This window comes from Microbacterium sp. (assembly GCF_052099035.1).
Classification (GTDB): domain Bacteria; phylum Actinomycetota; class Actinomycetes; order Actinomycetales; family Microbacteriaceae; genus Microbacterium.
In genome coordinates this window covers 10,582-65,494 of record NZ_JBQDSX010000010.1, presented here as the reverse complement: position 1 = coordinate 65,494, position 54,913 = coordinate 10,582, and the positions used below count along the sequence as shown (strand labels likewise).

The window sequence follows — 54,913 nt, the reverse complement described above, 5'->3', positions numbered from 1 at the left end:
TCGCCGAGATCGCACCCCCGTCCCTCTAGGAGCACTGACATGTACGCAGCGCTGTGGCGCATTCTTCCCGGCCCGTGGTGGCTGCGCGTGCTGATCCTGCTCGTCGTCATCGCCGCGATCCTCTACGGGCTGTTCTTCTACGTGTTCCCGTGGGTGAGTCCGCTCATCACGCCGGACGAGGTCGACCTGGAGTGAACGCACGCGTGCTCGTCGTCGACAACCACGACAGCTTCGTGCACACGCTCGTCGGCTACCTCCGCGAGCTCGGCGCGCGCATCGACATGATCGAGGCGGATGCTGCGGACGCGGCCGGCTTTGCCGCCCTCCTCCCCCGATACGACGGCGTGCTGCTCTCCCCCGGTCCCGGACGTCCGCGGGATGCCGGAGCTTCGGTCGATATCGTCACGCTGTGCGCCGAGACGCGGATGCCGCTGCTCGGCGTCTGCCTCGGGCATCAGTCGATCGGTACAGCGTTCGGCACTGACGTGTCAGAGGCACCGGAGCTCATGCACGGCATGGTCTCCACCATCGAACACGACGGGACTGGTCTGTTCGACGGCATCCCCTCGCCCCTCGACGTCGGCCGCTACCACTCCCTCGCGCTCGCCGAAGGCGAGCTGCCTCCCGAGCTTGCGGTCACTGCGCGCACGGCATCCGGGACCGTCATGGCGATCGCGCATCGCGAGCTGCCGATCGTCGGGGTGCAGTTCCATCCCGAGAGCATCCTCACCCAGCACGGCCACCACCTCCTGGATAACTGGCTCACCTCGCTGTCCTGACCCGCCGACGCCCCCTCGCGCTGTCCACGCCCCCTCTGGATTACGTATCTCAGGAGGGGCGTCGACGACCCGAGGGGGGCTCGGCGGAAGGGGAAATCAGTGATCGCCACCGGCGAGCTGGTCGAGCAGGTGATCGAGCACGCCGCCCAGCACCTCGAGGCCGTCGCGCACTCCCCCGGTGGACCCGGGGAGATTCATCACGACCGTGCGCCCTGCCACGCCGGCACGCCCGCGGGACAGCAGCGCGCTCGGTGTCTTCTCGGCACCGCGACGGCGCAGCTCTTCCGAGAGACCGGGCAGCTCGGCATCCAGCACGGCGAGCGTCGCCTCGGGCGTGCGGTCATCCGGCGAGACTCCCGTGCCCCCTGTCGTCAGCAGAACATCGGGATGCTCGGCCAGCACACGCCGCAGAGCGGAAGCGACCTCGGCATCGGGCGCGACGATCGGATCCGGTGTCTCGAACCCGCGTTCCACCAGCCAGTCGCGAATGACGGGACCGGTGCGATCGGAGTACTGCCCGCCCGCCGCCCGCGTGGAGACGACGAGGACGCGGGCGCTGCGGCTCATTCGATCGACCAGTCGCCGCTCTTGCCGCCCGACTTCGCCAGCACCTTCACGTCGGTGATGACGGCGTGGTTGTCGACGGCCTTGATCATGTCGTAGAGCGTGAGGGCGGCGATGTTCGCGGCGGTCAGGGCTTCCATCTCTACGCCGGTGACGCCATTGGTGACGGCAGTGGCGGTGATAGTTACGCGGTCACCGGAGGGCTCGAGGTCGACGGCGAGCTTCGTCAGCGGCAACGGATGGCACAGCGGAATGAGCGTCGACGTCTGCTTGGCGCCCATGATTCCGGCCAGACGCGCAGTGCCGAGCGCCTCGCCCTTCGGCAGCGAACCGTCGGCGATGCGCGAGACGACATCGGTGGTAGTGACGAGCACGGCCTGGGCACGTGCTTCGCGCCGCGTGACGGCCTTGTCGGTGACATCGACCATATGCGCCGAGCCATCGGCCCGCAGGTGGGTCAGGTCAGTCATCGATCCTCCAGATCTCCACTTCGGCACCCTCGGCGAGGGCATCCACACCGATCGGAATATGCGCCAGCACCGTCGCACGCGCGTAGTCGTGCAGCAGGTGCGAGCCCGGCGCTCCCACCTCGACCGTACCGTCCGCGCGCAGCGTGCCACGGCGCACCTGATGCTTGGCGCGAGGCGACGTGATCGCATGCGCGAGCGGTGCATGCGTGATCTCACGCATCGGCGCAAGACCGACGAGTTCGCGCAGCAGCGGGCGCAGGAACATCTCGAACGAGAGCAGCGCCGACACCGGATTGCCGGGGAAGGCGACGATCGGGATGCTGCGACCGCTCTCGCTGCGGACGGCGCCGAAGCCCTGCGGCCCACCCGGCTGCATGGCGATCGGCTCGAACGTGACGCCGGCATCCTCGAGCGCATCGCGGACCACTTCGAAGGCTCCCGCGCTCACTCCTCCGGCTGTGACGACGACATCGATGTCCGGATGCCGTGCGATCTCCTCGAGGACAGCAGAGGCAGCATCCGGCACGGACGCGTGCACGACGACGGCGCCCGACTCACGCAGCGCAGCCGTCAGCGACGTCGTGTTCGCATCATGGATCTGTCCGGGGGCCAGAGGCTCCCCCGGTGCGCGCAACTCGTCACCGGTGGACAGCAGCAGCACCCTGGGACGCGGGCGCACCGGAACCTCGGCGACCCCGGCTGCAGCCAGCGAACCCAGGCCGACCGGACCCAGGCGCGTCGCGGTGCGCAGGATGACGGCGCCTCGAGCGAGGTCGGCACCGGCCGGACGCACGAAGGTGCCCGCATTCACGGGGGCTGCGAACGAGACGGTCGTGCCGGGCTCCGCATCGCGACGGTCGGCACCGATTCCCGCGAAATGCGGCGGATCGGCGAGCTCGATCGGGATGACGGCATCCGCCCCGTTCGGGATCGGCGCCCCGGTCATCACGGGGGAAGCCGTGCCCGGGACGTGAGTGCGGATCGGATCGCCCGCGGCGCTGGTCGCGCCGACGGGAAGCGTCACGGGTGAGACGGCGGATGCTGCGTGCACATCCGCGCTGCGGACCGCATAGCCGTCCATCTGCGAGTTCGCGAACGGCGGCACCGAGCCGGGACTGGCGACGTCCTCGGCGAGCAGCCGGCCGAGAGCTTCGGAGAGCGGCACGCGGTCGGCGTGACGAGGGTCGCAGAGACGGGTGCGCAGTGGGCGCAGCAGCTCGGCGATCTCGAGCGCGTGATCGGCGGGCGTGCGCACGCTCATCCCCCGGCGAACTGCGGCAGGACGTCGATCGAGAGTCCAGCGGGTTTCGCATGGTCGCGGCTCACTGTGCCATCGACGAGGAACGATCCCGAGCGCAGCACACGTGCCATCGGCTGTCCGTACGATGCGAGCAGGCGGTCGTGCACATCGCCCACCGTCGGGGCGGAATCGAACGCGATCAGCTCCTGCTCGCGACCGGCGGCCTCGGCCGCAGCCGCGAAGTATCGTACGGTCACGTCTGCCATGATCACGATCCTAACCCAGGGGTGCGCGCACTCCATATAGTGAAATATCTCTCTCACCAGACGGATTCGCTCGGTTTCGGGGTGGGTACACTGAACCCATGATCCCGCTCGTTGAACCGGGTGCCGCACTGGAGCCCGAGCGCCTGGAGCGCTACAGCCGTCAGCTGATGCTGCCGGGGTTCGGCGAGTCCGCCCAGCGGCGACTGCGAGCGGCACGCGTGCTCGTCGTGGGCGCCGGGGGACTGGGCAGCGCTGTCGTCCCCGTGCTCGCGGCTGCCGGCATCGGCACCATCGGCGTCGCCGATGACGACATCGTCGAGCTGTCGAACCTGCACCGCCAGCTCAGCCATGGCGTCGCAGACATCGGATCGCGCAAGACCGATTCCCTGGCGGACACGGTGCGCGCCATCGACCCCGACTGTCACGTGATCACTCACGATGTGCGTCTGAGCGCCGCCAACCTCCCCGAGATCCTTGCGGACTACGACCTCGTGATCGACGGCAGCGACAACTTCCCGACCCGCTATCTCGTGAGCGACGCCGCGGCTTTGGCAGGAAAACCGCTGGTCTGGGGCTCTATTCTGCGGTTCCAAGGGCAGGTCGGAGTTTCGTGGGAAGGGCAGGGGCCGACGTATCGCGATCTGTTCCCCACGCCCCCGCCGCCCGAAGAGGCGCTCTCCTGCGAGATCGGCGGAGTGCTGCCGAGCCTCTGCCCGGCGGTCGGGTCGTTCCTCGCAACCGAGACGATCAAGCTCATCACCGGCATCGGCGATCCGCTGATCGGACGCATCCTCGTCTATGACGCGCTGAGCGCGGGAACGCGTGAGATCCGATACGCACGCCCCGCGGATGCTGTTCCCGTGACCGAGCTCATCGACTACGAGCTGTTCTGCGGCGTATCCGACGATGGCACGGCTGTCTCCGCTGCGGAGCTTCTCGCGCGGCTACGCGCGGGGGAGACGCCCACGCTGGTCGACGTGCGCGAGAGCGATGAGGTCGCACAGCGCCGCATTCCTGGCAGCATCCACCTTCCTGTCGGCGATATCGAGAGCGGGCGCTCGCCGGAGGCCGATGGCGAGCTCATCATCTACTGCGAACGAGACCCGCGTGCGCGTCGTGCCGTCCGCGAACTGCGGGAACGGGGGATCGACGCCCGCTACCTCGCCGGCGGCATCCGCTCGTTCGTCGACGTCGGGGGAGAGGTCATCAGCGGCGCACCCGCGGGGGTGTGATCTCAGCCGCCGATGTAGCTCATCTCGATGCGGTTGCGCGCCTGGCGCAGACCCGGGGTGAGTTCGGAACGGATCTCGGAATAGCGGTCATCGCGCGCGCCCCAGATGGATGCCATCGCCGAGGCGAGTTCGGCATCATCGGCGCCACCGCGCAGCAGGGCGCGCAGGTCGTGTCCTTCGTCGGCGAAGAGGCACGTGAAGAGTTTTCCCTCGGTCGAGATGCGCGCACGGTTGCATGTGCCGCAGAAGGCATTCGTCACGGAGGAGATGACGCCGACCTCGCCGCCGCCGTCACGATAGCGCCACCGCTTGGCGACCTCTCCCGGGACGACCGGTGCGATCTGCTCGAGGGGGAACACGGCGCCGATGCGTTCGATGATCTCCGATGAGGGAACGACCTCATCGAGTGACCAGCCGTTGGTCGTGCCGACGTCCATGAACTCGATGAACCGCAGCGTGAAGGGCGTGTCCTTGAAATGGGCGGCCATATCGAGGATCTCGCCGTCGTTCACACCGCGCTTGACGACCATGTTCAATTTGATGGGGCCGAGCCCGGCCTGGTGGGCGGCGTCGATCCCATCGAGCACGCGCGACACCGGAAAGCGCACATCGTTGATGCTCTGGAACAGCTCGTCGTCGAGGGAATCGATCGATACCGTCACGCGGTCAAGGCCCGCAGCCTTGAGAGCTGCGGCCTTCACGGCGAGAGCCGACCCGTTCGTGGTCAGTGCGATCTCGAGCCGCTCGCCCTCGGGGGTGCGGAGCGCAGCGAGTCGTTCGATGAGGCCCTCGATGCCGCGACGCAGCAGCGGTTCGCCGCCGGTGAGACGGATCTTGCGCACGCCGTGGGCGGCGGAGATGCGTGCAACGCGCTCGATCTCTTCGAAACTGAGCAGTTCATTCCGATCAAGGAATGAATAGTCTCGACCAAATACCTTTTTCGGCATGCAGTAGACGCAGCGGAAGTTGCACCGATCGGTGACCGAGATGCGAAGGTCGCGCATCGGACGGTCGAAACGGTCCACGAGACCGAGCGACGGCAGCTGTCGCGCCTTGGAGCGCTGCGGCTCTACGCGGTCTGCGTCAGTGGACATCACCGATACCTCCTTCGAGAGGAACGGTAGCACCAGTCAGGCGGCTGGGCGCACCGAGGTGTCGGCGGGGGAGAGGGCGAACGACAGGCGAGCTCCCGGCTGCACGCCGATTCCGACCGCGGCAGACGACGAGCAGTCCACGGCGATGTCGGGGTACTCGACGCACGTGATCCGGATGCCGCCGGGGATCGGCTCAAGCGACTGCACGGTGCCGGTCCACTCGATCAGGGCAGGGTCGGTTGCCGCGGCATCCAGGGTCCGGACGCGGACCGCGCCAGGGGCGAAGGCCGCCGTCAATTCGTCACCGGCGCGCGCGACCGGCCGACTCGGGAATACCAGCGGCGGCCCCCCGGCGCCGAGGTGCACGAGTCCGCCAGCAGCATCCGCGCGGCCGGTGACGAGATTGACCCCGGCGAGAGCGGCGACGAACGCCGATCCGGGGTGGCCGAGAACATCACGCGTCGTGCCCTCCTGCACGACGGCGCCGTCCTCCAGGACGGTGGTGCGCTCGGCGAGCACGACGGCATCGACGACGTCGTGGGTCACGAGAATCATCGGGATGCCGCGCCGGTTGCGCAGTTCGGCGATGAGACGCCGCGCCTGTGCGGCGGTCTGCGCATCGAGCCCCGAGAACGGCTCATCCAGGAGCAGGGCGCCCGGGTCAGCCGCAAGGGCCCGCGCGATCGCGGCCCGCTGCTGCTGACCGCCCGACAACTGCGACGGACGCCGGTCACCGAAACCGGCAAGACCGACCTCGTCGAGCAGGCGCAGGGCTTGAGCGCGAGCATCCGCCCGCCTGACGCCCTGCGCGCGCGGTCCGAAGGCGATGTTCTCGAGCACCGATAGGTGCGGAAACAAAAGCGAGCGCTGGCCGAGCAGTCCGACTCGGCGGTGCTCGGGTGGCACGCGCAGGCCGCTTGGCGCGTGCAGCTCGACGTTGCCGAGTCGGATCGTGCCGGTCACGTCGCGGACGTGACCGGCGATCGCACCGAGAAGTGTCGACTTGCCGGCGCCGTTGGGCCCGAGGATCGCGAGGATCTCACCGGGCGCGGCACGCACGGCACTTTTGAGGTCGAACCCACCGACCTGTGCGTGGACGTCGACGACGAGATCCGCTGTGCCGCCCGTCATCGCTGCGTCGCCCGTCATCGCATCGCTCCCGGGCGCCACCCGCGCATGAGAACGAGGACAGCGATCGCGACGAGGATGAGCATGAGCGAGAGGGCGATGGCGGTGTCCTCGCGAACTCCGGCGCCGTTGAACGCGGTGTAGATCGCCAGTGGCATGGTGCGGGTCACGCCGGGGGCGTTGCCGGCGAACAGCGCCGTGGCGCCGAACTCGCCCAGCGCCCTGGCGAAGCACAAGACGGTGCCGGCAAGGATGCCGGGGGCGGCGAGTGGCAGCGTGACACGGCGGAACACCGTCATCCGGCTCGCGCCGAGACTCGCGGCGACGCGCTCATGGCCGGTGTCGATCGTGCGCAGGGATCCCTCGACGGAGATCACCAGGAAGGGCAGGGCGACGAACGCCTGGGCGATGACGACGGCGGTGGTGGTGAACGGGATACGCATCCCGAGCACGGCGAGGGTACCGCCGAGCAGACCGTTGCGCCCGAGCAGGGCGAGCAGGGCGATGCCGCCGACGAGAGGCGGAAGCACGAGGGGGAGCGTGGTGAGCGTGCGCAGCACGGCGGCCAGCCCGTTCGAGGCGCGGGCGATGAGCATCGCCAGCGGAATCCCCAGCACGACGCAGATGAGCGTGGCGATGGTCGCGGTCAGTAGCGAGAGGCCGAGCGCCTGCTGCGCCTCGGGAGAGGTGATGGCCGTGACCATCTCCGACCACTGCAGGCGGGTGAGCAGCGCGATGAACGGCAGCACCAGCAGCACGGCGCCGATGATCGCCGGCACCAGTAGCCACGCGGGGAGCCTCCCCTGCACCGACCGCGACGGCCGGAGCAGGGGAGGCTGAAGGCTGGTCTGGGTCACGGGGCTCCGAACCCGAACGACTCGAGGACCTTCTGACCGGCGGGGGAGAGCACATACTCGACGAAGGCGCTTGCGAGCTCGGGGCTCGGTGCGTCGGCGAGCGACACGAGCGGATACACATTGACCGCGTCATCCGCGTTCGCGATCTCCACGCCTTGGACCTCGTGGCCGGCAGCGCTGACGTCCGTGCGGTAGACGAGTCCGGCATCCGCCTCACCCGACTTCACTTTCGAGAGCACGGCGGTGACGTTCTGCTCCTCGCTGGCGGGCGTGATCGTGATTCCGGCCGCCTCGATCAACGTCTTCGAGGCGTTGCCGCACGGGACCTCCGCCGCGCACAGCACGACGGTCAGCGGCTCGTCGCCAGCGTCGTCCGTCAGCGCATCGAGTCCGTCGATGCTGAGCGGGTTGCCCGGCGCGACGGCGATTTCGAGCGTGTTCGTGGCGAAGGGCTCCGCGCCGTCGGCGAGACCGGCATCGGTGACCTTGGCCATGTTGCGCTCGTCGGCGGAGGCGAACACGTCGACCTCGGCGCCCTCGATGATCTGGGTCGCGAGCACGGATGAGCCGTCATACGTGACCGCCCGCACATCGACCTCGGGGTTCTCCGCCTCGAAATCCGCGGCGAGCTGGTCGAAGGCGCCCGAGAGGGATGCTGCGGCGAAGATCGTGAGCTCGCCGCTCAGGCCCGTGGGCGATACCGGCACCGCGGTCGCCTCGGAATCTGCGGGATCTGCGGGACTTGCGGCGCATCCGGTCAGGGCGAGAGCCGCGGTGATGGCGAGAGCCGCGACCGCGCGGATGGGGGAGAGCCTCATGCGGAGGGTTCCTTTTCTGTTTCGAGAATGACCATGGTCGCCTTGATGACGGCGACGCCCTTGGAGCCGACTTCCAACCGCAGATCGCGCGCGGCCTCGGCCGACATGAGCGACACGATGCGGTGCGGGCCGCTCTGGAGCTCGACCTGTGCCATCAGCCCGTCGATGTCGACCTTGGTCACGAGTCCTACGAAGCGGTTGCGCGCACTGCTGCGGACATGTCCGACATCGGCGGGATCGACGGACATTGTCTTGGTGTGGGTGGCGAGTTCCGCACCGTCGACGACCTGCACGCCGGATGCGTCGTGATTCAGCGACAGGACACCGATCTGCACCCAGCGCCGCACGGTGTCATCGCTGACACCCACCAACTCGGCCGCTTCACTAATCCGAAAATGCGTCATAAAAATGACTATATCTCCGTAACTGCGGATCTGTAACCAACATTCTCACAGTGCGGAATAGTTATTCCGAAAAGTGTGGACGCGGGGCCCTTTCGCTGTTATCGTCGTTCTCGCCGTTCAAGACCCCAGCAGGGCACCCGAATCGGCCTGTGAACACCGAGAAGAAGCAAGGAAGCTCTCCCATGGACTCCACTGGAACCACGACAGCCTCGTACGTCGCTCAGGGTGACACCGATCCGGCAGCGGCAGAGCACCTCGCCCACGCCATCGAGATCGCCACAGAGAACGTTCGCAATGAAGGTGGCCCGTTCGGGGCTGTGGTCGTCTCCGCCGACGGCCAGGTCTTCGAAGGAGTGAACCGCGTCACGGCAGACCTTGACCCCTCGGCGCACGCCGAGGTGTCGGCGATCCGCAACGCTTGCAAGCAGCTGGGAACATTCGACCTCAGCGGAGCCGTCCTCTATACCAGCTGCGAGCCCTGCCCGATGTGCTTGGCCACATCGCTGTGGGCGCGGATCGATCGAGTGTACTTCGCGGCGAACCGCTACGACGCCGCGGACGCCGGCTTCGATGACGCCGTCTTCTACCGCTACTTCGAAGGCGAGGACAGCGACCGGACCATCATGCCGGTCGCCCAGGAGACGCTGCCGCCCGTGCAGCGCGTCGCACCCTTCACCGAATGGACGACCCTCACCACCCGCACAGAGTACTGACACGCACCGCAACACACAGCACCCCTCAGAGCAGGAGAGAACAAAGATGTCTCAAACCGCCACCGTCCGCGAAGATGCGGACACCCCGGAACCCGATTTGAAGGTCAGCAAACTCGACCGCTTCTTCGAGATCACGAAGCGGGGATCCACGATCTCCCGCGAGATCCGAGGCGGAATTGTCACCTTCGTCACGATGGCCTACATCGTGATCCTCAACCCCCTGATCCTCGGCGGCGTCGCCGACGTTGAGAACCACTCACTCGACCCCGCGCAGATCGGCGCTGCCACCGGCCTCACCGCCGGAGTCATCACGATCCTGTTCGGCCTCGTCGCCAAGATGCCGTTCGCGCTCGCCGCGGGCCTGGGCATCAACTCCTTCCTCGCCGTCGCCGTCGTCGGCAACGTCACCTGGCAAGAGGCCATGGGCCTGGTGATCATCAACGGTGTCATCATCGTGCTGCTGGGAGCCACCGGAGCGCGCACTGCGATCTTCCGGGCGATCCCGCGTCCGCTCAAGGCTGCGATCACCGTCGGCATCGGTCTGTTCATCGCCTTCATCGGGTTCGTGGACTCCGGCTTCGTCAACCGCACCCCGGGCGGTCCGCCCGTGCAGCTCGGTGAGGGCGGTTCGATCGCGTCCGTGCCGACACTGATCTTCCTCTTCGCACTCGTGCTCATCGGTGTGCTGGTCGCACGCAGGGTGCCCGGAGCAATCCTCATCGGCATCGTCGTCTCGACGATCGTCGCGATCATCGCCCAGGCGATGCTGCAGCTCGGATCGAGCGCGGAGAGCCCCGGCGGCTGGCACATGACGATCCCCGAACTGCCTTCGGCGATCCTCACCATCCCCGACTTCGGCCTCGTCGGTCAGTTCGATCTGTTCGGCGCCTTCGGCCGCATCGGCATCCTGTCGGCGACGATGCTCGTCTTCACCCTGGTCTTCACGAACTTCTTCGACGCCATGGGCACGATGACCGGTCTCGCGAAGAATGCCGGTCTCGCGCACAAGGACGGCACCTTCCCCCGCCTGCGCTCGGCATTCGTCGTCGAGGGCATCGGCGCCATCGCGGGTGGTGGCACCTCGTCCTCGTCGGCCACCGTCTACGTCGACAGTGCCGCCGGCATCGGGGAGGGCGCCCGAACCGGGCTCGCATCCCTCACTGTCGGCGTGCTGTTCCTGCTGTCGATGTTCTTCACCCCGCTGACGCTGACCGTGCCGATCGAGGTCGGATCAGCTGCTCTGGTCGTCGTCGGTGCGATGATGATGGCGCAGATCAAGGAGATCAACTTCACGAAGTTCTCCGTGGCACTGCCGGCGTTCCTCACGATCGTCACCATGCCGCTGACCTACTCGATCGCCAACGGCATCGGCATCGGCTTCGTCTCCTGGGCGCTCATCAACGCACTCTCCGGACGCGCCCGCAAGGTGCACTGGCTGCTGTGGGTCGTCGCCGTCGGCTTCGCCCTGTACTTCGTGCGCGGACCGATCGAGGCCATGCTCGCCGGCTAGCCCGGCTTGGCCCTCGTGCCCGGATTCTCGTGCCCGGCGTCGCCCTGTGCGGCGCCGGGCACGGTCGTGTGTGGGCGTGGCGACGCGGTGCGGGTGCTTGCGACGGACTCTTCCCGGGATGCGGGAGGGGTTTCGCGGGTCCTGTCGCGTTGGGAGCGAGGAAAACCTTCTGGCATAGAAGGATGCTGGGCGGCGGTCGCACGGATGAAAGGATGAACGGATGCAGCAAACCTCGGTCTGGCGGGAGCCGGGCATGCCCGCCCTCATCGGGATGGTCGTCGCTGGATTCTCCGGATACGCGCTGCTCATGCCGATCGCCCCGCTGTGGGCGGCGCGTGGGGGAGCGGACGAGGCTGGAGTCGGCGCTGTCACCGGCGTCTTCATGCTGTTCACCGTGCTCGTGCAGCTGTTCGTCCCCACGGCGATCCGCCGGTTCGGGTGGACGCCCGTGCTCGTCACCGGACTCTTCCTGCTCGGCGCACCGTCCCTCGCACACCTCCTCTCGGACGCGCTGCTTCCAATCCTCGCGCTCGCAGCCGTGCGCGGTGCGGGATTCGCGGTGCTCACCGTGTGCGGCAGCAGTGCTGTCGCCGAGCTCGTCGAACCCGCCCGGCGCGGTCGCGCCATTGGTGCGTTCGGTCTTGGCATCGCGGGCCCCCAGGTGCTGCTGCTGTCCGTAGCGCCGTGGCTGGCTGAACATCTCGGGGTATGGCTGGTCTTCGCCCTCGCCACGGCGCCGGTGATCGGAATCGCCTTCGCCGTGCCGCTCGGTCGGAGGTTGGATGCTCTGCCCCCGCATCCCGAGCCGGAGCACGCACATCGCGGAATGCGCCGCTATCTCGGTCTCCTTCCCCCGATGCTTCTGCTGCTCGGCGTGACCCTTGCCGGCGGAGCACTCATCACGTTCGTTCCGCAGTTCGGAGTCTCAGCCCTCGATGCGATGCTCGGACTACTGCTGCTTACCGGGCTCGCAGCGCTGTCGCGCTGGGGTGTGGGCCATCTCGCTGATCGTGTCGGTGCGGGACGAATCATGTGGCCGTTCGTCATCGTCACGGTGGTCGGAATGGCGTTGATCGCGTGGTCCGTGGCGGATGCCGGACGCACTGCCGCGCTGCTGGCAGGCATGGCCCTGGTCGGAATCGCCTACGGAGCACTGCAGAACCTCACCCTCGGCGTCGCATTCGAGGCCGTGCCCCGGCGGGACCACGTCGTCGCGAGCGCCGTGTGGAACATCGGGTTCGACGCTGGTACCGGTCTCGGCGCCATGGTCGTTGGAGCGCTCGCTGCTGCGTTCGCGTTCCCGCCCGCACTTCTGGCCGCCACCGCCCTGTCGCTGCTGACGCTGCCGCTCGCGTTCCTCGGGCTGCGCGATCGCGGACGCTCGCACGCGCCCGGATAGCTGGCCGCGCGCGACCGTAGTCGCCGAGGCCCCCTCTGGTCGCCGACGCCCCTCCTGATTTACGTCGCTGCGCGGGGGCGTGGATGCCCACCGGGGGCCTCGGCGCCAAGTAGGGGAGCGCGGGCGCGCGGGTCAGCCGCGGCCGATGAAGGGCATGCCGGCGGCGGTGACCGTGAGCTGGGGGACGCTCACGTCCGCGGGAAGCGACGCGACGCCTGCGACGAGGGATGCAACGTGCGCCACATCGAACGCAGGCTCGGGGCGCCGCGAACCGTCGGCCTGCAGCACGCCGTCGCCGACAATGGCGTCGATGAGGTCGGTGCGAGCGTTGCCGATGTCGAGCTGAGTCGCCGTGATCCCGTGTGCGCGCCCATCGAGTTCGATCGACTTCGTGAGCCCCGCGATCGCGTGCTTCGTCGTCGTGTACGCGGCCGACAGCGGCCGCGGCGTCTGCGCCGAGATTGATCCGTTGTTGATGATGCGCCCACCCTGCGGATGCTGCGCACGCATCTGCCGGAGCGCCGCCCCGGCGCACAGCACCGCTCCGGTGACATTCACGGCCCAGGTGCGCTCCCACTCCTCGAGCCGCAGATTCCCGACGTTCGCGCTGGGACCGAACACACCGGCATTGTTGATGAGCACATCGAGTCGTCCGAAGCGCGCCGCATGCGCGGCGAACAGCGAATCCACCTGCGCCGACTCGGTGACATCGGCGGGCACAGCAAGAGCGACAGCATCCGGATTCGAGAGAGTCGCCAGCGCGATCGTCTCATCGAGCGCATCCGCGCGCCGTCCGGCGAGCGTCACGGTGAACCCCGCGGCGAGCAGCGCGAGCGTGATCGCACGCCCGATGCCGGATCCCGCGCCGGTCACCAGCGCGCTGCGCGCCTCACTCACCCGCAACCTCGACACCCGCGACCCCAGCACCCGCGACTTCGGCACTGGCACCCTCCTCAACAGCAGCCTCGTCGATCAGCTGCAGAATGCGCGCACTGACGCTCACGGCGATGACGGCTGGTTGCTTTCCGGTGACCTCCGGGACGCCGATGGGCGTGGTGACTCTGGCGAGAGCATCCTCGTTCTGGCCGAGCTCGGTGAGCTTCTTGCGGAACCGCGCCCACTTCGATGCCGATCCGATGAGCCCGATCGACCCGAGTCCGTCGGCGCGCAGCGCCTGGTCGACGATCGCGAGGTCCTCGACGTGGTCGTGCGTCATCACCAGCACATGCGCACCGGCCGGCAGATCCGCGAGTGCCGACTCCGGCACCGGCGCGTGCACGACGTGCACCCGCGCGACCGCGTCATCCAGAACCGCGAGGCGTGAAGGCTCGAGCATCGAGGCCCGCGAGTCGACGAGGTACAGGTCGAGCTCATGCCGGGAGAGGATGCGCGCGAGTTCGATGCCGACATGGCCGATGCCGAACACCGCCACGGACGGGACGACTCTGACGGGTTCCAGCAGCATGGTGACCTCTCCTCCGCAGCATTGCACGCCGTACTCGACCGTCGCCTTGTCGCTCAATGTCAGCGTGAGAAGGGAAGGCTCCGCCGACCCGGAGGCGATGAGCTCACGCGCCTTCTGTGTCGCCGTCGCCTCGAGGTTTCCGCCGCCGACGGTGCCGAATGCGGCATCCGCCGACACGACCATCTTGGCGCCACCGTTGCGCGGCGCATGCCCGCGCACGGTGACCATCGTCACGAGCACGGCGGCGGTGCGCTCGGCGCGCAGCCGCTGCAGGGCATCGAGCCAGTCCATGATGTCCTCAGGTGGCGGGCGCGAGCTCGCGCTCAGGAACGTCGGCGGATGCCGCATCCTGTGCCGCTTGTACTGCCCAGAACACCGCCTCCGGCGTCGCAGGAGAACCGAGGTCGACTATGTGACCTGCGGGACCGAACTCCGCAACAGCCTCACGGATCGCCTCGCGGGCGCTGAAGGCGAGCATGAACGGCGGCTCACCGACGGCCTTTGAGCCGTAGACCGCGCCGTCCTCGCGGGCATTTTCAAAGAGGCGCACGGTGAACTCCTCAGGCATCTCCGAGAAGCTCGGCAGTTTATACGTCGACGCTGACTGGGTCTGCAGGCGCCCGCGGTTCGGACCATCCGACTCGTCCCAGCGCAGCTCCTCGAGAGTGAGCCATCCGACGCCCTGCACGTACGCGCCCTCGATCTGTCCGATGTCGAGCATGGGGGAGAGCGAGTCACCGACGTCATGGACGATATCCACGCGCCGGATGCGGTACGCACCCGTGAACTCGTCGACCTCGACCTCGCTGGCAGCGCAGCCGTACGCGAAGTACTTGAACGGCGATCCCTGCATGATCTCGGGGTTCCAGTGCAGACCCTCGGTGCGGTAGTAACCGGCAGCGAACAGTTGTACGCGCTGCAGGTACGCGGCCTCGGCCACCTCGGCGAACGTCAGCGCTTGCGTCGTGTTGCCGAGCGCAGTGATGAGTCCGCCCGAGAAGCGCACATCGCGCTCATCGGCGTTCAGCAGGCGCCCCGCGACCGCGGCCATCCGCTCGCGGATCTGCTCGCACGCGTTCTTCACGGCACCGCCGTTGAGGTCGGCACCAGAGGATGCCGCAGTCGCCGACGTATTCGGCACCTTGTCCGTACGCGTGGGGGCGAGTCGCACCTGGTGCAGTTCGAGCCCGAGCGCGGTCGCCGCGACCTGCAGCATCTTCGTGTGCAGGCCCTGGCCCATCTCGGTGCCGCCGTGGTTGATGAGCACCGAGCCGTCCTTGTAGACGTGCACGAGGGCGCCCGCCTGGTTGAAGGCTGCGAAGTTGAACGAGATGCCGAATTTCACCGGGGTCATCGTGAGCGCGCGCTTGACGTGGGCGCTGCTCTCGTTGAACGAGGCGATCTCCGCGCGGCGGGCATCGATGTCGGCCTCGTCGCGCAGCTGGTTCCAGATGGAGTCCAGGCGATCAGCATCCTTCACGAGCTGGCCGTACGGGGTGGACTGACCCGGCTGGTAGAAGTTCTTCTCGCGCAGCTCCAGCGGGTCGATTCCGAGCGCCGGGGCGACGCGGCCGAGGATGTCCTCGATGAGGTAGACGCCCTGCGGTCCGCCGAATCCGCGGAATGCGGTGTTCGAGGTCTTGTTCGTCTTGGCGATCCGGCCGTGCGCGTGCACGTTGGGGATCCAGTACGAGTTGTCGAGGTGGCACAGCGCCCGGCCGAGCACGGGCTCGGAGAGGTCGAGGCTCCATCCGCCATCGCAGGTGAGGACGCATTCCAGTCCCTGCAGCAGGCCGTTGTCGTCGAGGCCGACCTTCCACGAGATGTGGAAGGGGTGCCGCTTGCCGGTCATCGTGATGTCCTGCGTGCGGTTCAGGCGCAAGCGCACCGGACGGCCGGTGAGCTTGGCGCCGAGGGCTGCGATGGCCGCGAACCCGTGCGACTGCATCTCCTTGCCGCCGAAGGCCCCGCCCATGCGCAGCGACTGCACGGTCACCTCGTTGGAGGGGACGTTCAGCACGTGCGCGACGATCTCCTGCGCCTCGGATGGATGCTGCGTCGAGCTCTCCACGAAGTACTGACCCTCGGAGTCGCGGATCGCGAGGGCCGCCTGCGTCTCGAGGTAGAAGTGCTCCTGCCCGCCGAACTCGCTCACGCCTTCGAAGACGTGCGCGGATTTCGCAAGGGCGGATGCTGCGTCGCCTCGCTCGACCGTGCGCGCGATGCCCTGGAAGGAGCCGGCATCGACGGCATCCTGCACGGTGATCAGCGACGGAAGCGGTTCGTACTCGACGGTGACGGCGGCAGCCCCGAGGCGCGCGGCCTCCTGCGTTTCGCCGAGCACCCAGACGAGTGCGTGCCCGTAGAACATCGCCTCATCGGGGAAAAGCGGTTCGTCGTGCTTGATGCCCGCGTCATTGACGCCGGGGACATCCGCGGCGGTGAGTACGCGCACGACACCGGGCACCTCGTAGGCACCGGACACGTCGATCGTGACGCGAGCGTGAGCGTTCGTGGACTGCACCGGCCACGCGGTGAGGACGCCAGCGGTCTGTGCGGCGAGGTCGTCGGTGTACATCGCGGCGCCGGTGACATGCAGCGCGGCACTCTCGTGCGGCGCAGGCTTTCCGACGACGGGGTTCTGGGGACGATCGGCGAGAGCGCTCATGCCGACACCTCCTTCGATTCGATGACGGTCGTGCTGTAGAACTTCAGCAGCGATGTGCCGAGCATGTGCGAGCGGTAGTCCGAGCTCGCGCGGTGGTCCGACATCGGCGTGCCTTCGGCGCGCAGGATCTCGGATGCCCGCTTGATGGTCTGGATGCTCCAGGGCTGGCCGACCAGCGCTTTCTCTGTGGCCACGGCGCGCAGTGGAGTGGCGGCGACGCCGCCCAGGCCGATCTTTGCGGCGGTGACGGTGCCGTCCTCGATATCGAGGGCGAAACCGATGGCGACGCTGGAGATGTCATCGAAACGACGCTTCGCGATCTTGTGGAACGCTGTCGTCGTGGCCAGCGGCAGGGGAATGCGGATGGCGCGGATCAGCTCATCCTTCTCGCGGATCGTCTGCCGGTAGCCGGTGAAGTACTCGGAGAGTTCGACTTCGCGCTCGCCGCGGACGGATGCCAGCACCAGGCGGGCCCCGAGAGCGAGGAGCGCCGGCGGGGTGTCGCCGATGGGGGAGCCGGTGCCGAGATTTCCGCCCATCGTGGCGCGGTTGCGGATCAGGTGAGAGGCGAACTGCGGGAGCAGCTGCGCGAGCAGGGGGATGCGGCCATCGAGGCGGCGTTCGATCTCAGAGAGCGGAAGCGCGGCGCCGATCTCGACGTAGTCGTCGGTCTCGGTGAGAGTGCGCAGCTCGTCGAGCTGCTCGATCGCGACGACGAAGGGCGCGCGCGAGCCACGGATGTTGACCTCGACGCCCCAGTCGGTGGAGCCGGCGACGAGCAATGCGTCGGGCTCGTCCTGCAGCAGCTGCAGGGTGTCAGTGAGAGTCTGCGGGCGGACGAAGCGTGCGCCGTCGATCGTCGTGTCCGTGGCCACAGCAGCGGGGGCCGGCTGGTCCATGCGCTGGCGCATCGGGTCGTCGTCAGTGGGGGAGCCGAGCGTGTACGCGGCATCCCGAATCGGACGGTAGCCCGTGCAGCGGCAGAGGTTGCCGCTCAGCGCGTGCAGGTCGAAGCCGTTCGGGCCGTGCTCGGCGTCGTGTGCGGGGCATCCGTCTTCATGGTCGGATGCGTCAGCATCCGCTCCCGCACGCCCCTTGCGGTAGTACTCCCCGGCCATGCTGCATGCGAAGCCCGGAGTGCAGTACCCGCACTGCGAGCCGCCTGCTTCGGCGAGCTTCTCCTGCACAGGATGCAGGTCATCGCGCGAGCCGAGGCCTTCGGAGGTGACGATCTCCTGACCGTCGAGGGCGTAGACGGGGATGAGGCACGCGTTGGCCGCAGTCCAGGTGGTGCCGCCGTCCTTGTCGGGGGTCGCGAGCAGGATCGCGCACGCTCCGCACTCTCCCTCAGCGCAGCCTTCCTTGCTGCCGGGCAGGCCAGTGGCCCGTAGCCAGTCGAGCGCTGTGCTGTGTGTGGCGGTGCCGGCGAGAGCGCGTCGTTCTCCGTTGACTGTGACGGCGATGTCATTCATGTAGATCTCCTCAGATCCGGCGGTGCTGCGGGGAGCGGGCGCCGATCCGGATCCAATGATGCGAGTCTAGGCGCCCGACGATGCCGGGTGGGGGCCAAACAGATTGTCCTATTTCCGTTATTCGGAAACACTATTCTGTTCCATGGAAATGATATGCCGAGCATCGAGTGCGGTCAAGTGTGGCTGCGGGACTGCTGGAAAGGAGGGAGGCTCCAGTTGCGTCTGCAACTGGAGCCTCCCTCCGATGATGCGAGCTGACCGCCGCGTTGTGGATCGTGTACTTAATCTCCCTAACTATCGACGGGTTGATTCACTTCTGCTCTTGGAGCCAAGAGAAGTCGGCCAGAACAGAACGACCAGGAACAGAACACCCAGCAAGATCTTGACCCAAAGCAGCTCTGGGCTGAGAAGAATTGCTACGGCGATCACGGCGATCGCTAGGACGGTGAGGGCTACTTTGCGACCAATACTCATCTAGAAGCTCCTATTCTCATCACTGCCATTCCACTCCCCAGACTGCCCCTGCGGGGAAGCCCGGAACGGATACCGGTGTGTAGTTGAATACGACCCCACCGGGGGCGAAAGTACCAACGGCGATGCCTATGGTGGCGACTACCTTCGAAACGATGGGCTCCGGGATCCAGATTCCGGCGATCCCGACACCGCCGCCCACAACTCCGAGTGTGGTTCGGGACGCCCAAACACGAAGGCCATACCAGTGGGCCTCCACCTTGGTGACCCCTTCCTTGAACGCGAACGCCTGAATCTCATCGCTGTCGGTTGATCCCGGAGGTGTCATGACTGGAACGAGCGGCGTCCCTTTGCTCTGGAGCGAATCAAGCTGAGTGTTAGTTCCTGCAAGAAGAGAACGCACTTGGTCGATCTCCTCCGTTGTGAGAACAGTGCCCGCACTCGTGTCGAGCACGAAACGTTCGTCGGCGACCGCAATGAAGGGGGTAGCGCGGTCAATCAGCGCTTCCATCCTGGTCGAATTCGTTTCAGCGGTGGATGCGGCGGGTCGATCCAGTTCGCTTCCGGATGCGGTCACTGCGGGCCCCGCAATGAGAACGGCTGTCAGCGCGACGGCTCCTGCAAGCCTGGTTGGCTTCAGCATGCAATCTCCAATCATCGTGTGACCAAATCGGCCGTGGAATGCTTGTGCGTCCAGCCGATCACAGGTCATCGATGACGGCAATCCCCCAAATGGGGGACAAGGTGGGTCGACATCAATGACGACGGCCGGACAACGGTCCCTGGGGTGTGGGCCGTAGGAAACGTCGTGAACGACCGAGCCAATGTCCCGGTCTCACTCGGGCTCGGGTCTCTCGTCGCTGGAGCCCTGAACGCAGAACTCGTCCGAGATGACATCGCACGCGCCGTCGCCTCGGATGACCCGCGTTCGGCGACGGCAGTGAACTGAGCGGATGGTTGCGCTCAGCCTGCGGCGGCAGCGGAGATCTCCGCGACGACGTCTTTCATCACGGGGAACGCCCGGTCGCCGAAGTCGCCGGAGACCCGGGCGACGGGCCCGGAGACGGACACAGCGGTGGGAACGGACATGCCGGGAACGCTGACGGCGAAGCAGCGGACGCCGATCTCCTGCTCGTTGTCGTCGATCGCGTAGCCGCGCTTACGGGTCGCGGCGAGGTCGGCGAGCAGCGCGTCGATGTTCGTGATGGTGTGCTCTGTGTTCGCCGGCATCCCCGTACGAGCGACGATCTCGCGCACCTTGGCGTCATCCATCTCGGCGAGCATCGCCTTGCCGACACTCGTGGAGTGCAGGTTCGAACGCCGCCCGACCTCGGTGAACATGCGCATGGCGTGCGGGGACGGCGCCTGCGAGATGTAGACGACCCGATCGCCGTCGATGGTCGCGAGGTTCGCGGTCTCGCCGAGGCGCTCGACGAGTTCTTTCAGCTGCGGCATCGCAATTTGGCCGAACTTGCGGTTGGCGACCTCGCCGAGGCGGACGAGCCGCGGCCCGAGCGCGTAGCGACGGTTCTGCAGCTGGCGCGCGTAGCCGCGCGAGACGAGGGTGCGCAGCAGACGGTGGATCGTTGGCAGGGGGAGTTCGGCCGCGGCGGACAGCTCGCTGAGAGTGACGTCTCCGCCAGCATCCGCGATCAATTCGAGCAGATCGAAGACGCGCGTGACGGACTTCACCCCGTCCGTGGAACCTGCAGCCATTCCCGTACCTCTCCCCGCGGTTCGAACATCGTTATCCGCATCGCGGAAATGTTTCTCCGTCAGGCTAGCCCATTACGCACATCCAGAGCTTCACGTATCGCTTTAGGGGGTGAAGTCCCCCTAGGTTGAGGACATAAATCAAACCTCGGGAGAATTGCGGTAATCATGGCTACGACGATCCTTCACAACGCTCAACTCATCGATGGTACGGGTGGCGACCCCGTCGCGGATGCCGTGGTCGTGATCGACGACGGAAAGATCACCTGGGCGGGTGCAGCGGCTGATGCCCCTGCGGTCGATGACTCCAAGAACCCTGTCAAGGTCGATCTCGGAGGGAACACGATCACCCCGGGCTTCTTCGACGTGCACGTGCATCTCTCGCTCCCCGGCCCCAGCGGTGGCTCGCCGATGCAGGAGGGGATGGTTCCGCCGTCGTTCCGGTACTTCGAGATGATCGGGCGTCTGAAGAAGACGCTCGCAGCGGGTGTCACGACAGTCCGCGACCTCATGGGCGTCGATGTCGGCGTGCGCAACGCAGTCGAGTACGGCATCATCGAGGGCCCGCGACTGCTGGTGGCAGATCGGATGCTCAGCCAGACCGGCGGGCACGCCGACTGGCACCTGAAGTCGGGTATCGACGGCACCACGCTCGTGGGTGGCGACCTGGTCGACTCGGTCGACGAGGCCCGCAAGGCAGCGCGCGTGCTGCTGCGTGAGCATGTCGATGTCATCAAGATCGCGTCCAGTGGTGGTGTCACCTCGATGAGTGATGAACCGGGCTGGCTGGGCTTCCGCACCGACATGGTCTCCGCGGTCGTCGAAGAGGGCAAGGCGTACGGCGGCGTTCCGGTCGCTGCGCACGCCATCGGCTACGCGGGCATTCGCGCCGCGGTCGAGGGAGGCGTGCACAGCGTCGAGCACGGCTATGAGCTTGATGATGACCTGCGTCAGCAGATGGTCAAGAACGGTCAGTTCCTGGTCCCCACTCTGCTGGAGACGATCCACCCCGACACAGCCACCCCGCAGGCGGCGGCGAAGAGCGCGAAGTGGCACGCGATGGCGCACGAGTCGATCGCCAAGTCGGTCGCGGCCGGCATCAAGATCGCCGTTGGCACGGACGCGGGCCTCGTTCCCGATCACGGCGCGAACCTCGGGGAGCTGCCGCTGCTCGTGCAGTACGGCGGAATGACACCGATGCAGGCGATCGTGGCTGGCACGAAGACGTCGGCCGAGTGCTGCGGTGTGGATGACACCCTCGGCACCATCGAAGCCGGCAAGATCGCCGACATCGTCGTCGTGGCTGGTGACCCGCTTGCGGACATCTCCGTGGTCGCCGACAACGACAAGATCCTGCTCGTGATGAAGCAGGGGCACGCGGCGGTCAACCGCGGCGCGTTCGCTTTCTGAGCGAGGTTATAAGGAGTGCCCCTCTGCGGAGGGGCACTCTTTTGCGTATTCAGGGGTGCGCGAGTCTTCTAGTTTCCGTATAGTGGAGAATCAACTCCAGGATGCGAGAGGATCCTTTCAATGACGAACCAGACCTCAGACGGCTCGATCCAGATCACCCGCGCGCCTCATATCGAGGATGCCGACGACATCCTCAGTGCGGAAGCACTCGCTTTCGTCGCAGGCCTGCAGCGCACATTTGACGAGCGCCGCCGCGAACTGCTGACCGCCCGCACCGAGCGCCGCGATCGGATCGCAGCAGGAGGCACGCTCGACTTCCTCCCCGAGACCGCGGGGATCCGTGCCGCCGACTGGCAGGTCGCCGAGGCCCCCTCTGCGCTGCAGGATCGCCGGGTCGAGATCACCGGCCCCGCCGCACCCCCGAAGATGGCTATCAACGCCCTCAACTCCCAGGCGAAGGTCTGGCTCGCCGACCTGGAGGATGCCGCCGGCCCCACGTGGGAGAACGTCATCGCCGGCATCCAGAACTTGCGCGACGCCGCCCGCGGAACCCTCGCCCACACGTCGCCCGCTGGCAAGGCCTACGCCCTCCGCACCGACGTGCAGCGTCCCACTATCGTCACGCGCCCCCGCGGACTGCACCTGACTGACCGGCACCTGCTCGTCGACGGCCGTGAGGTTTCCGCTTCTCTCGTCGACTTCGGGTTGCACTTCTTCCACACCGCCCGCCAGCTCATCGCGAACGGACACGGCCCGTACTACTACCTGCCCAAGCTCGAGAGCCACCTCGAGGCTCGACTGTGGAACGACATCTTCATCCACGCGCAGGATGCCCTCGGCATCCCTCAGGGAACGATCCGCGCGACCGTCCTCATCGAGACGATCCCGGCCGCGTTCGAGATGGACGAGATCCTCTACGAGCTGCGCGATCACGCCTCGGGCCTCAACGCCGGTCGCTGGGACTACCTCTTCAGCCTGATCAAGGTCTTCCGCGATCGCGGAGCGAAGTTCATCATCCCCGACCGCGCCGACGTCGCGATGACCGCGCCGTTCATGCGCGCGTACACCGAGCTGCTCGTTCAGACCTGCCACCGCCGCGGAGCCTTCGCGATCGGCGGCATGGCCGCATTCGTCCCCAACCGCAATGACCCCGAGGCCACGGCCGCAGCCTTCGACAAGGTGCGCGCCGACAAGAGCCGCGAGGCCGCTGACGGCTTCGACGGGTCGTGGGTTGCGCACCCCGACCTCGTGCCAGTGTGCCGCGAGGTGTTCGACGCCGTGCTCGGCGATCGTCCGAACCAGCTTGATCGTCAGCGCCCCGAAGTGTCTGTGTCGGCGGAGGATCTGCTGGACGTGGCATCCGCCCCCGGCCGCGTCACCGAGGCCGGCCTGCGCAACAACCTCGCCGTCGCGGTGCAGTACGTCGCCGTCTGGCTCACCGGCAACGGCGCCGTCGCCATCAACAATCTCATGGAGGATGCTGCGACCGCCGAGATTTCGCGCTCGCAGGTGTGGCAGCAGGTGCACAACGAGGTCGTCCTCGCCGACACCGGAAACACCGTCACGCCCGAACTGGTCGAGCGGCTGCTCGCCGAAGAGGTCGCTTCGCTGCGCGAGAGCGTGGATGCTGCGACCTTCTCCGCCTACTACGAGCCCGCCGCCGAACTCGTCGCGCGCATCTGCCTCGACGAGGAGTACGTCGACTTCCTGACGCTGCCCGCATACGATCTGATCGTGGAGCCGGATGCCGAGGTCGCTGCATGAGCGCGGTGCTGACCGACGCCGATCGCGCGCGGATCGCTGCGCAGCTTGCCGGCACCGACGACCTGCTCGAGCGCGCGTACCCGGGGGATGACGGATCGCGTCAGCCCGTGCACACCGTCTACGTTCCGGCCGATACTTTCACCCCTGACCTCGCGGCTCGGTGGGGTCAGGCGGCGCTCGCCGCGGCATCCGAAGCCGGAGGACTGGAGGCGCTCGCGTCGCGGGTCGGGATTCGCTCGGACGTGATCCCTTCGGTCGCTGCACGCGTTGCCGCGAAGCTCGAGAGCGAGCCGATCGAAGATCTGCGCCTCGACTTCGAGGATGGGTACGGCGATCGCGGGGACACCGAAGATCAGGATGCCGTGACCGCCGCCACGCGTGTTCACGAGGCTGTCTCGGCGGGGACGGCGCCGCCGTTCATCGGCATCCGATTCAAATGCTTCGAAAAGCCGACGCGCGAGCGCGGGCTACGCACGCTCGACCAGTTTCTCGGGACTCTCGTCGACCTCGGCGGGCTGCCCGACGGGCTCGTCCTCACGCTGCCGAAAGTATCGACGGTTGCGCAGGTCGAGGCCATGGTCGAGGTCGCCTCGCTGCTCGAGCGGGCGCACGGGCTGGATGCTGGTCGCATCTGCTTCGAGGTGCAGGTCGAGACGCCGCAGCTGGTGCTGGGAGCAGAGGGCGCTTCGCCGCTCGCGCAACTTCCGCTCGCCGGTGCGGGACGCATCACGAGCCTGCACTACGGCACGTACGACTACAGCGCCTCGCTCGGCATCGCCGCCGCGTATCAGTCGATGGAGCATCCCGCCGCCGATCTCGCCAAGCAGCTCATGCAGCTGGCGGTGGCCGGTACCGGCATCCGCCTGTCCGACGGATCGACGAACATCCTGCCCATCGGCGACCGTGCCGAAGAGGCGTGGGCGCTGCACGCGCGACTCGTGCGCCGGTCGCTGGAGCGCGGATTCTTCCAGGGCTGGGACATGCACGCGCACCAGCTGCCCACCCGGTACCTGGCCACCTACGCGTTCTACCGCGAGGGGTTCGACTCGGCCGCTGCGCGCCTGAACGCGTACCTTTCGAAGACGCCGGGCGCGGTGCTCGACGAGCCGGCCACCGCCCGCGCACTCGCGTGGTTCGTGCTGCGCGGCGTGCAGTGCGGCGCGATCGGCGATGACGAAATCCGCTCGGCCATCGGTGTCGACGTTGCGGCGTTGACCGCGCTCGCGCATCCGCGGCTCGCCGCCTGACCTATCTATCTGGAGATCTGATGAGCTACTACACACCGACCGGCGGACTGCCGGGCCAGCGCGAGCTGCTGACTGACCGCGCCATCGTCAAAGAGGCGTACACCGTGATCCCGAAGGGGGTGCTGCGCGACATCGTCACGAGCAACCTGCCCGGATTCACCGGGACGCGTTCGTGGATCATTGCACGTCCCATCGCGGGATTCGCGACGACGTTCTCGCAGTTGATCGTCGAGATCGCGCCAGGAGGCGGGTCGTCACGGCCTGAGCCGGAGGCGGGTGTCGAGAGCGTGATCTTCGTCACGGCGGGGGAGTTGACGCTGACGCTTGACGGGACGCGCCATGTGCTCACGGCCGGGGGCTATGCGTTCCTCGCTCCTGGAGCTTCGTGGTCTCTTGGGAATGACGGGTCGGAACCGGTCGGGTTCCAGTGGGTGCGTAAGGCCTATGAGAAGGTCGACGGGATCGATGCTCCGGCATCCTTCGTGACGAGCGACCAGGAGGTTGCACCTCGTCCGATGCCCGACACGGACGAGGCGTGGGCGACGACCCGGTTCGTCGACCCGGACGATCTCGCGCACGACATGCACGTGAACATCGTGACGTTCAAACCGGGCGGCTCGATCCCGTTCGCGGAGACGCACGTCATGGAGCACGGACTGTTCGTCCTTGAGGGCAAGGCCGTCTACCGCCTCAACGACGACTGGGTCGAGGTGGAAGCCGGCGACTTCATGTGGCTGCGCGCGTTCTGCCCGCAGGCTTGCTACGCCGGCGGGCCCGGGGTGTTCCGGTACCTGCTGTACAAGGACGTGAACCGCCAGATCCGTTTGACCTGAGGCTGGGTGCCGGCGGGCGGTGGCCCGGGGCGCGTCTGCGTTGCGCGTCCGGCGCCGGGCGCGTCCGTGTCCCGCGTTGCGCGTCCGGCGTTGCGCGTCCCGCCCAGCCGGCCTCGCCCTACCCGCCCGCGCCGCGCCGCGTATTGGGTTGGGCCAGAAGGTTTTCGCCGCCTCGGTGGCGCGGGAGCGCGGGAAAACCTTCTCGCATACGGGTCAGGCGGTCGGAGGTCGCCTGGCGACGGCGTGTGATGACCGGCTTCGAGTCTTGCGCTCCGCGGCGGCGATGCCAGAAGGTTTTCGCGGCCTGGGTGGCGCGGGGGCCCGGGAAAACCTTCTCGCATCGCCCGCGAGGGACATAGGCCACAGAGCAGGCCGCGCGACTAAGCGGCTCACGTGCGCGCCGAAGGATCTCAGCCGCGTCGCTCGGCGATAACACGGTGGATGCTGGTGATCAGCAGATCCTCCGCCTCGAGGTCTGCTTGGGTGAGGCGGAGGACGATCCACCCCTGGCTCTCGAGATACCGCTGCCGCTGGATATCTTTGCGCCACTGGTCCTTGTCGGTGCGGTGGCCGTCACCCTCGTATTCGATCGCGATCTTCCACTCCGGGTACGCGAGGTCAGTGCGCCCCAGCAATACCCCGCCGGCCCAGACCTCGTGTTGAATGACCGGCTCCGGCAGCCCGTTCGCGATGAGAAGGAGCCGGGTCTCGGTCTCTTTCGGCGACTCGACCAGGTCGCGCGCATGGGGCAGGGCCGCGCGAATCGTGCCGCTGCCCGGAAACCTTCCCCACTCCGCGAGGCGACGGATGATCTCGTCGCGCGTGGCCATCGGCCTGCCCGGCCCCAGGTCGGGATAGTTGGATGCTGTGGTCAGCAGTGCGTCAATCATCGTGATCGCCTGCGGGACGGTGAGATCTTTCGCGCAGGTGAACAGCGTGGCCACCGGATCGATGACCGGGCGTCCCTTGAGGATGCGGGTCTCCGCGCGGCCATCGCGCAGCCGGCGTCCCTTCACTCCCGCTGCGTTGGGTACCGCGCCCGATGACGGGACGATGACGTCGATCGGCTCAGACGGGTCCCATTCCGTGGGCATGGGCATCCCCCAGTCCCGCGCGGCCGTGAACCCGCCGAGACGCTGTCCCGGCTTCAGGCGAAGCACGTAACACCGGACGTAATCGTCGAAGGTCTCCGGTTTCTCCAGCGATCGGACGCCGCGGAACGGCCGGTGCAGATCGGGGGCGCTGTACCGGCCGGGGCGGATACCTGCGGCCTCCGCGCTGCGCACCGAGAACCGTTCGCCCAGGCGGCGGGGGAGTCGGACTCGATGTCGCATCCGTCGATGATGCCGCAGCTGCGCGCCCCGGCATCCCCCGAATACCGCGCCCTGTGCACAACTCACCGGTGCGGCCGACCTGTGGAGAACGAGTCGCGCCCCGCTGCGCCCGCGCCACGCCCGCTCTGCCCAGGCGACGTCATCAGGCGAGAAGGGTTTCCCGGCTCCGGAGGAGTACGCACCCGCGAAACCCTTCTGGCATCCGTTGGCATGGGTGTGAGGCGGCCGCGCCGCGCCCGGCCTGCCCAGACGACGTCACCAGGCGAGAAGGGTTTCCCGGCTCCCAGGCCGCGGAAACCCGCGAAACCCTTCTGGCATCGGGAGGAAGCACCGCCGAGCCACCCGCGCGCCACCGCCCCAGCGACCGCGCCAGCCGACGAACCGTTGACACCTCCGCAATCGTCTCGTACACTTTCATCTAGCAGAAAACAGATTCCGCATTGCGGAAGATGGAAACGAAGACAATCAGACGAAGGAGTCGCGATGACCTACACCGTGAACTGCTCGATCCTCATGACCGAGCTGCCGCTGCTCGAGCGGCCCGCCGCAGCCAAGGCGGCCGGCTTCGACGCCGTCGAGTTCTGGTGGCCGTTCTCGACCTCTGTGCCGCTCGACTCCGAAGTCGACGCGTTCATCGCCGCGATCCGCAACGCGGGCGTGCAGCTGAGCGGACTGAACTTCAACGCTGGCGACATGCCCGCAGGCGACCGCGGCCTGGTGTCGTGGCCGGCACGCGGCAAGGAGTTCCGCGACAACCTCGCCGTCGTCACCGCGATCGGCGAAGCGCTCGGCACCAAGGGCTTCAACGCCCTCTACGGCAACCGCATCGACGGCATCGACCCGCAGGCTCAGGATGCCGTCGCCATCGAGAACCTCGCCGAAGCGGCGGCAGCGGTTGCACAGATCGGCGGCACCGTGCTCATCGAGCCGGTCAGCGGCGCCGACCGCTACCCGCTGCGCACCGCCGCACAGGCACTGGACGTCATCGATCACGTCCACAGCTGCACCGGTGCGAGCAACCTCGCACTCCTCGCGGACTTCTACCACCTCGCTGTCAACGGTGACGATGTCGCCGCCGTCATCGAGGAGCACGCCGGAAAGTTCGGCCACATCCAGATCGCCGACAGCCCCGGCCGCGGCGCACCCGGAACCGGCGAACTGCCGCTCGACGCATGGATCGCCCGCAGCCGCGAGCTCGGCTACACCGGCTACATCGGCCTGGAGTACAAGGCACCGATCGAGACCGCATTCGACTGGGCGCTCACCCCCGCAGACGCGCTCACCTCAGCAAACGAAGAAGGAGCATCATGACCAGCATCGCCGTCATCGGCCTCGGCATCATGGGCCTGCCCATGGCCAAGAACCTCATCTCCGCCGGACACGACGTCACCGGTTTCAACCTCACGCAGGACCGCATCGACGAGCTCGTCGCCGCGGGCGGTAAGGGTGCGAGCAGCATCCCGGATGCCGTGAAGGATGCCGACGTCATCATCACGATGGTCCCGGACTCCCCGGATGTCGCGGCCGCTCTCCGCGGTGACGACGGCATCCTTGCCGGTGCGAAGCAGGGGGCGCTGTGGATCGATGCATCCAGCATCCGCCCCGACGTCGCCAAGGAACTCGCCGAAGAGGCACAGGCCGCAGGCCTCCGCACCGTCGACGCCCCCGTCTCGGGTGGTGAGCAGGGCGCGATCGACGCGGTCCTGTCGATCATGGTCGGCGGGTCGGACGAAGACTTCGCCGCAGCCCTGCCGTTCCTCGAGAAGGCCGGCAAGACGATCGTGCACGTCGGCCCCTCGGGCGCCGGCCAGACCGTCAAGGCCGCCAACCAGCTCATCGTCGCCGTGAACATCCAGGCGCTCGCCGAGGCGATCATCTTCCTCGAGGCGTACGGCGTCGACACGGATGCTGCGCTCAAGGTGCTCGGCGGAGGACTCGCCGGCTCCAAGGTGCTCGACCAGAAGGGTCAGAAGATGCTCGACCGCGACTTCGGCCCCGGTTTCCGCCTCGCCCTGCACAACAAGGACATGGGCATCATCACCGCCGCCGCCCGCCAGGCCGGGATCACCATCCCGCTCGGCGCGCACGTGGCACAGCTCGTCGGCTCGACCGTCCAGCAGGGCGACGGAGGTCTCGACCACTCCGGGCTGTTCAAGCTCACCGCCGCGTTCTCCGGTCGCGAATAGAGCGCGCGGGCTGTTTTTCCGGCCCAGCGACAGGCTCAGGGACCGGAAAACCATCCCACGCCCGGAAAACCGGCCCGCCCGAACCCCCAAATTTAGGAGCACATCATGACTCGCATACGCGCGGTGGATGCCGCCGTAGCCATCCTGGAGAAGGAGGGCGCCACGGAGGCGTTCGGCCTGCCAGGGGCTGCCATCAACCCCTTCTATTCCGCGATGCGCGCCCATGGCGGCATCCGGCACACCCTCGCTCGTCACGTTGAGGGCGCCTCCCACATGGCCGACGGATACACCCGCTCAGCCGACGGCAACATCGGCATCTGCATCGGCACTTCCGGCCCTGCGGGCACCGACATGATCACGGGGCTCTACGCCGCGTGGGCCGACTCGCTGCCGATCCTCTGCATCACCGGCCAGGCGCCGGTGGCGAAGCTGCACAAGGAGGACTTCCAGGCCGTCGACATCGAGACGATCGCGAAGCCGGTCACGAAGATGGCGACGACCGTGATGGAAGCGGGCCAGGTGCCCGGCGCCTTCCAGAACGCGTTCCAGGTCATGCGCGAAGGTCGCCCCGGTCCCGTGCTCATCGACCTCCCGATCGACGTGCAGATGACCGAGATCGAGTTCGATATCGACGCCTACGAGCCGCTTCCGGTGGCCAAGCCCGCGGCATCCCGCCGACAGGCCGAGAAGGCGATCGACATGCTCACCGCGAGTGCGCACCCCGTGCTCATCGCCGGCGGCGGCATCATCAACGCCGGAGCATCCGACCGTCTTGTCGAGCTGGCCGAGACGCTCGGCGTCCCCGTCATCCCGACCCTGATGGGCTGGGGCGCGATCAGCGACGCGCACGAACTGAACGCCGGCATGGTGGGCCTGCAGACCGCGCACCGTTACGGCAACCAGACGCTGCTGGCCAGCGACTTCGTGCTCGGCATCGGCAACCGCTGGGCCAACCGGCACACCGGCAGCATCCCCACGTACACCGCTGGTCGCACCTTCGTGCACGTCGACATCGAGCCGACCCAGATCGGGCGCGTGTTCGCTCCCGACCTCGGCATCGTTTCGGATGCCGGCGCCGCGATCGATGCGTTCCTCGAGGTCGCCCGTGAGCGCCGCGACGCCGGCACCCTGCCCGACTACTCCGAGTGGGTCCGGCAGTGCCAGGAGCGCAAGGGCACCCTGCTGCGCAAGACGCACTTCGACAACGTGCCGATCAAGCCGCAGCGCGTGTACGAGGAGATGAACCGCGCCTTCGGCGAGGACGTCACCTACGTCACGACCATCGGCCTGTCGCAGATCGCCGGAGCCCAGATGCTGCACGTGTTCGGTCCGCGCAAGTGGATCAACGCGGCCCAGGCAGGTCCCCTCGGCTGGACGGGCCCTGCTGCCCTCGGCGTCGTCCGCGGCAAGCCCGGCGAGCTGGTCGTGGCGCTCTCGGGTGACTACGACTTCCAGTTCATGATCGAAGAGCTCGCCGTCGGCGCGCAGCACAAGCTGCCCTACGTGCACGTCGTCGTCAACAACAGCTACCTCGGGCTGATCCGCCAGTCTCAGCGCGGTTTCGAAATGGACTTCGAGGTGTCACTCGCCTTCGACAACATCAACTCTCCTGAGACTCAGGGTTATGGTGTTGACCATGTCAAGGTCGCTGAGGGACTGGGCTGCAAGGCGATCCGCGTGGAGCGCCCCGAAGACATGGGCGCGGCATTCGCCGAGGCGCAGTCGATGATGGACGAGCACCAGGTTCCGGTCGTCGTCGAGGTCATCCTCGAGCGCGTCACGAACATCGCGATGGGCACCGAGCTCGACAACGTCAACGAGTTCGAAGACCTCGCGCTGACCGCAGACGACGCTCCCACCTCGATCCGTTCGCTGGTTCAGGTCTGACATGCGCATCGTCGTCGCTTCCGACAAGTTCAAAGGGTCGCTGACCGCACCCGAAGTCGCCTCTGCGGTGGCTTCGGGGGCGCGTCGAATCGACCCCGCGATCGACGTCCTCGAGATCCCCGTCGCCGATGGCGGAGAAGGGACCGTGGATGCTGCGATCGCAGCGAGCTTCGAGGAGCGACACGCGCACGTGACCGGCCCCACCGGCGAGCAGGTCACCGCCCGCTTCGCGGTGCGCGGCGACGAGGCGGTCATCGAGATGGCGCAGGCCTCGGGGCTGGATTTGCTCCCCGGCGGACGCAAGGATGCTGGAGGCGCGACCAGCCTCGGCACGGGCGAGCTCGTCCGTGCCGCGCTGGATGCCGGATGCCGGCGCATCATCCTCGGCATCGGCGGCAGCGCCTCGACTGATGGCGGTGCGGGACTCCTGCAGGGGGTCGGAGCACGACTGCTCGACGCCACGGGTGCGGAGTTGCCCCTGGGCGGTGCCGCGCTCGCCGGCCTCGTCGAGGTCGACCTGTCGAACCTGGATCCGCGGCTGGAAGGCGCCGAACTCGTCCTCGCGAGCGATGTCGACAACCCGCTCCTCGGGGAGACCGGAGCTGCCGCGGTGTTCGGCCCGCAGAAGGGCGCGAGCCTCGAAGACGTCACGGCACTGGATGCTGCGCTTGCGAACTTCGTCGATGTCCTCAGTCGCAGCAGCGGACTGACAGTGCCCGCCGTCGAGGCATCGGACCGACCAGGCGCCGGAGCCGCCGGCGGGGTGGGGTTCGCCGCCATTACGCTGGGTGCCGAGCGTCGCGCCGGCATCGACGTCGTGCTCGAATTCACCCGTCTCGCTGAGCGCCTCGACGGCGCCGACCTCGTCATCACCGGCGAGGGCAGCCTCGACGAGCAGAGCCTCATGGGCAAGACACCGATCGGCGTCGCGCGCGCGGCTCAAGCCGCCGGCATCCCCGTGCACGTCGTCTGCGGACGCTCCGCACTGGATGCTGCGCAGATCGAAGAAGCCGGCTTCGCCGCCGTGCACGCACTCTCCGACCTGGAACCCGACCCCCAGCGGAGCATGGCTCAGGCTGGGATCCTGCTCGAGCGGGTCGCCGCTCGTCTGGTCGGCGCAGTCGCAATCACCGGGTCGCTCGACATCATCCAGGCCCGCCTCGATCTGGTCCTCCGTGGCCGCGCGCTCGTGGACGGCGAGTTCCGCGACGCGCAGATCGGCGTGCGCGACGGCAGGATCGTCCGCATCGCTCGCGCCGATGAGACGCTGGATGCCGCGCAGATCGTCGAACTCGCTGACGACGAAGTCCTCCTCCCCGGACTCGTCGACACGCACGTCCACGTCAACGAGCCCGGCCGCACCGAGTGGGAGGGCTTCGAGTCCGCCACCAGGGCTGCAGCCGCCGGCGGCGTCACGACGATCGTGGACATGCCGCTCAACAGCATCCCGCCCACCGTCACGGTCGAGGCGCTGAACATCAAGCGCGACACCGCAGAGGGCCGCGTCTTCGTCGACGTCGGGTTCTGGGGCGGCGTCATCCCGGGCAACCTCGATGACCTGCCTGGCCTGCATGCCGCCGGCGTCTTCGGGTTCAAATGCTTCCTGCTGCCGTCCGGCGTCGATGAGTTCCCCGAGGTTTCGGTCTACGAGATGCGCCGGGCGATGGCGTCGATCGCACAGCTCGGCTCGCTGCTCGTCGTGCACGCCGAGGACGCGCACATCATCGAGGATTCCGTGCAGCCCGGCGGGCGCGAGTACAGCGACTTCCTCGCCTCTCGCCCGCGGTCCGCGGAGGATGCCGCGATCTCCGAGGTCATCCGCGGCGCCATCGACACCGGTGCCCGTGCGCACATTCTGCACCTGTCCAACGGCGATTCGATAGCGCGCCTCGCGGCGGCCAAGGCCGAGGGCGTCGACCTCAGCGTCGAGACGTGCCCGCACTACCTGACCCTCTCCGCCGAAGACATTCCGGCCGGCGCCACTGCGTTCAAGTGCTGCCCGCCGATCCGCGAGGACGACAACCGCGACGAGCTGTGGCAAGGCCTCGCCGACGACACGATCGACTACGTCGTCTCAGACCACTCGCCCGCGACGCCCGAACTCAAGTACGCCGGCAACGGAGACTTTTCGGTCGCGTGGGGCGGGATCGCCTCGCTCCAACTCGGCCTTCCGCTGATGTGGACCGAGGGCCGCCGCCGCGGTGTGCCTCTTGCCCGGATCGTCGAGCTGATGTCGGCATCCCCCGCAGACCGCGTCGGGCTCGCCGGAAAGGGACGCATCGCGGTGGGCGCGGCAGCAGATTTCGCCGTGTTCGCACCGGAGCAGACCTTCGTCGTGGATGCCAGGGCGCTCGCTCACCGGCATCCCGTCACCCCGTACCACGGTCGCGAGCTGACCGGAGTGGTGCGCGCGACGTACCTCGCCGGCCTCGCAATCGACCAGGACCAGCCACGTGGGCGGCTGCTGCGCCGCCCACGGATCGAGAACCCTCACACCGAGATCACGCACTCAGAGATCGGACTACCCGCATGATCAACACATCAGAAGAGCTCGAGGTCGGTCAGCCGGCCCCCGATTTCGCACTGCCGGATGCCGCAGGCAAGACCGTGCGCCTGTCGGACCTGCGCGGCCGACCCGTCATCGTCTACTTCTACCCGGCGGCCTTCACGCCCGGATGCACAACCGAGGCCTGCGACTTCCGCGACAACCTCGCATCCCTCCAGGGCGCCGGATATGCCGTTCTCGGCATATCTCCGGATCCGGTCTCGAAGCTTGCGCAGTTCGCCGAGGCGGAGCAGCTGGAGTTCCCGCTGCTCGCCGACGAGGACGCCGAGGTCGCGAAGATCTGGGGCGCGTGGGGGCAGAAGACCGTGAACGGGCGCACCTTCGACGGACTCATCCGCTCGACCGTCGTCGTTGATGCCGAGGGCCGCGTGAGCGCCGTCGAGTACAGCGTCGACCCGAACGGCCACGTCGCGCGGCTGCGCACCGCGCTGGGAATCTAGAACACGAGAGGCAGGCAGGCAATGGAGCTTGCGGAATTCAACCGGGCGGATCATGAGACCGCGATCGCCGTGCTGCGACCGTGCGTCGACGTGACGCGCTGGTGCGAAACGATCGTCGACCATCGGCCGTACACATCCGTCGACGCGCTGATCGTGACAGCATCCGAAGCTGCGTCGCCGTTCCGGGCCGACGAGATCGAGGCGGCACTCGCCCACCACCCGCGCATCGGCGAGCGTGCCGACGGGTCCAGCCGCGAGGCATCGATGTCGCGCTCGGAGCAGGCCGGGGTCGACCCGGCGGATGCCGCGGTGCAGGACGCTCTGCGAGAAGGAAATCACGCCTACGAGGAGCGCTTCGGGCAGGTTTTCCTTATCCGTGCCGCCGGGCGCCGCGCGGACGAGATCCTGGCTTCGCTGCAGACCCGTCTCACGCACACCGATGACGAGGAAGCGTCGATCGTCGCGCAGCAGTTGCGCGAGATCGCGCTGCTCCGATTGAAAGGAGTCATCACCGCATGACTGTCTCCCATATCACCACGCATGTGCTCGATGCCGTGCAGGGGGTTCCGGCTCCCGGCATCGCCGTGCAGCTGTTCGCCGAGCGCTCTGGCGAGTGGAAGCTCATCGCCGAGGCGGTGACGGATGCTGATGGTCGAGCGAAGCAGCTCGGTCCGGAACACCTTCCCGCCGGCGCCTACCGGCTGCGCTTCGACACCGGCGCGTATTTCGCCGCCAGTGACACCCCGACCTTTTTCCCTGAGGCTCTGCTCACGTTCCTCGTCGATGAGGAACGGCCGCACTACCACGTGCCGCTCCTGCTGAGCCCGTTCGCCTATTCCACTTACCGAGGAAGCTGAGTACCGCACATGTCTGACACACTGATCGCCCCCGAGTCCACCCAGACGGGAACCACTGCATCCGGTCGCATCGTCCTGGGGCCGAACCAGTACGGCAAAGCCGAGGTTCGCGTCGTCAAGATCACCCGCGACTCGCCGCGCCACGAGATCGAGGACCTCAACGTCTCCTCGCAGCTCCGTGGCGACTTCGAGGCCGTGCACCTGGAGGGTGACAACGGACACTGCGTCGCCACCGACACCCAGAAGAACACCATCTACGCCCACGCCCGTGCAGGGATCGGTTCACCCGAGAAGTTCCTGCTGCGCCTGTCGGATCACTTCATCGGGTCGTTCGACTGGGTCAAGGGTGGCCGCTGGGCCGCAGACAGCTACGCCTGGAACCGCATCGAGGTCGATGGCGAGGGCCATGACCACTCGTTCGTGCGCAGCAACCAGGAGGTGCGCACCGCACTCGTCGTCGGCGACGGTGAGAAGCGCCACATCGTCTCGGGTCTGAAGGACCTCACCGTGCTCAAGAGCACCGAGTCGGGTTTCCAGGGCTACCCGAAGGATCCGTACACGACGCTGCCCGAGACGACGGACCGCATCATGTCGACCGACATCGCCGCTCGCTGGCGCTTCACCGAGGGCTCCCGCGACGTCGACTTCAACGCCGTCTACGACGACGTCAAGCGCATCCTGCTCGCCGAGTTCGCGTCACGCTACTCCGCAGCTCTGCAGGCGACGCTGTTCGACATGGGCCGCGCGGTGCTCGAGGCGCACCCCGAGATCGCCGAGATCCGGATGTCGATGCCGAACAAGCACCACTTCGTCGTGGACCTCGAGCCCTTCGGCCTCGACAACCCGAACGAAGTGTTCTTCGCTGCCGACCGTCCGTACGGGCTCATCGAGGCGTCGGTGACGCGCGATGACGAGGCGCCGCACGAGCACGTGTGGGAGGCGGCTTCGCCGTTCTGCTGAGTCGAGGTGACGCTGGGGCCGGGGGATGCACGCATCCCCCGGCCCTTTGCGCGCAAGCCAGAAGGGTTTCGCGGGTTCCCATTGGGCGAGAGCCGCGAAACCCTTCTGGCATCGCCGGGCAAGCATCGCCGGGCGACCCCGGCGGAGCTGCCTACTCCCCGGTGCAGTACCGCAGCTCGACGTCGGAGTGCACGTCGATATCACCGGGCGCTGCAGACATCGACGACACCGTCGGCGGGGTCGTGGCAGGACAATCGGCCGTCTCCGCATGGAGCGCATTCAGGCCGAGCTCATCGAGCTTCGCGGTGGCGGCATCCAAGGTCCATCCGGTCACATCCGGGAGCGTCACACGCCCACTGGCGACCACGAGGTTCACGACCGTCTTCGGTGCAACTTCCGCGCCTTCCTTGACGTTCGTCACTTCCAGCACCGTATCGGCCTGACTCGCGGGATCGTTGCGCGGGGTCACACTGCCCAGCGCCAGACCGGCGCCATTCAGCGCTTCTTTGGCGGCGGTCTGCGACAACCCGATCAGCGTCGGCACGGTGACGGTCTCTGCCCCGGTGGACACGTGCAGCGTCACCTTCTGGCCAACCTTCACCGACTGCCCGGCCTCCGGGTCGGTGCGGATCACGTTGTCCTCGGCGATGCTGGCACTGGACTCGTAGACGATCGCGGACTGCAGATCCATATCGAGCAGTTCATCCTGCGCGCGCTCGTAGGAGACGTTGACGAGATCGGGGACGATTCGAGAGGATGCCGGAACCTGCTCTCCGCGCGGCATCATGATGACCCACAGCAGCACAGAGATGAGAAGCACAGCGAGCAGCGCGACCCCGGCCCAGATCCACGCGACCGGCGGTCCCGCCTGGGTGCGCGTCATCGTCGTATCGGTGCTGAGCTGGCGCAGCGAGCGGGCGGTCTCCTGCGCCTGCCGAGGGCTCGGGCCGTAGAGCTCGCTGGTGAGGGCGCCGAGCTGCTTCTTGGTCGGAACCTTGCCCGACACGGCGGAGTCGAGCGCGAGACGGAAGCTGGCGGCATCCGGATACCGCTGGTAAGGATCCTTCGCCAGCGCCCGCAGCACGATCGGATCGAGGGCGCCGGGTGCGGACTCGTTGACCTCGGTCGGCGGCAGCGGTGCCTCGCTCACATGCTGGTACGCGACAGCGACCGGCGACTCACCGCGGAATGGCTGACGACCGGTGAGCAGCTCGTAGAGCACGACGCCGGTCGAATACAGGTCCGCTCTGGCATCCACGGGTTCGCCCTTGGCCTGCTCGGGCGAGAAGTACGCGGCCGTTCCGAGGATCTGCGTCGTCTCGGCGACCGTCGACGACGAATCCGAGACCGCGCGGGCGATCCCGAAATCCATGACCTTGACCTGACCGCTGTCGGTGACCATGACGTTTCCGGGCTTGATGTCGCGGTGCACGACGCCGGCACGGTGCGAGTAGTCGAGCGCCTCGAGGATTCCATCGACGTAGCGGATGGCCTCATCGACGGGGACGGGGCCCGCAGCGATGATGTCCTTCAGCTGCCGACCGGTGACGAGCTCCATGATGATGTACGGCTCGGTACCGGCCCCGGTGCCCCCGCCCGACGATGACGGGTCGCCGGCATCGAAAACGCGCACGATCGACGGATGCGACATGCGTGACGCGGCCTGCGCCTCCAGCCGGAACCGCGTGCGAAACGCCGTGTCCCTGGCGAGGTCGGGGTCGAGGATCTTGATCGCGACGTCACGACCGAGCGTCATGTCATAGCCGCGATAGACCTTCGCCATTCCGCCGTGGCCGATGAGCTCGCCCACGCGGTATCGCTCAGCGATGATGCGCGGCTCTTCAGACACTGTTTTTCCCCCTGGAATGACGACGATGCGGGTGTATCAAGGTTATGTCAGCCCTCGGGCTCCTCGTCGCTGTTGCCGTTCTCTTCCGCCGCTGCCGCCTTGATCGTGACCGACATCTGCGGAGAGACCCCGGACTCGCGCTGGTCGTTTCCGCCGCCGGAGCACAGCGCCGTGTATGTGGCTGTGGCCTGCAGGCCCTCACCGCCGAGCGTGATCTCCGCGCTGCGGGTGCCGGGGTCGAAGGTCATGGCGGCGCTGCCGTCGCTGAAGGTCGCGTTGGTGATGCTCACCTTGTACCCGCTGAGGTTTCCGGTACCGCTCGGGCAGGTGAAGTTCGTCCAGTTCAGCATCACCTTGGTCCCCGTGATGGGATCCCCCGTGATGGTGGGAGCGTTCTGCGGCGTACCGATCTCCGCGCGGTCGGCGAACAGCGTCAGCGTGATGGTCGCCCCCGGATCGAGGTCCCCGCGCGGATTCACTGATTCGACGGTGCCGACCTGATCATCGGACGGCGCAGCGGTCGAGCCGGTCTGGCAGACGGGAGCGAGGCCGGCCTCGGTGGCCCGAGCCATCGCGTCATTGCAGGTCAGCCCGACGAGCCCGAGGGAGTCGACGCTGATGCGGGTCGGCTCGGGCTCCGGGGCCGTGGTGGTCGGCTTGGGTTTTGCGCTGGTCGTCGCCGCGCTGGTCGGCGCCGTCGGATCGGCATCCGGGTCCCCACCCTGGTTCATCAGGGCGAAGACCGTGCCGGCGAGCACGATCACCAGCAGCGCGATCAGTGCGATCAGCGGCCATGTCCACGCGCTGCGTTTCTTCTTCTTCGTGCCGTCTTCCTCGGCCACCTCATCGGTGGGCACCTGTGCGGTGGTCGGCAGAATGCGCGTGGTGCCGTCATCGCCGCTGGTGGTGAGAAGCCGCGTGGCGTCGTCGCTGGCGATCCCGCCGGTTGCGATGGCAGGAACCGCGATCGCCGCGGAGTTCAGGTCGCCGCGGCGCAGGGCCTGGGCGGCGCGGGCGACGGTCGCCGACGAGGACGGCCGGTCGGCCGGCTTCTTCGCGATCATCGCCATGACGAGGTTCTGCACGGGGATCGGCACGGTCGGCGGCAACGGCGGCGGCTGCTCGTTGATCTGCGCCATTGCGATCGCGACCTGAGACTCACCGGTGAACGGACGCTTGCCGGCCAGGCACTCGTACGCGACGATTCCCAGCGAGTAGGTGTCGGTTGCGGGGGATGCCGGGTGTCCCGAGGCCTGCTCCGGAGAAAGGTACTGCACGGTGCCCATGACCTGGCCGGTGGCGGTCAGCGGCACCTGATCGGCGATGCGCGCGATGCCGAAGTCGGTGATCTTGACGCGGCCGTCCGGTGTGATCAGCAGGTTGCCGGGCTTGATGTCGCGGTGCACGAGACCCGCGGCGTGCGCGGCCTGCAGTGCGGATGCCGTCTGGGCGACGATATCGAGGGTCTTGTCGGCGCTCAGCGAGCCGTCGCGCTCGATGATCGTGGACAGCGCCTCACCGGGCACGAGCTCCATGACGAGGAAGGCGCTGCCGTTCTCCTCGCCGTAATCGAACACGCTGGCGATGCCCTCGTGGTTGACGAGTGCGGCGTGGCGGGCCTCGGCCCGGAACCGCTCGAGGAATCCGGGATCCCCCATGTACTCGTCCTTGAGGATCTTGATGGCGACGGTTCGTCCGATGACGTGGTCTGTCGCTTCCCAGACCTCGCCCATGCCACCGATCGCAATACGCGACTGGAGTTCGTATCGACCACCGAACGACACACCCTGCGTCGGCCTCATTTGTTAAGCACCGCCTCAATGATCTTCTTCGCGATCGGGGCGGCGAGCGTGTCACCGGATCCCGACTGTCCTAAACCGCCACCGTCTTGCACGACGACGGCCACAGCCACCTGCGGATCGTCCGCCGGTGCGAAACCGGTGAACCACAGTGTGTACGGCTCGTCACCGTCGTTCTCGGCCGTTCCCGTCTTACCGGCAACGTCGATTCCGTCTATTCTTGCACCTTGCGCCGCGCCATCCGCGACGCTCGCCACCATGGATGCGGTGACCGCGTCGGCGACTTCCGTCTCGGTCGCGCGACCGAACTCCTCGTCCGCGTATTCGCGCACGGTCGAGAGGTCGTTGCCGATCACGGCATCCACCAGATGCGGCTTCATCACCATGCCGTCGTTGGCGAGCCCCGCCGAGATCATCGCGATCTGGAGGGCGGTGGCGGTGACCTGCCCCTGACCGAAACCGGTCAGGGCCGTCTGGGCATCATCGAGAGCACGCGGGTAGCTGGATGCCGCTGTCGTCAGCGGTGTCTCGAACTCCTGGTTGAAGCCGAACTTCTCAGCCATCTCGAAGATCGTCTGGCTGCCGAGTTCCACCGCGAGCTCCGCCATCGGGATATTGCAGCTGAGCTTGATCGCCTCGGCGATCGTCACGGTCGGGCCGCTCCCGCAGGTACCGCCCCAGGCGTTGGAGACCTGTGCCGAGGATCCCGGCAGCGTGTAACGGGCCGGGTTGGGCAGAATCGAGTCGGGCGTCCACTTTCCCGTGGCGTATGCGGTGGCGGCGATGAGGATCTTGAAAGTCGAGCCGGGAGGGCTGGTCTGTCTGATCGACGCGTTGATCAGCGGGTTCGGCTTCAGCGCGTCGAGGGCGTTGTACGCCGCGTCGGCTTCGGACGCATTGTGCACGGCGAGCTGGTTGGCGTCGTAGCCGGGGGTGGAGACCATCGCCAGGATTCGACCCGTCGACGGCTCGACCGCGACAGCAGCGCCCTGCATGTCGCCGAAGGCCTCGTACGCTGCTCGCTGAGCCGCGGCATCCAGAGTCAGCTCGACGCTGAATCCGGTCTGCGATTGGCCCGAGACGATGCGTTCGATCTCGGAGAAGAACGCTCCGGCACCTGTTCCGGACAGATCGGCGTTGAGTGCCCGCTCGATGCCCGTCGACGACTGCAGCGCGGGGTTGAAGAAGCCGGTCACATCCGACCACATCGCTGAGTCGGTGTACACGCGCTGGTACTGGAACTCGTCCTCGCTCGGGACGGAGGTCGCGATCGGTGTGCCGTCGACGATGATCGACCCGCGCTGGATCTCGTAGCTGTCCAGAAGCGAGCGCGTATTGCGTTCGGACTGTGCCAGGGAGTCGGCCTGCACGACCTGGATCCAGCTCGTCGCTGCGAACAGTGCCAGGAACATGAACAGGATCACGACCGTGAGGCGTCGGAGTTCTTTCGTCATCAGCCGATCACCACCCGGGGTTGGCGACGGACGCCGTCGGAGATCCGCAGGAGCAGCGCGACGATGAGCCAGTTGGCCACCAGGGACGATCCGCCAGCGGCGAGGAACGGCGTCGTGAGACCCGTGAGCGGGATGACGCGGGTGACGCCTCCCACCATGATGAACACCTGCAGGGCGATCGTGAACGACAGACCCGTCGCGAGGAGCTTGCCGAAGTCATCCTGACCGGCGACGCCGATGCGCAGTCCGCGACTGACGAAGACCATGTACAGGCAGAGGATCGCGAACAGGCCGATGAGCCCGAGCTCCTCGCCGAGGCTGGGGATGATGTAGTCGCTCTGCGCGAGAGGCGTCAGATACGGGCGTCCCTGGCCGAGGCCGGTGCCGATGAGTCCGCCGTGGGCGAGCCCGAAGATGCCCTGCACGAGCTGATAGCTGCCGCCCTGCGCATCGATGACCTCGGGGTTGAAAGCATCCAGCCAGTTCGTGAAGCGGCCGTGCACGTACGCGAGGATCTGCGTGGCGACGAGGACCCCGGCCGCGACCATCGCCAGGCCGATGAGCACCCAGCTCGTCTTGCCGGTCGCGACGTAGAGCATCGCGACGAACAGGCCGAAGATGAGCATTCCGGTGCCGAGGTCGCGCTGGATCACGATGATCCCCAGCGAGATGACCCACACGATGATGACGGGGCCGAGCTCGCGCATCCGTGGCCAGGTGATCCCGAGGAATCGTTTGCCGACCGAGGTGAGGCTCTCGCGGGTGCGCACGAGGTAGCCGGCGAAGAAGATGGCCAGGAAGATCTTGGCGATCTCGCCGGGCTGGAAGGCGAAGATGCCGCCGAACGTGACCCAGACATCGGCGTTGGCGCCGGTAGCTCCGAGGCCAGGAACGAACGGCAGCAGCAGGAGCAGGATGCCGGCGAGGCCGAACAGGTAGGTGTACCGGAACAGGATCCGGTAGTTGCGCAGGATGATGACGACTGCGATCGCACCTACGAGCGAAATTGCCATCCAGGCCAGTTGTTTCGTCGAGTACGCCGTCCACCCGGTGTAATGCTGGGCGATGTCGAGGCGGTAGATCATCGCGATGCCGAGACCGGTCAGCAGCGTCGCGATCGGGACGACGAACGGGTCGGCATCGGATGCGACGACGCGCAGCACGAAGTGCAGTGCAAAGGCGAGAACAGCGAGTCCACCGCCGATGAAGAGGATGAACGGGTCGATGAAACCGAGCGCGCCCAACTGCACCAGGGCGAGGGCTGCCCCACTGATCGCGCAGGCGAACAGCAGCAGCCAGAACTCCCGGTTGCGCTGCGTCTGCGGCAGCCGCATCCGCTTCAGGGCCTTGATGACCGCGGTATCGGCGGCGACGTCGGTGCTCATCCGATCACCTCGCCATCGGTGGTGAGGGCGGCGCCCGCCGGCGTCGAGGTGGGGACGGGAGTGGGGGCGAGAGTCGGAGGCGGCGTCGGTGTGGGGGTCGCTGTCTCGCCGGTGACCGCCTCCTCACCCACGCGCAGACGGTCCACGATCGCCTGCGCGTCGGACAGCGAGCGTGCATTGATCGTGCGCTCGACGGACGCGCGCTGGTACGGCGGCAGGTTCGCGAGCAGGATGCCGGTGTCTTCGACCTCGCTCGACAGCGAGATCGGTCCGATGCTCTGCTGCACGCCCTGGAAGATGACGACGCTGTCCTCGTCGGCACCCACGAAATAGCGCGTCTGCGTCCAGTTGTAGGCGAGGAATCCGGCGCCGGTGAGCGCGAGGATCACGATGACGAGCGCTGCGATCCAGCCGATGCGGCGACGCTTCGCGCGCCGACGGTCCTCTTCGATGAGCTCTTCGAGGTAGTCGGCGGCGGGCTCGAAGTGCGAGGGGTCGTTCGCGGCCTGCCGGACGGGATGCAGCCAGCTGGTGCGGGGAGCGCGAGCGGGAGGAATGAGCACGCCAGACGGTGTGGACGCCGCGCCCACGATGGTCGGCGTGCCGGAGGAGAGCGGATGCTGACCGCCGACCTCGACGATGACGATCGTGACGTTGTCGGGTGCACCGCCGTCGAGGGCCTGCTTGAGGAGGTTGTCCGCCGTGCGTCCCGGAGCCAGGCCCAGGCGCATCGCCTTGAGGATGTGCGCGTCATCGACGACACCGGTCAGGCCGTCCGAGCACAGCAGCCACCGGTCACCGGGAAGAGCCGGCATGACGAACATGTCGAGTTCCGGATCGTTGTCCATGTCGCTGAGAACGCGCATGAGCACCGAACGGCGCGGGTGGTAGCGGGCCTCTTCGGGAGTGATGCGGCCGGAGTCGACCAGACGCTGGACGAACGTGTGATCGGTGGTGATCTGCGTGAGCTCATCGTCGCGGTAGAGGTAGATGCGCGAGTCGCCGATGTGACCGACGACGGCGTGATCGTCGACCATGATGATGGCGCTGACGGTGGTTCCCAGGCCCGCGAGTTCGGGTCGCTCCTTCGCCGCGCGGATGAGATCGCCGGCCGCCGTGGTCACCGCTGCCTGGAGCGAGGCCTGCGCGTCATCGGTGGAGTCGTATGCCTGGTCGAGCTGTTCGAGCTGGTGGATGGCGATGCTGGATGCCACATCTCCACCGGCGTGACCGCCCATGCCGTCGGCGACGGCGAACAGGTTCGCTCCGGAATAGCCGGAGTCCTGGTTGTTGGAGCGGATCTTCCCGGTATGGGAGATCGCGGAACTGGAGCCTTCGAAGACCATGCCGGGTTCAGGCCCGCAACTCGAAGGTCGTCGCGCCGACCTTGACGGAATCGCCGATGTCGATCGATGTCGGCGAGGATCCCAGGCGCTTGCCGGCCAGGAACGTGCCGTTGGTCGAGTCCAGGTCCTGGATCGCCCAGGTGCCGCCGCGCAGCAGCAGGCGCGCGTGGTGGCTGGAGGTGTAATCGTCGCGGATCACGAGCCCGGACTCGCTGGAGCGGCCGATCGTCATGGACTCTCCGCCCAGCGGCAGCTCGAGGCCGGCCTTGGGTCCGGACGTGATGACGAGTTTCGAGACGCTGGACGTCGTCGCGGGGGATCCGGCGCGTGCGGCAGGTCGGGGCTTCGCGGCCGGAGCCGGGGCGGGGGCTGCGACAGGCGCGCCGGAGCCGGCCTCGGCGGGGATCTTGCGCACCTTGACGCCGAACAGATCGGCGCGCAACGAGTAGACGACTCCGAACACGAAGAACCACAGCAGCACGAGGAAGCCGACGCGCAGCAGCAGGAGGACCAATTCACTCATCGTGCGGCCCCCTCTGCGGCGACGGCGACCACGCGGAACACCAGGTCGGTGTGGCCGATCGTGATCGTGGTCTCGGTGGGAAGGGGCGCTTCGCGCACCTTCTGGCCGCTGACCTTCGTTCCGTTGGTCGAACCGAGGTCGCGCATCATGGCGCGCTCGCCGTCCCAGAGGACTTCGACGTGCTTACGGCTGGATCCGGCATCCGCGATGGTGATGTCGGCATCGCTGCCGCGCCCGATGACGGTACGTGCCTTCGTGAGCGTGTGGCGGCGTCCGTCGACATCGATCACGGCCTGCCAGCTGACTCGTCCCTCGACCGTGCCCGAGCTCACGCGCACTGTGCCGGTGGAGACGCGCTCGTCGGACTCGAGTGCGATCGAGAGCGGACCCGCGAAACTGTAGCCCTGCGCCTTGGCATGCTTGGTGAGAAGCGTGTGCAGTTCATCGGTCAGGGCGCTGCCGAGCCCGTGCATCCGATCCAGATCGTCGGCGCTGAGGCGAACGACGAAGTTGTTCGGTGCGATGATGCGGTCACGGCTGACGACGGCGGCCTTGATGTCGGCCTCGCGGCGCAGCGCCGACGCGATCTCGACGGGCTGGATACCGCTGCGGAAGGTCTTGGCGAACGCACCGTTTACGGCGCGCTCAAGACCCTTCTCAAAGCTGTCAAGTAGTCCCACTGGGCTCCTCTGGCATAGCGGCGGTAGACATATCGTAGCCAGGTGACCTGAAAGTGTCCCTACGCGGCGCCGTCTTGCGGGTCGTTGAGCGAGCGGAGCGAGTTCTCGGGTGTGCGTCCCCACGGGTCGTTGAGCGAGCGGAGCGAGTCGAAACGGGGTGAGCGACACTTCGACTCGCTGGCGCTCGCTCAGCGCGGGTCTCCGCGAGCCGAAGCCTCTCCTCCGGTTCGATCGTCCGGATTTCGCGTGATATCCTCGTCAAGTTGCGTTCTTCGGAACAAGACGCTCGCGCGAGTGGCGGAATGGTAGACGCGCTGGCTTCAGGTGCCAGTGTCCTTATGGACGTGGGGGTTCAAGTCCCCCCTCGCGCACAGCGAGTGAAATGGCCCCGACCCGGTATCTCTGGTCGGGCCATTCGCGTATCCGGTCAGACCCTGCGAGACATCACTTTCCGCACGAGACACCACCTCGTACGTGGTGTCTCGTGCGGCAAATGTCGTCTCGTCCGCTCAGCCCGCAACGGCCGCGGCGGGTTGCTGGGCTCGCGGCGCGCTGACCGTGAGGATGACGATGAGCGATCCGGCGATCGCGAGCATGGTCCATACCCAGCCGCCCATGTCATCGAATTTGACGGCATCGGTCGCGCTGGCGGCCCAGATCAGGAACAGTGCACCGAGCAGCGCGGTGACGGGCAGCATCCGACTGTGGACGGCGCCGACCAGGCGCCGGGCGAGGTGGGGGATGACGAGGCCGACGAAGCCGATCGCGCCCGCGGCGGCGACGACGACGCCGGTGCACAGTGCGACGACGACGAGCAGGGCGACGCGCGTGCGATCGGGCAATACTCCGAGGGTGAGCGCGGTCTCGTCGCCTGCCGCGAGCGCGTCGAGACGACGACCGCTGACCAGGAGCCCCGCGAACGTGATGAGGACGACGACGGCGGTGATCGCGAGCACGAGGTCCCAGCGCGCGAGGCCCAACGACCCGAGCAGCCAGAACATGACGGAGCGCGAGCCCTCAGCGGAGTCGGACGCGAAGACGAGGAAGCTCGTGGCCGCTGACAGGGCGTAGCCGACGGCCACGCCCTGTCAGCAGCAGCCGCAATGACGTGATGCGACCGCCGGAGCGGGCGATGAAGAACACGAGAAGGGATGCCGCGAGCGCACCGATGAACGCGCTCAGCGGGAGTGCGTACTGACCGGCGCCGGCGCCGAAGCCGAACAGGATCGCCCCTGCGGCTCCCGTCGATGCGCCGCCGGAGATGCCGAGGATGTAAGGGTCGGCGAGCACGTTGCGCACCATCGCCTGCAGAGCAGCGCCGCACAGGGCGAGTCCAGCCCCGACGACGACGCCGAGCACGACGCGGGGGACGCGCACGTTCCAGACGATGGCCAGTTCCGCATCGGTCCATGTGGGGGCCTCGGGCGGCCCGCCGAGGCGATGCGAAACGATCTGCATGATCGTGCCGGGGGCGATCGGGACCGGCCCGATACCGACGACCACGACGATCGAAAGCAGGACCGCGACCGAGAGGCCGATGGTGATGACGGCGGCTCGGCGGCGCGTCGCGTGTACGGAGCGGGTGAACGTCACGGGAGACGATGACTGCTTCTCCGTGATCGTCATGAACGCCTGCCTCCCCCGTTGCTGCGACATTATCGCGGCTGGATCGTTACGGGCAAGCATCCGTCCTGGCTCGCTGGTGCCAAGATGAGAGCATGCCGTCCAACCACGACGAACTCCATACTGCGGCTGCGCCCGGTGCTGTGCGAGCGGCACTTCATATCCTGCGTGCGCAGGGGGAGCGGGTGACGATGCCACGGCGCATCGTCGTCACGGCACTGGCCGCCCGGCCGCATCCCCTGAGCGCCGCGGAGATCGCCGAGCTGGTCGCACCGAGCGGCGTGCACCGCGCCACCGTCTACCGCACTCTTGATCGTCTCGTCGTCGCCGGCGTCGTCAGCGTGCACACGGCGACGGGGGCCACGTGCTACCACCTCACCGCGATCGACGCCGCGCATGACCACCTGCACGCGGTGTGCCGCACGTGCAGCACGATCGTTCCGCTGCCCGTTGATGCGCTGCAGTCGACGATCGTGCAAACTCGTGTCACCACCGGGTTCCAGCTCGACCCCGAACAGAGCGTCCTCTCGGGACTGTGCCGCCGCTGTGCTGCCAGGAAGTGAGATTCAGGCGCTCCGCCGTGTCAGAGGGCGCGGCCGAGCAGCAGCCCGATCAGCGCCAGCACGACGGTGAGCACCAGCATCCCGAACGCATTCCACACGGCGCGACCGTAGGTGCGCTTCTGCAGCATGTGCACCGTGTCGACGATGGCCGTTGAGAAGGTCGTGTACCCGCCCATGACGCCGCCGCCGAGGATGAACAGCCACGATGACGTGAGCAGTGATGAATCGGCGAGTCCGGTGAGGAAGCCGAGGATCAGCGAGCCGGTCGCGTTGATGACGAGTGTGCCCCACGGGTAGCCGCTGTGCACGCGGCGCATGATCAGTCCATCGCCGATGAACCGCAGCGCGGCACCGATGCCGCCACCGACGGCCGCGAGGAGGAAGATTCCGGCGTTCATGCCGTCCCCTCCTTTCGCGACGATCGCTGCGGTATGAGCGCACCGGCGAGCCAGATGCCTATGGCGGCGGCGAGCAGCCCTGCGATCACACCGAGGATGCCGTAGCCGACGGCGAGCCCCGGTTCGGTGCCGAGCAGCGTCGCGGTGTCGGTCGCAAACGAGCTGTACGTCGTGAAGCCGCCCATCATGCCCGTTCCGGCGAAGAGTCGTACGTCGCGCTGCGCCGGGGTCTCCGGGCCGCGGCGGGTGAGCGCGGTGAGCAGGAACCCGAGGATGAACGCGCCACCGAGGTTCGCGATCACGATCGCCCACGGCACACCGGTATGGGACCAGGGCAGCAGCAGTTCGAGCGCGAGTCGCCCGGCTGCGCCGATCGCACCTCCGAGGAACACGTACAGGATCAGCCGAGGCTGCGCGAACGCGGGGCGAGGGTTGGGTGCCGCGCTGTCGGCGGCGTGCTCCTGAACCGTCATAGGGCCAGTGTGCCAGGAGAAGCGCCGCGAGTTACGACATCGTCCATTTGATGGATACGCGATCAGGGGCGTGACGCTACGGTCATCGTATGAGCTCTGATTCCGGTGCGCCCGCCCCCGAGAAGGCCCCCACCCGCAAGGAGTGGTTCGGCCTCGCCGTACTATCGATCGGTCTCGGGCTCATCGTGCTCGACGGCACGATCGTCGGCGTCGCCCTTCCCGACATCATCGAGGATCTCAAGCTCGATCTCACCGACGCCCAGTGGGTGAACAGCCTCTACGCAGTGCTGCTGGCCGCACTGCTGCTGTCGACCGGCCGCCTCGCGGACCGCTGGGGTCGGAGGCGAATGTTCCTCATCGGCCTCGTCGTCTTCGTCGGCGGCAGCATCCTGGCGGCGATGTCGGATGCCGCCGGAGCCCTCATCGCGGCCCGCGCAGTGCAGGCGGTCGGTGCGGCATTCATCATGCCCTCCACGCTCTCCACCGTGAATGCCACCTTCCGCGGAAAGTATCGCGCCGCCGCCTTCGGCGTCTGGGGTGCGGTCATCTCGGGCGCCGCCGCGGTCGGCCCGCTCGCCGGTGGCGCGCTGACGCAGTGGGCATCGTGGCACTGGATCTTCCTGGTGAACATCCCCCTCGGCATCCTGGTCTTCATCGGTGCGCTGCTGTTCGTGCCGTCCACGTTCGGTGGCAAGGGTCGCAAGGGCGCTGATGTCGATGGCGCGCTGCTCAGCGCGATCGGCTTCGGAGCGCTGGTGTTCGCCGTCATCGAGGGCCCCGACCTCGGATGGTGGAAGCCCAAGGCGAAGCTGGACATCTTCGGATGGATATGGCCGGCGGATGCTGCGATCTCTGCCGTCCCGGTCGCGTTCTTGATCGCGGTTGTCGCCCTGACCCTGTTCGTCATCTGGGAGCGCCACCGCGAGAAGGTCGACCGCGATGCGATTCTGGATCTCTCGCTGTTCAGCTTCCCGACGTTCTCGTGGGGCAACCTGACCGCCGCGATGGTCGCGGTCGGCGAGTTCGCGATCATCTTCGTGCTGCCGCTCTACCTCATCAACGCACTCGGACTCGATGTCATGGGTGCCGGTCTCGTTCTCGCTGCGATGGCGATCGGCGCGTTCTTCTCCGGAGCATCCGCTCGTCATCTCGCGGCCCGCTTCGGTTCGCCGGGAACCGTGCTGATCGGTCTCGGGCTCGAGGTCATCGGTGTGGTCGCGCTCGCGCTGCTCATCACCAGCACGACGCCGGGTTGGCTCGTCGCCATACCTCTCGTCGTCTACGGACTCGGTCTGGGACTGGCATCCGCTCAGCTCACCGGTACGGTCTTGCGCGACGTCCCCATCGAGGTGTCCGGGCAGGGATCGGCGACGCAGAGCACTGTCCGCCAGATCGGCTCCGCGTTCGGAACTGCTTTCGCGGGAGCGGCGCTCGCCGTATCGCTCGCGATCACGCTGCCGGCATCCCTCGATGCCGCGGGAATCACGGGGAAGACCGCCGAGCAGCTCGCGACGACCACGCGGTCGTCCGCGGGAACGACGATCACCCAGCTGCGCGCCGAAGGGTCGGCCAGCGATCTGGGCGATCAGACCGCGAAGGCGGTGGATGCTCTCGCCGCAGGCTTCGCGGACGGCACGCGCTGGTCGCTGCTCGTCGCCGCGGTGTTCCTCCTGCTCGGGCTCATCGGCGCGCTGCGTCTACGCCGCGCTTCGCGCTGACCCCGCTCGTTCCTGGCCCGCCCCCGCCCCCGCCCCCCTGCACCGCGAGACACCACTTGCCGCACGAGACACCACGCCCCGGCGTGTGTTTCGTGCGGCAAACGATGTCTCGATGGCTCGCCGGTCCTACACTGTGCGTACGGCGACCGTGAGAGTGGTGGCGAGAGGGGCACGTGTGAGGCGGGGCTCGCGCAAGTGTCTGCCGGGCGCGGGATGCAAAACACGGCTGGGGGTGCGATCTCAGGCGTGAAATGCAGCCCGCGCCCGGCCGATCACGCCCGCGCCCGAATCAGCCCGCGAGCACCCGGCCGATGATCTCGGCGGCTTCGGGGAACGCCCCGGGATTCGGCCCGGAGTAGTTCAGCCGCACGTAGCGTCCGGGCGGTTCCGCGGGGAACCAGCTGTCACCGGCGGCGACGATCACGCGCTGCGCCTCGCACTCGCGGGTGAATCGCACCAGGTCGGTGTCGTCGGGGAGACGCAGCCACAGATTCAGACCGCCGGCCGGGACAGACTCGAGGTGCGCGGACGGCGCGTGCTCGCGCAGCGCATCGATCAGCAGGTCTCGGCGCGATCCGAGCTGCTGGCGCAGTGAGCGCAGGTGCGTGCGCCACGCGGGCTGCGTCACGACGTCGAGGGCGGCGGCCTGCAGTGCTCCGCTGACGTACATCGATTGCGACTGGGTGTCGGCGAGAATCCGATCCCGCGCAGGGCCGCGGGCGACCAGGCCAGCGACCCGGATGGCGGGCGAGACGCTCTTGGTGAGCGAACGCAGATACACGACGTGACCGGTGTCGTCGCGGGCGGCGAGCGGAGTGGATGACGAAGTGATGCCGAAATCATGCGCCCAGTCGTCCTCGATGAGGAATGCACCGCGCTCGCGCACGATATCGAGGACTGCACCCGCGCGCTCGGGCGACCACTGCGCCCCATTCGGATTCGCGAAGTTCGGCTGCGCGTAGAACGCTCGCGCCCCGGTCTGCGCGAACGCACGGTCGATGTCATCGGGATCCGGCCCGTGCGGTCCGCTCGGCACGGGGATGAGCCGTACTCCGACCTGTGCTGCGGCAAGGATCGCACCCCAGTAGGTCGGCGATTCGATGAGCATCGGCTGCCCCGTACCGACGAGGGTGCGGAACAGAGTGCTGAGCCCTGCCTGGCTGCCGGGCAGCACGATCACGTCGCCGGCTCCTGGCGCCGCGAGGCCTGCGGGCGTCCCCTCGCCGAGCTCCGCGGCGAACCACGCCTGCAGTTCGGGAAGACCGGCGGCGGGGGCCTGCGTCAGCACGGTGTCGCCCCGCGCGGTGCGGGTCATCGCCGAGCGCACGAGGCGCTCCGGAAGCAGCTCACGCACCGGATACCCGGAATGCAGGGCGATCACATCGTTGGGCGTCGTCCGCAGGACGGCAGTGGGTGGCGGCATCCGATTCTCGGGGGAGCCGAGCGCCGCCGTCTGCCAGCCGTAGTCGTTCGGTCGCACGGTGCGGATGCTGCGCACGAAAGCACCCACGCCAGGACGGGTCTCGATGAGCCCCTGTACGGCGAGGGCGCGCAGCGCCTGCTGCACGGTGACGGGGCCAGCCTCGTATTCTGCGGCCAATGCGCGCGTCGACGGCAACTGGGCACCGGCGGGTGCCGTCGAGATCCAGGTGCGCAGTGCCTGCGCGATCCGATCACTGCTACTGTCAGTCATGAAGACCTATAGTAGCGCTACTCACCGTCCAGCGCCTCCGATATCGCGTTCTTCCGCGGGGCTCGGCTGGGGTCTGCTCGGTGTCGCCGCCTTCTCCTTCACCGTGCCGTTCACGCGGATCGCCGTCGGCAGCGGGCACATGTCGCCTCTTTTCGTCGGCGCGGGGCGCGCGACCATCGCGGCTGTGCTGGCGATCATCGCACTGAGAGTTCTCCGACAGTCCGTGCCGCAGGGGCGGCAGTGGATCCGGCTGGCCATCGTGGCCGCCGGCGTCGTCGTCGGATTCCCGTTCCTCACCTCGTACGCGCTCACCATGACCTCGGCGAGCCACGGCGCCGTCATCATCGCGGTGCTCCCTGCGGCGACCGCGGTGTTCACCGTCCTGCGAACAGGCGAGCGGCCGAGCCGATCCTTCTGGATCGCAGCATCCCTCGGCGCCGTCGCCGCGGTCGGGTTCGCCCTCACCCAGGGCGGCGGATCCTTCGGGCTGCACTGGTCGGACCTGCTGCTGTTCGGCGCCGTCATCACCTGCGCACTCGGGTACGCCGAGGGCGGTCTGCTCGCGCGCGAACTCGGATCCTGGCAGACGATCTCCTGGGCGCTCGTGATCGCGTCACCGTTCATGGTGATCCTGACCGGAGTCGCCGTGGTGCAGCATCCACCGGCTGCGTCGCCGCTCGAATGGGGCGCGTTCGCCTACCTGGCGGTGGTGAGCATGTTCCTGGGGTTCATCGCCTGGTACCGCGGACTCGCCATCGGACCCATGGCGCAGGTCAGCCAAGTGCAGCTCGCGCAGCCGGTGATGACGATCGCGTGGGCTGCGCTCCTGCTCGGCGAGCACATCGGCTGGCCGACGGTCCTGGGCGGGGTGGTCGTCGTCGGCTGCGCACTGATCGCCGTGCGTGCGCGGGTGTCGCCCCGGCGCACATAGCGGTGCGGGTGCGGTGCGCGGGTGCGCGGGCGCGGTCCGGACGTGGACGCGCGGGATGGAAAACGCGGCGGAGGAGGCGGGTTCAGCCGTGAAATCCAGCTCGCGCCCACCGCGCCCGACCCAACCCGCGCCGGCCCTGAGCCCGCGCCCGCCGTGCCCACCCGGCCCCCGCCACGCACCGCATCTAAATCCAGCCACGCTCCTCGGCGATGAGCACGGCCTGCTGCCGCGTCGTGACGTGCAGCTTCGCGAGGACCGCCGAGATGTGATTGCGAACGGTGCCCGGAGCCAGGGAGAGGGCCTTGGCGATCTGCCCGGTCGTCTCCCCGCGTCGGCCGGACCGGAGGACGTCGAGTTCGCGGGGACTCAGCGGACTCCGCTCGTCGCTGAGCGCGTCGGCAGCGACCTCGGGATCGACATAGCGCGTGCCGGCAGCGACGCGGCGGATCACCTCGGCCACTTCATCCGCGCCGCGGGACTTCGGTAGGAACCCTGCGACTCCGGATGCCAGCGCTCGCCGCAGCACGCCCGGCCGAGCGTGACGCGTGACGACGACGCAGCGCGCAGTGCTCGTACGCCGCAGGCGCTCGGCCACCTCTACCCCGTCGAGTCCCGGCATCTCAAGATCGAGCAGGCAGATATCAGGCTGCAGCTTCTCTGCGATCGCGACTGCCTGCAGCCCGTCGGCGCACTCCGCGACCACATCGATGTCATCTTCGAGCCGCAGTAGCGCCGCCAGCGCCGAGCGGATCATCACCTCGTCATCGGCCAGGAGCACCCGGATCATCGCCCGGCCTCCGACACGATCGCAGAATCCGGCACCGTCACGATCACGTGGAACTCTCCCTTGCCGTGGTCCACGTGCACTTCGCCGCCGGCCTCGGTCAACCGGCGCGTGATGCCGTCGAGACCGGACCCGTCGTCGGCCGAGGAATCGGACGGCGCATCGTTGCTGATCTCGTACCGCCATCCTCCGTCATGCCGGCCGAGCGACAACCGCGCCCACTTGCCACCGCCGTGCCGCAGCACGTTGGTGGTCGTCTCGCGGATGACGGGTCCGAGAACGGATGCCGGGGCTGCCGCCGCATCGACCGACACTGCGGCATCCGCTGTCGTTCCCGCCGCGCGCAAGAGGTCGACGGCGTTGGCGATCTCGTCGGGGAGCGGAACCCCGCGGAACCGCATCGCGAGGTCGCGCGTGCCCTGGCGCGCGTCGGCCACGCTCGTGCGCGCGAGCCGCAGCTGCTCGAGCGCAGCATCCGGATCGTCCTTCACCAGCAGACGTTCGGCGAGCTCGAGCTGCAACGCGATCACCTGCAGATGATGTCCCTGCAGATCGTGCACGTCGGTCGCGACGCGCAGCCGCTCCTGTGTCGCGCCGAGCCGTGCCTCTGCGATACGCGCACGATCGAGGGTGACCAGAACGTCCCACCACCACAGCGACATGACGGTTATGGCCGGGATTCCGACAGCGAAGAACCCGAACGTCCACCAGGCTCTGCTCGCGTCGGCATCCGCACCCGCGACGAACGTGCGCAGATCGATGAACCACAGGGCCGCGAGTACGGCCATCACGACCAGCAGGAAACGCAACCTCACGCCCCGCGGCCAGTTGAGCAGCACGAGCGACTGGGCGATCGGCAGTATGCCGCTCACCCACGACCCGGTCATGGCGCATACCGCTACGCCGAAGACGGCGGCGAAAGCGAGAGGAAGGATGATCCGCCGCCAGTTGGCAAATGGGCCAGCAGAATCATCACGATGCCGATACTGCGCCAGCAGAATCGCGCACGTCGCGCTCCAGAGGATGCCGCCGATTCCGATGACGGCGACCGCCGCAACGGACGCGTCGAAGCGGATGCTGGCCACGGCCGCCGCCCAGAGGAGCACAGCCATCATCTGGAAGAACAGGATGGCCGTAGCCGTGTACCACCACGTCACAGCGATGCCCCGGTTCAGACGTCGCGCACCGATCGCGTCGGGCAGGACGGCGGCGGGCAGGGCGGAGCTCATCACCCCAGCCTATGGTCGTGACAGATGTCACCCATCAGTCGTGCAGAACACCCGCACAGAGGTGACAGCGCGACACTTCCGGGATGCGGCGCGAGCGGCTGAACTGTAGTTATGAACCTCATCGAGACCTTCCAGAACCTCGTCGCCCAGGTGCCCGAGCTGGTGCAGCCGCTCATCGTCGCGCTCGCCGGAGCGGTGCCCTTCATCGAAGGTGAAGGCGCGGCCACCATCGGCATCCTCGGTGGCATTCCTCCGGTGATCGCGGCGATCGCGGCGATCACCGGCAACTTCGTCTGCGTCGCGCTCCTCGTCCTGCTCAGCTCGAGCGCGCGTTCCGCCGTCATGAACCGGCGCCGCGCGAAGGCGCTGGTCGGCTCTGACGGTCAGATCGTGGCGGATGCCGACAGCATCCCGGTCGAGGACGGGAGCGAGCGCAAGGCTGCACGCAGGCAGAAGTTCCAGCGTGCGCTCGACCGCTACGGCGTCCCCGGCGTGAGCCTGCTCGGACCGCTCCTGCTGCCCACGCAGTTCACCGCGACGATGCTCGCCGCGATCGGGGTGAGCAAGGCGCGCGTCCTCATCTGGCAGGCCGTCGCCATTATCGCGTGGACGACCGGACTTTCGATCATCGCCAGCGGCATCGTCCGCTTCGCGGTCTGACCGCCGCGCGGGCGCCCGCGCGCCCCGCTCGCCCGCGCCAGCCGCGAGAATCGGCCTC

The 54,913-nt window shown here is 67.6% G+C and carries 54 protein-coding genes, 1 tRNA gene and 1 pseudogene (1 of these 56 cut by a window edge); 26 read left to right on the top strand and 30 right to left on the bottom strand.

Translation table 11 applies throughout. From position 1 onward, the window contains the following. The 3 genes in view from ACTIAO_RS05160 to ACTIAO_RS05150 are tightly spaced (at most 10 nt apart) and all read left to right on the top strand, a layout consistent with a single transcriptional unit that may run on beyond the window. Window positions 1-29, top strand: the final stretch of a protein-coding gene (locus tag ACTIAO_RS05160; RefSeq protein WP_441905196.1) for a class E sortase. It extends 763 nt beyond the left edge of the window; the window shows 29 of its 792 coding nt (coding positions 764-792); its start codon lies off the left edge, out of view; the stop codon is at window positions 27-29. Window positions 30-39: 10 nt separating this feature from the next. After that, window positions 40-195: a hypothetical protein gene (locus tag ACTIAO_RS05155; RefSeq protein WP_441905195.1), complete on the top strand. Its 156-nt coding sequence runs from the start codon at window positions 40-42 to the stop codon at window positions 193-195. Continuing rightward, window positions 192-779 (top strand): anthranilate synthase component II, encoded by a 588-nt coding sequence (locus ACTIAO_RS05150; protein ID WP_441905194.1) that lies wholly within the window; start codon window positions 192-194, stop codon window positions 777-779. The genes ACTIAO_RS05155 and ACTIAO_RS05150 overlap by 4 nt, the downstream gene beginning before the upstream one ends. Window positions 780-875: 96 nt before the next feature. Here the strand turns inward: ACTIAO_RS05150 and ACTIAO_RS05145 are convergent, their stop codons facing one another. Genes ACTIAO_RS05145 through ACTIAO_RS05130 form a run of 4 tightly spaced genes read right to left on the bottom strand, consistent with a single transcriptional unit; the run spans window position 876 to window position 3,319 of the window. Further along, window positions 876-1,346 carry a MogA/MoaB family molybdenum cofactor biosynthesis protein gene (locus tag ACTIAO_RS05145; protein ID WP_441905193.1) on the bottom strand — a complete coding sequence of 157 codons (471 nt, stop codon included), beginning with the start codon at window positions 1,344-1,346 and terminating at the stop codon, window positions 876-878. Further along, window positions 1,343-1,813, bottom strand: coding sequence for a cyclic pyranopterin monophosphate synthase MoaC (gene moaC / locus ACTIAO_RS05140; RefSeq protein WP_441905192.1), 471 nt, complete (start codon window positions 1,811-1,813; stop codon window positions 1,343-1,345). Before moaC ends, ACTIAO_RS05145 begins: the two co-directional genes overlap by 4 nt. Then, window positions 1,806-3,074, bottom strand: a complete 1,269-nt coding sequence (locus ACTIAO_RS05135; RefSeq protein WP_441905191.1) for a molybdopterin molybdotransferase MoeA — start codon at window positions 3,072-3,074, stop codon at window positions 1,806-1,808. Before ACTIAO_RS05135 ends, moaC begins: the two co-directional genes overlap by 8 nt. Then, window positions 3,071-3,319, bottom strand: a complete 249-nt coding sequence (locus ACTIAO_RS05130; RefSeq protein WP_441905190.1) for a MoaD/ThiS family protein — start codon at window positions 3,317-3,319, stop codon at window positions 3,071-3,073. The genes ACTIAO_RS05135 and ACTIAO_RS05130 overlap by 4 nt, the downstream gene beginning before the upstream one ends. 98 nt (window positions 3,320-3,417) lie before the next feature. On the opposite strand from ACTIAO_RS05130, the gene ACTIAO_RS05125 reads away from it, so the two are divergent. Then, window positions 3,418-4,551, top strand: a complete 1,134-nt coding sequence (locus tag ACTIAO_RS05125; protein ID WP_441905189.1) for a ThiF family adenylyltransferase — start codon at window positions 3,418-3,420, stop codon at window positions 4,549-4,551. 2 nt (window positions 4,552-4,553) lie between these two features. Here ACTIAO_RS05125 and moaA read toward each other — a convergent pair whose 3' ends face one another. The 5 genes from moaA to ACTIAO_RS05100 are packed head-to-tail and all read right to left on the bottom strand — an operon-like array spanning window position 4,554 to window position 8,852. Beyond that, window positions 4,554-5,645: a GTP 3',8-cyclase MoaA gene (gene moaA, locus ACTIAO_RS05120; RefSeq protein WP_441905217.1), complete on the bottom strand. Its 1,092-nt coding sequence runs from the start codon at window positions 5,643-5,645 to the stop codon at window positions 4,554-4,556. A 36-nt stretch (window positions 5,646-5,681) separates the two neighbouring features. Next, complete coding sequence (locus ACTIAO_RS05115) at window positions 5,682-6,794, bottom strand: ABC transporter ATP-binding protein (RefSeq protein WP_441905188.1); 1,113 nt, start codon at window positions 6,792-6,794, stop codon at window positions 5,682-5,684. Then, entirely contained in the window at window positions 6,791-7,630 is an 840-nt protein-coding gene (locus tag ACTIAO_RS05110) for an ABC transporter permease (RefSeq protein WP_441905187.1), read from the bottom strand. Before ACTIAO_RS05110 ends, ACTIAO_RS05115 begins: the two co-directional genes overlap by 4 nt. Further along, the gene (gene modA, locus ACTIAO_RS05105) at window positions 7,627-8,448 is read right to left on the bottom strand and encodes a molybdate ABC transporter substrate-binding protein (RefSeq protein ID WP_441905186.1); all 822 of its coding nucleotides are present in this window, start codon (window positions 8,446-8,448) and stop codon (window positions 7,627-7,629) included. The genes ACTIAO_RS05110 and modA overlap by 4 nt, the downstream gene beginning before the upstream one ends. Next, window positions 8,445-8,852 carry a TOBE domain-containing protein gene (locus tag ACTIAO_RS05100; protein WP_441905185.1) on the bottom strand — a complete coding sequence of 136 codons (408 nt, stop codon included), beginning with the start codon at window positions 8,850-8,852 and terminating at the stop codon, window positions 8,445-8,447. The genes modA and ACTIAO_RS05100 overlap by 4 nt, the downstream gene beginning before the upstream one ends. Before the next feature lie 182 nt (window positions 8,853-9,034). Between ACTIAO_RS05100 and ACTIAO_RS05095 the strand changes: the two genes are divergently transcribed. The 3 genes from ACTIAO_RS05095 (at window position 9,035) to ACTIAO_RS05085 (ending at window position 12,474) form a co-directional block, all read left to right on the top strand. Then, a complete protein-coding gene (locus ACTIAO_RS05095; RefSeq protein ID WP_441905184.1) occupies window positions 9,035-9,565 on the top strand; it encodes a nucleoside deaminase in 531 nt (176 codons plus the stop codon). Between the two features lie 46 nt (window positions 9,566-9,611). Continuing rightward, the gene (locus ACTIAO_RS05090; RefSeq protein WP_441905183.1) at window positions 9,612-11,075 is read left to right on the top strand and encodes an NCS2 family permease; all 1,464 of its coding nucleotides are present in this window, start codon (window positions 9,612-9,614) and stop codon (window positions 11,073-11,075) included. A gap of 220 nt (window positions 11,076-11,295) precedes the next feature. Then, on the top strand, window positions 11,296-12,474 hold the full coding sequence (locus tag ACTIAO_RS05085) for an MFS transporter (protein ID WP_441905181.1): 1,179 nt from the start codon (window positions 11,296-11,298) through the stop codon (window positions 12,472-12,474). 132 nt (window positions 12,475-12,606) lie between these two features. On the opposite strand, the gene ACTIAO_RS05080 is transcribed toward ACTIAO_RS05085, so the two are convergent. The 5 genes from ACTIAO_RS05080 to ACTIAO_RS05060 form a co-directional block, all read right to left on the bottom strand. After that, on the bottom strand, window positions 12,607-13,371 hold the full coding sequence (locus ACTIAO_RS05080) for an SDR family oxidoreductase (RefSeq protein ID WP_441905180.1): 765 nt from the start codon (window positions 13,369-13,371) through the stop codon (window positions 12,607-12,609). Further along, complete coding sequence (xdhC, locus tag ACTIAO_RS05075) at window positions 13,364-14,230, bottom strand: xanthine dehydrogenase accessory protein XdhC (protein ID WP_441905179.1); 867 nt, start codon at window positions 14,228-14,230, stop codon at window positions 13,364-13,366. Before xdhC ends, ACTIAO_RS05080 begins: the two co-directional genes overlap by 8 nt. Window positions 14,231-14,237: 7 nt before the next feature. Then, window positions 14,238-16,607 carry a xanthine dehydrogenase molybdopterin binding subunit gene (gene xdhB / locus ACTIAO_RS05070; protein ID WP_441905178.1) on the bottom strand — a complete coding sequence of 790 codons (2,370 nt, stop codon included), beginning with the start codon at window positions 16,605-16,607 and terminating at the stop codon, window positions 14,238-14,240. After that, the gene (locus ACTIAO_RS05065) at window positions 16,604-18,079 is read right to left on the bottom strand and encodes a xanthine dehydrogenase small subunit (protein WP_441905177.1); all 1,476 of its coding nucleotides are present in this window, start codon (window positions 18,077-18,079) and stop codon (window positions 16,604-16,606) included. Before ACTIAO_RS05065 ends, xdhB begins: the two co-directional genes overlap by 4 nt. 493 nt (window positions 18,080-18,572) lie before the next feature. Further along, entirely contained in the window at window positions 18,573-19,193 is a 621-nt protein-coding gene (locus ACTIAO_RS05060) for a hypothetical protein (RefSeq protein WP_441905176.1), read from the bottom strand. Window positions 19,194-19,358: 165 nt separating this feature from the next. Between ACTIAO_RS05060 and ACTIAO_RS05055 the strand changes: the two genes are divergently transcribed. Beyond that, on the top strand, window positions 19,359-19,499 hold the full coding sequence (locus ACTIAO_RS05055) for a hypothetical protein (protein ID WP_441905175.1): 141 nt from the start codon (window positions 19,359-19,361) through the stop codon (window positions 19,497-19,499). Window positions 19,500-19,513: 14 nt separating this feature from the next. On the opposite strand, the gene ACTIAO_RS05050 is transcribed toward ACTIAO_RS05055, so the two are convergent. Then, window positions 19,514-20,266, bottom strand: a complete 753-nt coding sequence (locus ACTIAO_RS05050) for an IclR family transcriptional regulator (protein ID WP_441905174.1) — start codon at window positions 20,264-20,266, stop codon at window positions 19,514-19,516. A 165-nt stretch (window positions 20,267-20,431) separates the two neighbouring features. Here ACTIAO_RS05050 and ACTIAO_RS05045 point away from each other — a divergent pair, with 165 nt between their 5' ends. The 4 genes from ACTIAO_RS05045 to ACTIAO_RS05030 all read left to right on the top strand — a co-directional run bounded on the left by ACTIAO_RS05045 (window position 20,432) and on the right by ACTIAO_RS05030 (window position 25,517). Beyond that, window positions 20,432-21,673, top strand: a complete 1,242-nt coding sequence (locus tag ACTIAO_RS05045) for an amidohydrolase family protein (protein WP_441905173.1) — start codon at window positions 20,432-20,434, stop codon at window positions 21,671-21,673. Window positions 21,674-21,793: 120 nt separating this feature from the next. After that, window positions 21,794-23,437: a malate synthase A gene (gene aceB / locus ACTIAO_RS05040; RefSeq protein ID WP_441905172.1), complete on the top strand. Its 1,644-nt coding sequence runs from the start codon at window positions 21,794-21,796 to the stop codon at window positions 23,435-23,437. Beyond that, complete coding sequence (locus ACTIAO_RS05035) at window positions 23,434-24,684, top strand: DUF6986 family protein (protein ID WP_441905171.1); 1,251 nt, start codon at window positions 23,434-23,436, stop codon at window positions 24,682-24,684. The genes aceB and ACTIAO_RS05035 overlap by 4 nt, the downstream gene beginning before the upstream one ends. A 17-nt stretch (window positions 24,685-24,701) precedes the next feature. Continuing rightward, entirely contained in the window at window positions 24,702-25,517 is an 816-nt protein-coding gene (locus ACTIAO_RS05030; RefSeq protein ID WP_441905216.1) for a bifunctional allantoicase/(S)-ureidoglycine aminohydrolase, read from the top strand. A gap of 410 nt (window positions 25,518-25,927) precedes the next feature. Here ACTIAO_RS05030 and ACTIAO_RS05025 read toward each other — a convergent pair whose 3' ends face one another. Next, entirely contained in the window at window positions 25,928-26,851 is a 924-nt protein-coding gene (locus tag ACTIAO_RS05025; RefSeq protein ID WP_441905170.1) for an endonuclease domain-containing protein, read from the bottom strand. Window positions 26,852-27,334: 483 nt separating this feature from the next. Between ACTIAO_RS05025 and ACTIAO_RS05020 the strand changes: the two genes are divergently transcribed. The 9 genes and pseudogenes from ACTIAO_RS05020 (at window position 27,335) to pucL (ending at window position 35,747) form a co-directional block, all read left to right on the top strand. Then, entirely contained in the window at window positions 27,335-28,162 is an 828-nt protein-coding gene (locus ACTIAO_RS05020; RefSeq protein ID WP_441905169.1) for a hydroxypyruvate isomerase family protein, read from the top strand. Then, the gene (locus ACTIAO_RS05015) at window positions 28,159-29,037 is read left to right on the top strand and encodes a 2-hydroxy-3-oxopropionate reductase (protein ID WP_441905168.1); all 879 of its coding nucleotides are present in this window, start codon (window positions 28,159-28,161) and stop codon (window positions 29,035-29,037) included. The genes ACTIAO_RS05020 and ACTIAO_RS05015 overlap by 4 nt, the downstream gene beginning before the upstream one ends. A gap of 105 nt (window positions 29,038-29,142) precedes the next feature. Then, a complete protein-coding gene (gene gcl, locus ACTIAO_RS05010) occupies window positions 29,143-30,924 on the top strand; it encodes a glyoxylate carboligase (protein WP_441905167.1) in 1,782 nt (593 codons plus the stop codon). Window position 30,925: 1 nt separating this feature from the next. Next, window positions 30,926-32,035, top strand: a pseudogene (locus ACTIAO_RS05005) (glycerate kinase); the annotation flags it as partial. Continuing rightward, window positions 32,009-33,457: an allantoinase AllB gene (gene allB / locus ACTIAO_RS05000; protein WP_441905215.1), complete on the top strand. Its 1,449-nt coding sequence runs from the start codon at window positions 32,009-32,011 to the stop codon at window positions 33,455-33,457. The pseudogene ACTIAO_RS05005 and the gene allB, both read left to right, overlap by 27 nt. Further along, window positions 33,454-33,930 (top strand): thioredoxin-dependent thiol peroxidase, encoded by a 477-nt coding sequence (bcp, locus tag ACTIAO_RS04995; protein WP_441905166.1) that lies wholly within the window; start codon window positions 33,454-33,456, stop codon window positions 33,928-33,930. Before allB ends, bcp begins: the two co-directional genes overlap by 4 nt. A gap of 21 nt (window positions 33,931-33,951) precedes the next feature. Next, window positions 33,952-34,449 (top strand): 2-oxo-4-hydroxy-4-carboxy-5-ureidoimidazoline decarboxylase, encoded by a 498-nt coding sequence (gene uraD / locus ACTIAO_RS04990; RefSeq protein WP_441905165.1) that lies wholly within the window; start codon window positions 33,952-33,954, stop codon window positions 34,447-34,449. Continuing rightward, window positions 34,446-34,787: a hydroxyisourate hydrolase gene (gene uraH / locus ACTIAO_RS04985; protein WP_441905164.1), complete on the top strand. Its 342-nt coding sequence runs from the start codon at window positions 34,446-34,448 to the stop codon at window positions 34,785-34,787. The genes uraD and uraH overlap by 4 nt, the downstream gene beginning before the upstream one ends. 9 nt (window positions 34,788-34,796) lie before the next feature. Then, window positions 34,797-35,747 (top strand): factor-independent urate hydroxylase, encoded by a 951-nt coding sequence (gene pucL, locus ACTIAO_RS04980; protein WP_441905163.1) that lies wholly within the window; start codon window positions 34,797-34,799, stop codon window positions 35,745-35,747. 151 nt (window positions 35,748-35,898) lie between these two features. On the opposite strand, the gene pknB is transcribed toward pucL, so the two are convergent. Genes pknB through ACTIAO_RS04945 form a run of 7 tightly spaced genes read right to left on the bottom strand, consistent with a single transcriptional unit; the run spans window position 35,899 to window position 44,783 of the window. Further along, a complete protein-coding gene (gene pknB, locus ACTIAO_RS04975) occupies window positions 35,899-37,596 on the bottom strand; it encodes a Stk1 family PASTA domain-containing Ser/Thr kinase (RefSeq protein ID WP_441905162.1) in 1,698 nt (565 codons plus the stop codon). Window positions 37,597-37,643: 47 nt separating this feature from the next. After that, window positions 37,644-39,398, bottom strand: coding sequence for a protein kinase domain-containing protein (locus ACTIAO_RS04970; RefSeq protein WP_441905161.1), 1,755 nt, complete (start codon window positions 39,396-39,398; stop codon window positions 37,644-37,646). After that, window positions 39,395-40,849, bottom strand: a complete 1,455-nt coding sequence (locus ACTIAO_RS04965) for a penicillin-binding transpeptidase domain-containing protein (RefSeq protein ID WP_441905160.1) — start codon at window positions 40,847-40,849, stop codon at window positions 39,395-39,397. Before ACTIAO_RS04965 ends, ACTIAO_RS04970 begins: the two co-directional genes overlap by 4 nt. Continuing rightward, window positions 40,849-42,234 (bottom strand): FtsW/RodA/SpoVE family cell cycle protein, encoded by a 1,386-nt coding sequence (locus ACTIAO_RS04960; RefSeq protein ID WP_441905159.1) that lies wholly within the window; start codon window positions 42,232-42,234, stop codon window positions 40,849-40,851. The genes ACTIAO_RS04965 and ACTIAO_RS04960 overlap by 1 nt, the downstream gene beginning before the upstream one ends. Next, entirely contained in the window at window positions 42,231-43,580 is a 1,350-nt protein-coding gene (locus ACTIAO_RS04955; RefSeq protein WP_441905158.1) for a PP2C family protein-serine/threonine phosphatase, read from the bottom strand. Before ACTIAO_RS04955 ends, ACTIAO_RS04960 begins: the two co-directional genes overlap by 4 nt. 7 nt (window positions 43,581-43,587) lie before the next feature. Then, complete coding sequence (locus ACTIAO_RS04950) at window positions 43,588-44,103, bottom strand: FHA domain-containing protein FhaB/FipA (protein ID WP_441905157.1); 516 nt, start codon at window positions 44,101-44,103, stop codon at window positions 43,588-43,590. Then, entirely contained in the window at window positions 44,100-44,783 is a 684-nt protein-coding gene (locus ACTIAO_RS04945) for an FhaA domain-containing protein (RefSeq protein WP_441905156.1), read from the bottom strand. The genes ACTIAO_RS04950 and ACTIAO_RS04945 overlap by 4 nt, the downstream gene beginning before the upstream one ends. Before the next feature lie 288 nt (window positions 44,784-45,071). Between ACTIAO_RS04945 and ACTIAO_RS04940 the strand changes: the two genes are divergently transcribed. Further along, window positions 45,072-45,154 (top strand) — tRNA-Leu (locus tag ACTIAO_RS04940). Between the two features lie 138 nt (window positions 45,155-45,292). Here the strand turns inward: ACTIAO_RS04940 and ACTIAO_RS04935 are convergent. Together ACTIAO_RS04935 and ACTIAO_RS04930 are read right to left on the bottom strand one after the other, a co-directional pair. Continuing rightward, complete coding sequence (locus ACTIAO_RS04935) at window positions 45,293-45,865, bottom strand: FecCD family ABC transporter permease (RefSeq protein WP_441905155.1); 573 nt, start codon at window positions 45,863-45,865, stop codon at window positions 45,293-45,295. After that, a complete protein-coding gene (locus ACTIAO_RS04930) occupies window positions 45,801-46,409 on the bottom strand; it encodes an iron chelate uptake ABC transporter family permease subunit (RefSeq protein ID WP_441905154.1) in 609 nt (202 codons plus the stop codon). The genes ACTIAO_RS04935 and ACTIAO_RS04930 overlap by 65 nt, the downstream gene beginning before the upstream one ends. A 92-nt stretch (window positions 46,410-46,501) precedes the next feature. On the opposite strand from ACTIAO_RS04930, the gene ACTIAO_RS04925 reads away from it, so the two are divergent. Then, window positions 46,502-46,969 (top strand): Fur family transcriptional regulator, encoded by a 468-nt coding sequence (locus tag ACTIAO_RS04925; RefSeq protein ID WP_441905153.1) that lies wholly within the window; start codon window positions 46,502-46,504, stop codon window positions 46,967-46,969. 20 nt (window positions 46,970-46,989) lie between these two features. Here the strand turns inward: ACTIAO_RS04925 and ACTIAO_RS04920 are convergent, their stop codons facing one another. Together ACTIAO_RS04920 and ACTIAO_RS04915 are read right to left on the bottom strand one after the other, a co-directional pair. Continuing rightward, window positions 46,990-47,367 (bottom strand): fluoride efflux transporter FluC, encoded by a 378-nt coding sequence (locus ACTIAO_RS04920; RefSeq protein WP_441905152.1) that lies wholly within the window; start codon window positions 47,365-47,367, stop codon window positions 46,990-46,992. After that, complete coding sequence (locus ACTIAO_RS04915) at window positions 47,364-47,840, bottom strand: fluoride efflux transporter FluC (RefSeq protein WP_441905151.1); 477 nt, start codon at window positions 47,838-47,840, stop codon at window positions 47,364-47,366. Before ACTIAO_RS04915 ends, ACTIAO_RS04920 begins: the two co-directional genes overlap by 4 nt. An 89-nt stretch (window positions 47,841-47,929) precedes the next feature. Between ACTIAO_RS04915 and ACTIAO_RS04910 the strand changes: the two genes are divergently transcribed. Continuing rightward, window positions 47,930-49,558 (top strand): MFS transporter, encoded by a 1,629-nt coding sequence (locus tag ACTIAO_RS04910; RefSeq protein ID WP_441905150.1) that lies wholly within the window; start codon window positions 47,930-47,932, stop codon window positions 49,556-49,558. 289 nt (window positions 49,559-49,847) lie between these two features. Here ACTIAO_RS04910 and ACTIAO_RS04905 read toward each other — a convergent pair whose 3' ends face one another. Further along, window positions 49,848-51,251, bottom strand: a complete 1,404-nt coding sequence (locus ACTIAO_RS04905) for an aminotransferase-like domain-containing protein (protein WP_441905149.1) — start codon at window positions 51,249-51,251, stop codon at window positions 49,848-49,850. Here ACTIAO_RS04905 and ACTIAO_RS04900 point away from each other — a divergent pair. Continuing rightward, the gene (locus ACTIAO_RS04900; RefSeq protein ID WP_441905148.1) at window positions 51,250-52,182 is read left to right on the top strand and encodes a DMT family transporter; all 933 of its coding nucleotides are present in this window, start codon (window positions 51,250-51,252) and stop codon (window positions 52,180-52,182) included. The genes ACTIAO_RS04905 and ACTIAO_RS04900 overlap by 2 nt on opposite strands. Before the next feature lie 184 nt (window positions 52,183-52,366). Here ACTIAO_RS04900 and ACTIAO_RS04895 read toward each other — a convergent pair whose 3' ends face one another. Together ACTIAO_RS04895 and ACTIAO_RS04890 are read right to left on the bottom strand one after the other, a co-directional pair. After that, window positions 52,367-52,969, bottom strand: coding sequence for a response regulator (locus ACTIAO_RS04895; protein WP_441905147.1), 603 nt, complete (start codon window positions 52,967-52,969; stop codon window positions 52,367-52,369). After that, on the bottom strand, window positions 52,966-54,195 hold the full coding sequence (locus tag ACTIAO_RS04890) for a sensor histidine kinase (RefSeq protein ID WP_441905146.1): 1,230 nt from the start codon (window positions 54,193-54,195) through the stop codon (window positions 52,966-52,968). Before ACTIAO_RS04890 ends, ACTIAO_RS04895 begins: the two co-directional genes overlap by 4 nt. A 111-nt stretch (window positions 54,196-54,306) precedes the next feature. On the opposite strand from ACTIAO_RS04890, the gene ACTIAO_RS04885 reads away from it, so the two are divergent. Beyond that, a complete protein-coding gene (locus tag ACTIAO_RS04885; RefSeq protein ID WP_441905145.1) occupies window positions 54,307-54,855 on the top strand; it encodes a small multidrug efflux protein in 549 nt (182 codons plus the stop codon). Window positions 54,856-54,913 lie beyond the last annotated feature (58 nt).

What these genes read in the sequence shown, in the direction of transcription:
- ACTIAO_RS05155 (WP_441905195.1), top strand. Translation starts at nt 40, where the DNA reads ATGTACGCAGCGCTGTGGCGCATTCTTCCCGGCCCGTGGTGGCTGCGC.
- ACTIAO_RS05145 (WP_441905193.1), bottom strand. Translation starts at nt 1,346, where the DNA reads ATGAGCCGCAGCGCCCGCGTCCTCGTCGTCTCCACGCGGGCGGCGGGC.
- moaC (WP_441905192.1), bottom strand. Translation starts at nt 1,813, where the DNA reads ATGACTGACCTGACCCACCTGCGGGCCGATGGCTCGGCGCATATGGTC.
- ACTIAO_RS05135 (WP_441905191.1), bottom strand. Translation starts at nt 3,074, where the DNA reads ATGAGCGTGCGCACGCCCGCCGATCACGCGCTCGAGATCGCCGAGCTG.
- ACTIAO_RS05130 (WP_441905190.1), bottom strand. Translation starts at nt 3,319, where the DNA reads ATGGCAGACGTGACCGTACGATACTTCGCGGCTGCGGCCGAGGCCGCC.
- ACTIAO_RS05125 (WP_441905189.1), top strand. Translation starts at nt 3,418, where the DNA reads ATGATCCCGCTCGTTGAACCGGGTGCCGCACTGGAGCCCGAGCGCCTG.
- moaA (WP_441905217.1), bottom strand. Translation starts at nt 5,645, where the DNA reads ATGTCCACTGACGCAGACCGCGTAGAGCCGCAGCGCTCCAAGGCGCGA.
- ACTIAO_RS05115 (WP_441905188.1), bottom strand. Translation starts at nt 6,794, where the DNA reads ATGACGGGCGACGCAGCGATGACGGGCGGCACAGCGGATCTCGTCGTC.
- modA (WP_441905186.1), bottom strand. Translation starts at nt 8,448, where the DNA reads ATGAGGCTCTCCCCCATCCGCGCGGTCGCGGCTCTCGCCATCACCGCG.
- ACTIAO_RS05100 (WP_441905185.1), bottom strand. Translation starts at nt 8,852, where the DNA reads ATGACGCATTTTCGGATTAGTGAAGCGGCCGAGTTGGTGGGTGTCAGC.
- ACTIAO_RS05095 (WP_441905184.1), top strand. Translation starts at nt 9,035, where the DNA reads ATGGACTCCACTGGAACCACGACAGCCTCGTACGTCGCTCAGGGTGAC.
- ACTIAO_RS05090 (WP_441905183.1), top strand. Translation starts at nt 9,612, where the DNA reads ATGTCTCAAACCGCCACCGTCCGCGAAGATGCGGACACCCCGGAACCC.
- ACTIAO_RS05085 (WP_441905181.1), top strand. Translation starts at nt 11,296, where the DNA reads ATGCAGCAAACCTCGGTCTGGCGGGAGCCGGGCATGCCCGCCCTCATC.
- xdhC (WP_441905179.1), bottom strand. Translation starts at nt 14,230, where the DNA reads ATGGACTGGCTCGATGCCCTGCAGCGGCTGCGCGCCGAGCGCACCGCC.
- xdhB (WP_441905178.1), bottom strand. Translation starts at nt 16,607, where the DNA reads ATGAGCGCTCTCGCCGATCGTCCCCAGAACCCCGTCGTCGGAAAGCCT.
- ACTIAO_RS05065 (WP_441905177.1), bottom strand. Translation starts at nt 18,079, where the DNA reads ATGAATGACATCGCCGTCACAGTCAACGGAGAACGACGCGCTCTCGCC.
- ACTIAO_RS05060 (WP_441905176.1), bottom strand. Translation starts at nt 19,193, where the DNA reads ATGCTGAAGCCAACCAGGCTTGCAGGAGCCGTCGCGCTGACAGCCGTT.
- ACTIAO_RS05050 (WP_441905174.1), bottom strand. Translation starts at nt 20,266, where the DNA reads ATGGCTGCAGGTTCCACGGACGGGGTGAAGTCCGTCACGCGCGTCTTC.
- ACTIAO_RS05045 (WP_441905173.1), top strand. Translation starts at nt 20,432, where the DNA reads ATGGCTACGACGATCCTTCACAACGCTCAACTCATCGATGGTACGGGT.
- aceB (WP_441905172.1), top strand. Translation starts at nt 21,794, where the DNA reads ATGACGAACCAGACCTCAGACGGCTCGATCCAGATCACCCGCGCGCCT.
- ACTIAO_RS05035 (WP_441905171.1), top strand. Translation starts at nt 23,434, where the DNA reads ATGAGCGCGGTGCTGACCGACGCCGATCGCGCGCGGATCGCTGCGCAG.
- ACTIAO_RS05025 (WP_441905170.1), bottom strand. Translation starts at nt 26,851, where the DNA reads ATGCGACATCGAGTCCGACTCCCCCGCCGCCTGGGCGAACGGTTCTCG.
- ACTIAO_RS05020 (WP_441905169.1), top strand. Translation starts at nt 27,335, where the DNA reads ATGACCTACACCGTGAACTGCTCGATCCTCATGACCGAGCTGCCGCTG.
- ACTIAO_RS05015 (WP_441905168.1), top strand. Translation starts at nt 28,159, where the DNA reads ATGACCAGCATCGCCGTCATCGGCCTCGGCATCATGGGCCTGCCCATG.
- gcl (WP_441905167.1), top strand. Translation starts at nt 29,143, where the DNA reads ATGACTCGCATACGCGCGGTGGATGCCGCCGTAGCCATCCTGGAGAAG.
- bcp (WP_441905166.1), top strand. Translation starts at nt 33,454, where the DNA reads ATGATCAACACATCAGAAGAGCTCGAGGTCGGTCAGCCGGCCCCCGAT.
- uraD (WP_441905165.1), top strand. Translation starts at nt 33,952, where the DNA reads ATGGAGCTTGCGGAATTCAACCGGGCGGATCATGAGACCGCGATCGCC.
- uraH (WP_441905164.1), top strand. Translation starts at nt 34,446, where the DNA reads ATGACTGTCTCCCATATCACCACGCATGTGCTCGATGCCGTGCAGGGG.
- pucL (WP_441905163.1), top strand. Translation starts at nt 34,797, where the DNA reads ATGTCTGACACACTGATCGCCCCCGAGTCCACCCAGACGGGAACCACT.
- ACTIAO_RS04970 (WP_441905161.1), bottom strand. Translation starts at nt 39,398, where the DNA reads ATGAGGCCGACGCAGGGTGTGTCGTTCGGTGGTCGATACGAACTCCAG.
- ACTIAO_RS04965 (WP_441905160.1), bottom strand. Translation starts at nt 40,849, where the DNA reads ATGACGAAAGAACTCCGACGCCTCACGGTCGTGATCCTGTTCATGTTC.
- ACTIAO_RS04960 (WP_441905159.1), bottom strand. Translation starts at nt 42,234, where the DNA reads ATGAGCACCGACGTCGCCGCCGATACCGCGGTCATCAAGGCCCTGAAG.
- ACTIAO_RS04955 (WP_441905158.1), bottom strand. Translation starts at nt 43,580, where the DNA reads ATGGTCTTCGAAGGCTCCAGTTCCGCGATCTCCCATACCGGGAAGATC.
- ACTIAO_RS04950 (WP_441905157.1), bottom strand. Translation starts at nt 44,103, where the DNA reads ATGAGTGAATTGGTCCTCCTGCTGCTGCGCGTCGGCTTCCTCGTGCTG.
- ACTIAO_RS04930 (WP_441905154.1), bottom strand. Translation starts at nt 46,409, where the DNA reads ATGACGATCACGGAGAAGCAGTCATCGTCTCCCGTGACGTTCACCCGC.
- ACTIAO_RS04925 (WP_441905153.1), top strand. Translation starts at nt 46,502, where the DNA reads ATGCCGTCCAACCACGACGAACTCCATACTGCGGCTGCGCCCGGTGCT.
- ACTIAO_RS04920 (WP_441905152.1), bottom strand. Translation starts at nt 47,367, where the DNA reads ATGAACGCCGGAATCTTCCTCCTCGCGGCCGTCGGTGGCGGCATCGGT.
- ACTIAO_RS04915 (WP_441905151.1), bottom strand. Translation starts at nt 47,840, where the DNA reads ATGACGGTTCAGGAGCACGCCGCCGACAGCGCGGCACCCAACCCTCGC.
- ACTIAO_RS04910 (WP_441905150.1), top strand. Translation starts at nt 47,930, where the DNA reads ATGAGCTCTGATTCCGGTGCGCCCGCCCCCGAGAAGGCCCCCACCCGC.
- ACTIAO_RS04900 (WP_441905148.1), top strand. Translation starts at nt 51,250, where the DNA reads ATGAAGACCTATAGTAGCGCTACTCACCGTCCAGCGCCTCCGATATCG.
- ACTIAO_RS04905 (WP_441905149.1), bottom strand. Translation starts at nt 51,251, where the DNA reads ATGACTGACAGTAGCAGTGATCGGATCGCGCAGGCACTGCGCACCTGG.
- ACTIAO_RS04895 (WP_441905147.1), bottom strand. Translation starts at nt 52,969, where the DNA reads ATGATCCGGGTGCTCCTGGCCGATGACGAGGTGATGATCCGCTCGGCG.
- ACTIAO_RS04890 (WP_441905146.1), bottom strand. Translation starts at nt 54,195, where the DNA reads ATGAGCTCCGCCCTGCCCGCCGCCGTCCTGCCCGACGCGATCGGTGCG.
- ACTIAO_RS04885 (WP_441905145.1), top strand. Translation starts at nt 54,307, where the DNA reads ATGAACCTCATCGAGACCTTCCAGAACCTCGTCGCCCAGGTGCCCGAG.